The organism is Lysobacter enzymogenes (assembly GCF_023617245.1).
Lineage (GTDB): Bacteria > Pseudomonadota > Gammaproteobacteria > Xanthomonadales > Xanthomonadaceae > Lysobacter > Lysobacter yananisis.
In genome coordinates this window covers 4,781,274-4,836,034 of the sequence record NZ_CP067396.1, presented here as the reverse complement: position 1 = coordinate 4,836,034, position 54,761 = coordinate 4,781,274, and the positions used below count along the sequence as shown (strand labels likewise).

Below are 54,761 nucleotides of genomic sequence, written 5' to 3'. Positions count from 1 at the left end.
CACGGCCAGCGCGTGGTGGCTGGCGGCCTGGGCGTTCGGCGCGTTGGCGACGGCGGCCTGGATGGGGGCGCGGCAATGGCGCTTCCAGCGCGGCCTGGCGCGGGCGCGGCTGCGCGCCGACGGCCTGCTGCAGGCGCCGCACCGCGCCGGCCTGCCGGCGGCGTTCGGCCTGCTGCGGCCGCGCATCGCGGTGCCCGCGGATTTCGACAGCGCCTACAGCGAGCGCGAGCGCGGCCTGATGCTCGCGCACGAACGCGCGCACATCGCCGGCGGCGACCTGTGGGCCGGCGCGGCGGTCGCGGCGCTGCGCTGCCTGCTGTGGTTCCAGCCGCTGCTGCACCTGTGCGCGCGCAGTTTCCATCACGACCAGGAACTGGCCTGCGACGAGCGGGTGATGCGCGCGCATCCCGGCGCGCGCCGCGCCTATGCCGAGGCGTTGCTCAAGACCCAGCTGGCGCCGGGCCCCGCGCCGCTGAGTTGCCACTGGGGCCAAGTCCATCCACTCAAGGAGCGAATCATGATGTTGAGCAAACGCAGCGCCGCGCGCGGACGTCGCGTGGCGGGCGCGGTATCGATCTGCGCGTTGGTGTTGTCCGGCGCGGCGGCGGCCTGGGCGGCGCAGCCGCAGGCGGCGCTGGCCGCTGCCGGAGCGGCCAAGGCCGCGGCCGCGACCGAAGTCGGATACGGGCGCTTGTCGCCGCCGCAGTGGCCGCAGGGCAGCCGCAATGGCGGCCGGGTGATGCTGGAGCTGGAAGTGGCCGTCGACGGCCGCGTGTCCGACCTGCGGCTCAAGCGCAGCTCGGGCCATGCCGAACTGGACCAGGCGGCGATGGACGCCGCGCGCAATTGGTCGTTCACGCCGCGCACCGTCGGCGGCCGGCCGGTCGCGTCGTGGGTGCGGGTGCCGGTGGACTTCGAGCCCGATACGCAGAGCCCGGCCGCGGCCGGCGGCGATGCGCCGGGACTGGCGTCCGAAGTGCCCGAACTGGACGCGTTGCGGATCGGCGCGCAGTAAGCCTGCGCTGCCGCGCCGATGGCCACGGCGCGGTGGCGGCGGTTTTTACCTGGGTTCGTTCGCGCGCCCGCGCATGTTGCCGGGCGCGTTCGTCCCCTCGGCGATGGCGGCGCCGTCGCTCAACCGATGCGGTGCACGTCCTCGGCGATCCGCCGCACTTCCTCGGGATAGTGGCTGACGTAGATCATCGGCAAGCCGCTTTCCTCGCGCACCCGCTGCAGATACGGCAGCAGTTCGTCGCGACGGTTCATGTCCAGCATCGACAAGGGTTCGTCGAGCAGCAGGATGCGCGGCTGCGACAGCAAGGCGCGGCCCAGCGCCACGCGCTGCATCTCGCCGCCGGACAGGCCGGCGGTGCCGCGCGCCAGCAGGTGGCCGATGCCGAGCAACTCGACGATCGCGTCCAGTTCGAAGCGGCGCTCGCGCGCGCCCGCGCCGCGCAGGCCGTAAAGCAGGTTGGCGCGCACGTCCAGGTGCGGGAACAGGCGCGCGTCCTGGAACACGTAGCCGATGCGGCGGCGGTGCGCCGGCTGGTCGATGCGGCGCTCGCGGTCGAACAGGGTCTCGCCTGCGACGACGATGCGTCCGCGCACCGGCCGCAGCAGGCCGGCGATGGCGTGCAGCAGCGAGGTCTTGCCGGCGCCGGAGTCGCCGACCACGGCGATCACCCGGTGCTCGCTGCGGATCGCGAACGTGCGGCGAAAACCCGAGCGCGCGTCGCCGCGGCGCAGTTCGATGTCGATGTCGAAACCGGCGTTGTCCGCAGCGGAAACCGCGGCGTTCATCGCTGCGTCCCCGCGCGCTGGCGCTGCACCAGCCATTCCGAGGCGAACACCGCGGCGAACGACAGCGCCACCGCGACCAGCGCCAGCCGCAGCACGCCCGACTCGGCGCCGGGCGTCTGCATCAGGCCCCAGATCGCCGACGACAGCGTCTGGGTCTCGCCGGCGATGTTGGACACGAAGGTGATGGTGGCGCCGAACTCGCCCAGCGCCTTGGCGAAGCACAGCACCGCGCCGGCCAGCAGGCCGGGCCAGGCCAGCGGCAGGGTCACGCCGAAGAACACCCGCCACGGATTGGCGCCGAGCGTGGCCGCGGCCTGTTCCAGGCGCCGGTCCACCGCTTCGATCGACAGGCGGATCGCGCGCACCATCAACGGGAAGCCCATGATCGCGCTGGCCAGCGCGGCGCCGGTCCAACGGAACGCGAACACGATGCCGAAGTGTTCGGACAGGAACCGCCCGATCGGCCCCTGCGCGCCGAAGCCGAGCAGCAGCGCATAGCCGGTGACCACCGGCGGCAGCACCAGCGGCAGGTACATCAGCGTGTCGACCAGCAGCTTGCCGGGAAAGCGCGTGCGCGCCAGCAGCCAGCCCACCGCCACGCCGAACGGCAGGCTGCAGACGGTGGCGGCCGCGGCGACCTTGAGGCTGAGCGCGATCGCGGTCAGCTCGGCCGCGCTGAAGCCGGCGAAGCCCTCGCTCATCGCGATGCCGCGGCGTTCGCGGTGGCGACGCGGTCGGACCGCGCGGGCGTCGCGGGCGTCGCGGCCGGGTTCGCAGCCGGATTCACGGCAGCGGCGCGAAACCGTGGCGGCGGAAGATCGCCGCCGCCTGCTTGCCGCGCAGCCATTGCGCGAACGCGGCCGCGCCCGGGTGGCGGCTGGCCTTGACCACGGCCACCGGGTAGACGATCGGCGCGTGGGTGTCGGCGGGGAAGGTCGCCAGCACCCGCACCTTGGGTTCGGCCTGGGCGTCGCTGCCGTAGACCACGCCGAGCGGCGCCTCGCCGCGCGCGACCAGCATCAGCGCCGCGCGCACGTTCTCGCCTTCGGCCACGCGCGGCTGCAGTTGTCGCCATACGCCGAGCTTCTCGAACGCGGCGCGCGCGTACTTGCCGGCCGGTACGCTCGCGGTCAGCGCCAGCGCCAGGCGGCCTTCGCCGAGCAGCGGGCGCAGGTCGGTGCCGGGCTTGAGCGCCAGCGGTTTGGCCTGGCTGTCCTTCGGCGCGATCAGCACCAGGGTGTTGCCGAGTACGTTGCGGCGGCTGGCGTCGACGAGCAACCGGCGTTGCTGCAGGTAGTCCATCCAGTCCAGGTCGGCGGAGAAGAACAGGTCGGCCGGCGCGCCTTGTTCGATCTGCCGCGCCAGCGCCGAGCTGGCGGCGTAGGACGCGCGCACGCTCTGGCCGGTCTGCTGCCGGTACGCGGCGGCGGCTTCGTCGAGCGATTCCTTGAGGCTGGCGGCGGCGAACACGGTCAGCGGCTGCGCGTTCTTGTCCTGCGCCGGCGCGGCGCCGGCGGCGAGGGCGAAGCCGAGACCGAGGGCGCACAGGGCGCCGAGGAAGCGGCGGCGGACGTTCATGGGGACGGGCCTGCGGGGAGGTGGAGGCAGAGTAACCCGAGGCTGTGGCGGAAGGGTTCGATGGCCGTTGTCGGAGGGGCTGTTGGAGCGCCTGGGTGTCGCAGGGCCTGAGCTGTTGTGGGAGGGCCTTCAGGCCCGATGCTCTTGTCTCAAATCGCCGCGATCTGAGCGGAAAGCGTCGGGCCTGAAGGCCCTCCCACAGAAGAGCGCAGCGTCGGGCCTGGAGGCTCTTCCACAGAAGAGCGCAGCGGCGGGCCTGGAGGCTCTTCCACAGAAGAGCGCAGCGTCGGGCCTGGAGGCTCTTCCACAGAAGAGCGCAGCGTCGGGCCTGGAGGCTCTTCCAAAGAAGAGCGCAGCATCGGGCCTGAAGGCCCCCCGCAGAAGAGCGCAGCGTCGGGACTGCAGGCTCTCCCACAGAGAGCGCAGTGCCCGGCCTGAAGGCCTCGCCTCAGTCAGTCGGCGCCGCTCACCCGGATCGACTCGACCTGCCGCACCCACCGCGCCGGACGCGATTCGCCGGGGACGATCAGGCGCCAGGGGCCGTCCTCGGCCGGCAGGTCGGCGCCGTTGCAGCGGCGGGTCAGCACCACCGGGCGGTTGCCCAGGCTCGGGTCGAGTTCGCCGAGCGAGAACGCGGCGCGGTAGCCGTCGCGCGCGCGTACCTGCGCGACCCGCGCCAGTTGCGCGCCGCGCAACGGCGCGGCCGGCATCGCGCCGGACGCGCGCAGCAGTTCGACCAGGGCCACGCCTTCGCAGCTGAGTTTGCGGCCGTGCGCTTCGCCCTCGGCCTTCACCTGCGGCAGCCGCGCGATCAGCGCTTCGTCCAGCTTGACCTCCACCGGGCCCGTCGGCGCGGCTGCGGCCTTGGATTCGGCGTCGGCATGCCGGTGCTGCGCCGGCGCGGCGAAAGCGACGGTCAACAGCAGCGACAAGGACAACAAACGGGCATCGGTGCGGCGCATGCGCATCCTCACAGTTGGTCGAGCGGAAGTTTCAGGTAGCGCACGCCGTTGGCCTCCGGCTCCGGCAGCGCGCCGCCGCGCAGGTTGACCTGCAGCGACGGCAGGATCAGCGCCGGCACCGCCAGGGTGCGGTCGCGCGCTTCGCGCAGGGCCACGAACCCGGCTTCGTCGGTGTCGGCGCGCACGTGCAGATTGCCCTGCTTCTGCGCGCCGATCGTGGTCTCGCAGGCCGGCTCGCGTCCGTCCTTGCCGTAATCGTGGCAGACGAACACGCGGGTCGCCTCGGGCAGCAGGTACAGGCGCTGGATCGACTGGTACAGCATCGCCGCGTCGCCGCCGGGGAAGTCGCAGCGGGCGGTGCCGCTGTCGGGCATGAACAGCGAGTCGCCGGCGAACAGCGCGTCGCCGATCAGGTAAGCCAGGCTGTCCTGGGTATGGCCGGGCACCGGGATCGCGCGCGCGGGCAGCGCGCCGACGGCGAAGCCTTCGTCGTCGTCGAACAGATGATCGAACGCGGCGGGCTGTTGCGCGGGTTCTTCGTCGGACAGGCCGAACAGCGGCGCGAACACCCGCCGCACTTCGCCGATGCGGCGGCCGATGGCAAGCCGCGGCGCGCGGCCGTCCGCCGCGCGCAGGCGCTCGCGCAGCGCGTGCGCGGCGCTGAGGTGGTCGGCGTGGGCGTGGGTTTCCAGCAGCCAGTCGATGCGCAGGCCGTCGGCGGCGGCGCGTTCGAGCAAGGGCGCGACGCTGTCCAGGCCGGTGCGGCCCGAACGCGGATCGAAGTCGAGCACCGGATCGACGATGGCGGCCGCGCGCGTGGCCGGGTCGGCGACCAGGTAGGTCCAGGTGCCGGTGTCGCGATGATGGAAGGCGCTGACGTGCGGCGCGGCGGCGGGGGCGGGCGGCATGGCGGCTCTCGGTGCGGCGGCGCCGCGTTCTTCGTCGGTTCCCGCGCGGGCGCGGCCGATACGAGGCGCCGTATCGGCCGGACGTCGGCGCGATGGGCCGCGCCGATCCGTCGTCCGATGCGGCGCGGCGCGTCGGTGCGCCACGTTAACCCGCCGCGCCGATCGGCCATGTTAAGCGGCCATGTCAAGCGGCCGCGTCGATGCGCGGTCCGGCGTCGGCGTCGCGCGGCAGGGCGGCGCGACGCGGCGGTCAGCGCCCCGGCGCCAGCGCGGCGTCGAGCAGCTTGGCCAGATGTTCGCCACCCAGGCGCAACTGGGTCTCGGCTAGCGGCCGCCAGGTGGCGACATAGTCCGGCGCCAGCTTGTGGGTCGGCGGATAGAAGCCCGGTTGCAGCACCAGCTTGCACGAGTCCTCGGCCCAGTCGGCGGCCGGCGGCGGCAGCGCCAGCGCGCTGACCGCGGGCACCTGGATCTTCTCCAGCCGGGCCAGATACTTGTCGTCGCCGAGCTTGCTCATGCTGAGCATGCGGCTGTCCCACAGCGAGTGCAGGTTGGCGCCGTAGCCGCCGGGGCGATCGGGCTGGCCGGGAATGGCGAGTTGGAAATCGTTGCCGCCCTTGTCGCGGGCGTAGCCGGCGTGCAGCGGCTGGTGCACGTCGCCGACCAGGTGGACGACGAACTTCAACGCCTGCAGGCGTTCGGCCCGCGGCTTGCGGCGGTCGGCCAGGATCGCGCTCTGCGCGGCGATCGCCGCGACCACGCAATTGCCGCCGGGGCAGTCGCGCGCGGCGTCGTAACGGCAATCGCTCTCGCCGAGGTTGACGTAGTGCCACTTGGCGCTGCGCTTGCCCAGGTCCGGGTCTTCGGCGCGCAGTTGGTCGGCCCAGTTGGCGATGCCGGGCAGGGTCGGGTCGGGCTCGCCGGCGAGCAGCTTCTCGGCCTCGGCGCGCGCGGCGGGCGACATGTCGTTCCAGGCCAGTTCGGCGACGAGGCGGTGGCCCTGCGGACCCCAGGCCAGGGCCGGCAGCGGCAGGGCGAGGACGAGCGCGGCGGCGGCGAGCAGGCGGCGGGCGGAAGTGTGGGGGGCGGTCATGGCGCGCACTGTACCGGAGCCGGTGGCGCGGGCCGCTGTCCGAAGCTGGCGGTGCGAGGGGTGGCGATCTGGAACGAAAGCGTCGGGGCTGAAGCCCCTCCCACAACAGCCCTCCGACCGCGACGGCCTGCGCTTTTGTGGGAGGGGCTTCAGCCCCGACGCTTTCGTTCCGATCGCCACGATCAAGGCCGCGCCGCCTAGCGGCGCGGCCCCGCTGCATCACCCAGGCGCCGCTCAGAACTTGAACACGTACGCCAGCCCGTACACGAGCGGATCGATGTTGGCCTTGCCGATCTTCTGCCCGTTGAGCTTCACGTCGGTGCCGATGTCCATCCAGCGCGCGTCGACCCGGACCGCGCCGCGCTCGTTGAGGATGAAGTCCACGCCCACGTGCGCGGCCACGCCGACCGAGTCCTCCAGCTTGAGCTTGGCGCCGCGCAGCGGGCCGGTGGTCTTCTCGCTGAAGAAGGTCGTGTAGTTCACGCCCACGCCGACGAACGGCGAGACCGTGCCCTGGCTGTTCCAGTGGTATTGCAGCGAGAAGGTCGGCGGCAGGTGCTTAGTGGTGGCGACCTTGCCCAGGCCCTTGATGTCGATGTCGTGCTTGAACGGCGTCGCCGCCAGCACCTCGATGCCGAGGTTCTCGCGCAGGAAGTACTCGAAGGTGATGGTGGGCTGGACGTTGTCGCCGATCTCCAGTTGGGCGGTGCCGCCGAGCACGCTGCCGTTGTTGGACTTGGGCTGGACCTGGTGGGCGCCGATGCCGACGGTGAAGGTGCCGGCCTGCTGGGCCAGGGCAGGGTGGGCCGCGCAGGCGAGCGCGGCGGCGACGAGGCCGCCGGTCAGTCGATGGTTCATTCCTTGAGTCCCCCTTGCAGATGAGTGCGGAATGCCGGGTTTTCTGAACAGGCCGAAGCCTGCCGCGCACTCTAAATGCGCAGTAAAATCGCAAACCTTGATTGCCATCGCAGTCCGGGCGCGGCTCACGGTCGCTCTCGGCCGCGGTCGTGCCGGACTGCGACGCCGGCCCCGCCTTGCTAGAATGGCGGTTTCCCCACTTCGACCCGCCCCGGCGGACGCAGGAGTTATCGCAATGACGATCAAGGTAGGCATCAACGGCTTCGGCCGCATCGGGCGCAACGTGCTGCGCGCGGCCGTGCAGAACTTCGACGGCGAGATCGAAATCGTCGCGATCAACGATCTGCTCGAGCCGGACTACCTGGCCTACATGCTGCAGTACGACTCGGTCCACGGCCGCTTCAAGGGCACCGTGGCGGTCGAAGGCAACACCCTGGTCGTCAACGGCAAGAAGATCCGCCTGACCCAGGAACGCGACCCGGCCAACCTCAAGTGGGACGAGGTCGGCGCCGAAGTCGTCGTCGAATCGACCGGCCTGTTCCTCGACAAGGCCACCGCGCAGAAGCACCTCGACGCCGGCGCCAAGAAGGTGGTGCTGTCGGCGCCGTCGAAGGACGACACGCCGATGTTCGTCTACGGCGTCAACGACAAGACCTACCAGGGCGAGGCGATCGTCTCCAACGCCTCGTGCACGACCAACTGCCTGGCGCCGCTGGCCAAGGTGCTCAACGACAAGTGGGGCATCAAGCGCGGCCTGATGACCACCGTGCACGCCGCCACCGCGACCCAGAAGACCGTCGACGGCCCGTCCAACAAGGACTGGCGCGGCGGCCGCGGCATCCTGGAGAACATCATCCCGTCCAGCACCGGCGCGGCCAAGGCGGTCGGCGTGGTGATCCCGGAGCTCAACAAGAAGCTCACCGGCATGTCGTTCCGCGTGCCGACCTCGGACGTGTCGGTGGTCGACCTGACCGTCGAACTCAACAAGGACGCCACCTACGCCGAGATCTGCGCCGAAATGAAGGCGCAGTCGGAAGGCGCGCTGAAGGGCGTGCTGGGCTACACCGAGGACAAGGTCGTCGCCACCGACTTCCGCGGCGACGCGCGCACCTCGATCTTCGACGCCGACGCCGGCATCGCGCTGGACGGCACCTTCGTCAAGCTGGTGAGCTGGTACGACAACGAGTGGGGCTATTCCAACAAGTGCCTGGAAATGGTCAAGGTAGTCGTCGGCAAGTAAGCCGCCGCACCGGCCCCGGGCGTGCGAGACGCGCATGGACGACGAGACCCCGCAACCGCCATCGCCGCCACCGCCGCGCCGCCTTGAACGGCGGCGCTGGCTCCGCGCCGGCACCGCGCATCGAAACAGCCCCGCTTCGGCGGGGCTGTTTCGTTTTGCGAGGCACAAAAAATCGGCTGCGGAAGCGGGCCGCATGCAGCCGGCGGTGCGGCGCGGCTTGTATCGGCAGTTCCTCGGCCTGCTGGTGATGGCGGTGGTGCTGCCGAGCCTGGCGTTCGGCGCGGCGATGGTGCTCGCCCGCTACCGGGCCGAACTCGACGAGATCGACGCGCGCACCGCCGCCAGCGCGCACGTGCTCGCGCACGAGCTCGACGAGAGCCTGGCCGCGCTGCAGGCCAGCCTGCACGTGCTGGCTGCGGCCGGCGCGCGCCACCGCCTGGACTGGAGCGTGGAACTGCCCGAGCTGCAGCGGCGCTACCCGCCGATCCTGACCTTGATCGCCACCGACGCGCGCGGCCGGGTGATCGGCGCCGCGCCGGCCGCGGCGGCCGCGCGCGCGGTCGGCTTGGACGTCTCCGATCGCGACTACTTCCGCCAGCCGGCGCGCAGCGGGCGGGACTACATTTCCGACGCCTTCGTCGGCCGCGGCCTGGGCAGCGACCCGCTGGTGGTGGTGTCGGTGCCGCGCTACCGCGACGGCGCCTTCGCCGGGGTGATCGAGGCCTCGCTGGCGCCGGCCCACGTCTACGACGAAAACGGCCACGGCGACTACGAGACCGTGCTGCTGGACCGCGCCGGCCGGGTCATCCACGCCAGCGGCGGCATCGGCCTGAAGTTCATGCAGCGCGCGGCGGACACCGGTTTCGCGCCCGCGCTGGCCCAGCGCGACGCCGGCGCCGCGCGCCGCGCGGTGCCGGTGATGCCCGACGGCGGCCACGCCTTCGTCGCCGCGGCCCGCACCCGCGGCGGCTGGACCTTGTACGCGGTGGCGCCGCGGGAACTGGCCGCGCGCCCGGCGCTGGAGCGGGCGATGTCGATGATCCAGTTGCTGCTGCTGGCGGTGCTCGGCGCCGCGTTGGCGTTCGTGTGGTATGCGCGAATGCTGGCGCGCGCGTCCTCGCTGCTGCTGCAGCGGCTGCGCGCGCTGGCCAGCGGCGCCGAGCCGGCGCTAGGCCTGCCGGCCGGCGACGTACCGATGCCGGAGGAACTGCAGCCGGTGCTGGCCGCCATCGTCGACCTGTCGACGCGGCTCGACCACGCCCACGCCGAACTGCGCCAGAGCCTGGCCGAGCGCGAACACGACGTGGCGCAGCGCACCGAGCAACTGCGCGCGGCCCTGCGCGAACTCGACCGGGTCGCCTGCACCGACCCGCTGACCGGCGCGCTGAATCGTCGCGGCCGCGACGAATTCGTGCAGGCGCTGGCCGCGCAGGGCGCGCGCCTGGGCAGCGTCGCGGTGCTGTTGCTCGACGTCGACCACTTCAAGGCCTACAACGACCGCTACGGCCACCGCGCCGGCGACGAAGCGCTGCGCACCGCGGTGGCGGCGATCCGCGCCGAAGTGCGCGAAGGCGACGACGCGGTGGTGCGCGCCGGCGGCGAGGAATTCTGCGTGCTGATCCCCGGGGTCGGCCGGGCGCGCGTGCTCAACATCGCCCGCGCGATCCTGCTCGGGCTGTATCGCCGGGACATCGAACACCGCGACAGCGAACACGGCCGGCTGACCTGCAGCATCGGCGTGGCGATGGCCTACAGCGTGGACGAACTGGATGCGGCGATGGATCGCGCCGACGAAGCGCTGTACCGGGCCAAGCGGCGCGGGCGCAACGGGTTTTGTTCTTGATCGCGCGAGGATCGCAGCGCAGGTAGCGGATGTCGCGGCGCGTGGCCGCAGGCGGTGCGTATCGCGAAACGGCGGCGATGCGGGTTTCGCGGTGGTCGGATTGGCGCGGTCGCGGCTTGCGCCGCTCCTACAGGCGGAAACGAACTGGCCGCAACCCCTGTAGGAGCGGCGCAAGCCGCGACCGCGACAATGCGATTGCGCCGAAACCGGCCCGGCGCGGTTCGCAGGGGACAAACGACGGGCGTTCGCGCATCGGCGAGCGCCCGCGTCGGCTGCATCGGTCGCGCCGGACGCGCCGCGCACGCGGCGCGACGCATCCGCCGGACCGTCCGGCTCAGGCCTCCGCCCGCGCCGCCTCGCGCAGGCCTTGCGCCGCGCTGACCATCGCCCGCAGCGCCGCGCGCACTTCCGGCCAGCCGCGGGTCTTCAGGCCGCAGTCCGGATTGACCCACAGCTGCGCCGGTTCCAGCACGTCCAGCGCCTTGTCGAGCAGCTCGCGCATCTCCGCTTCGTCGGGCACGCGCGGGGAGTGGATGTCGTACACGCCCGGGCCGATGCCGTTGGGGTAGCGGTAACGCACGAACGCGTCGAGCAGCTCCATGCGCGAGCGCGAGGTCTCGATCGAGATCACGTCGGCGTCGAGCGCGGCGACCGCGTCGATGATGTCGTTGAACTCGGCGTAGCACATGTGGGTGTGGATCTGGGTCGCGTCGCCGACGCCGCTGGCGGCGAGGCGGAAGCTTTCGCCGGCCCAGGCCAGGTACGCCGGCCAGTCGGCGCGGCGCAGCGGCAGGCCTTCGCGCAGCGCCGGCTCGTCGATCTGGATCGCGGCGATGCCGGCCGCTTCCAGGTCCAGCACTTCCTCGCGCAAGGCCAGGGAGATCTGCCGGCAGCTGTCGGCGCGCGGCTGGTCGTCGCGCACGAACGACCACTGCAGGATCGTCACCGGCCCGGTCAGCATGCCCTTGACCGGCTTGGCGGCGTGGTCCTGGGCGAAGCGGCTCCATTCCACCGTCATCGGCCTGGGCCGGGCGACGTCGCCGAACAGCACCGGCGGCTTGACGCAGCGCGAGCCATAGCTCTGCACCCAGCCGTGCGAGGTGAAGGCGAAGCCGTCGAGCTGTTCGCCGAAGTACTCGACCATGTCGTTGCGCTCGAACTCGCCGTGCACCAGCACGTCGATGCCGAGCGCTTCCTGCTCGCGCAGGCACTGCACGGTTTCGTTTTCGAGGAAAGAGCGGTAGCCGGCATCGTCCAGGCGCCCGGCCTTGTGCTCGGCGCGGGCCTGGCGCACCTGCGCGGTCTGCGGGAACGAGCCGATGGTGGTGGTCGGGAACAGCGGCAGCTTCAGCCGTTGCTGCTGCAGCGCGATGCGCTGCGGATAAGCGCTGGCGCGGCGGGTCATCGCCGGCTCGACCGCGGCCAGGCGCTTGCGCACCTGGGCGTTGCGCAGCAGCGGCGAGGCCAGGCGCGCGGCGCGCGCGCTGGCGGCCTGGGCCAGTTCGCCTTCGGCCGCGGCGTCGCCGGCCAGCGCGCCGGCGACCAGGCGCAGCTCTTCGATCTTCTGCTTCGCGTACGCCATCCACTGCTTCAGCGGGCCGGGCAGCTTGCGTTCCAGCTCCAGGTCGGTCGGCACGTGCAGCAGCGAGCACGACGGCGCCAGCCAGCGCGCGCGTTCGCCGGCGCGGCGGGCCAGGCTCAGCGCGGCGTCGAGGTCGGCGCGCCAGATGTTGCGGCCGTCGACCACGCCCAGGCTCAGCGCGCGGTCGGCCGGCAGCAGCGGCAGCACCGCTTCGAGCTGTTGCGGCGCGCGCACCAGATCCAAGTGCAGCGCTTCGACCGGCAACTGCGCGGCCAGCGCGGCGTTGTCGCCGAGCGCGCCGAAGTAGGTCGCGAGCAGGCGCTGCGGCGAGTCGGCCTGGGCGAGCGCGTCGAAGGCGCGGCGGTAGGCGGCGCGGTCGGCGTCGTCGAGGTCGAGCGCCAGCGCCGGCTCGTCGATCTGCACCCACTGCGCGCCGGCCGCCTTGAGCGTGGCCAGCAGCTCGGCGTAGGCCGGCAGCAGCGCGTCGAGCAGTTCGCGCGGATCGCCGCCGTCCGTGCGCTTGCCGAGCTTGAGCAGGGTGACCGGGCCGAGCAGCACCGGCCGCGCGTCCAGGCCCAGCGCGCGGGCCTGGGCCAGTTCGGCCAGCGGTTTGTCGGCGCGCAGCGAGAAGCGCTGGCCGGGTTCGAACTGCGGGACCAGGTAGTGGTAGTTGGTGTCGAACCACTTGGTCATTTCCAGCGCGCGCAGGTCGCGGCGGCCGTCCTGCAGGCCGCGGGCGAGGGCGAAATAGCCGGAGAGCGGATCGTCCTCGAACGCGGCGCGGTGCGAGGCCGGAATGGCGTCGAACAGCACGGCGGTGTCGAGGACGTGATCGTAGAGCGAGAAATCGTTGCACGGCACGCTGTCGGCGCCGGCCGCGACGGCCAGGCGCCAGTGGCGTTCGCGCAATCCGGCGGCGGTGGCCTGCAGCGCGGCCGCGTCGCGGTCGCCTTTCCAGAACGATTCCAGGGCTTGCTTGAGCTCGCGCCGCGCGCCGATGCGCGGGAAGCCGAGGGTGGTGACGCTGATCATGATCAATACCTGCGATGCGTGGGCATGACGCAGGGCAACGAAGGAGACCACGGCCGCGCCGGCCCGGACGCGGGTGCGCCGGACTGCGGATCGATCCGTTGGCTTCGACCTCCGCCCCCGCGGGCGAGCCGGCCTGCCGCGCGCATCGCGCGGATGCGACGGCGAAGCGGGACCGGAGTCGGACGGAAGGCGCACCTTCCGGTCGCGGCAGGTCTTCGGGCTCGGGACTTTGAGCGAGGAGTGAGCGCAGAGGAGTGAGAAGCGAGTAAAGCCCTTTGGCGTTTGCTCGCTTCTCACTCCTCTGCGCTCACCCCTCGCTCCGCCTACTAAGGCCGCTTCCCAGGCGTACCGCCCAGTGCCAAGGCCCGTTCGTTTCCCATACCGCTGCGGGGCAGCTCCGGATTCGCACCGGATTCCCTCTGGCCGGCCGCGGCGCTAACCGTGGCCGGCGTGTCCCATCGCTTTATCTGTATGAAGCGATGTTCACCGAGACGCGGCCAAGGTACGCAGCGGGCCCGGCGAAGTCAAATGACACTGCGGCGGTTTGCGGCATCGGTCGGGCCGGGACGACAGGCATCGGGCCTGAAGGCCCTCCCAAGCGTCAGGGGCGGTGGTGCGGCAGCGGCGGGAACATCGAAGGCTCCAGCGGTCGTGGGAGGGCCTTCAGGCCCGATGCTTCGCGCTCCGATCGCCGCGCTCCCGCCGCTTTTGCCGCACCTGTCGGTTGCGCGCGCGAGCGGTCCGTCCTCGCCCCGGGTTCATCCGCCCCGCGTCAACATGAAGCCCGGCCCGCCCACGCGCGTCGTGCTCGTTGAGCTTGAACGAGCCTGCCGCTAACGTTTGCAGGCGCAGCGCGCGGCGCGGGCCAGGACGGTCCCGCGCGATTCCGACTCCGGTGGCTCGACACATGGTTCCGCAACGCTCCCCGTTCCTTTCCCGCAGGCTCCTGGCCGCCGCGTTCGCGGCGCTGTGCGCGCTGGCGCTGGCCGCTTGCGGCCGGGACCCGCAGGCGCCGCCGGCCGCGGCGGTGACCCTGGGCAGCCAGAACGAGACGCCCAAGCCGGCGCCGGCGGCGGTCAGCGAAGAGGACATCCTCAAGGGCACCTACTGGCCGCCGGCCAAGCTCGACGGCGGCAGCGCCCGGATCAGCTGCGAATACGACTACCCGCGCTTCGGCGACGGCGACACCCTGGAATCGCTGGACTTCTTCAGCCTGGTCGACGCGATGTCGCCGTGCCAGCAGCGCGGAGTGGTGCGAGTGCGCTACCAGGGCAAGATCGGCGCAGGCTTCACCGCGCTGACCCAGCGGGTCGCGGCGATGGCCGCGCGCATGGAGATCCCGACCCGGATCCTCGACATCGACTCCAGCGGCGGCCACGTCGAGGAAGCGCTGCGCGCCGGCGACTCCATCGCCGAATCGGGCTGGGCGATCTGGGTGCGCGAGAACTCGGTCTGCCACAGCGCCTGCGTGCTGGTGCTGGCGGCCGGCGACACCCGCTCGATCGAGGGCAAGGTCGGCATCCACCGGCTGATGCGCGACCGCTCCACCGCCACCTCGCGCGCCGAGCTCAGCCGCGAACTGCGCGCGATCAACCAGCAGGTGCGCGATTACCTAGAGCGCAACGGCGTGGCCACCGCGGTCTCGGACCTGATGATGACCGTGGCCAACCGCGACCTGCGCATCCTGACCCCGGACGAACTCAAGCAATACGGCCTGGACGGCACCAACGCCGCCCAGGACGACCTCGACCGGATCCGCCTGGCGCGCAAGTGCGGCGACGACTTCGTCCGCCGCCGCGAGTCCTTCCGCCGCGCGTTCGACGCGCAGTGCATGGGCACCGGCAAGAGCTTCGAGTCGATGCCCGAATGCGCCGAGCAGTTGCAGGCCCAGTTCGGCTTCCCGGACAAGGCCTGCCCGGGCGAGAGCCCGGCCGACCTGTACGCGCGCGACCTGCCGCCGCCGTTGCTGGACGAGGCCGCGGCGGGCGAGGGCGCGGCCGAGCCCGCCGACGGCAAGCCGGCCGGCGCGGCGGGCAAGAACGAGCCGCCCGCCAAGGCCGACAAGGCGGCGAAGTAGGCGCGTCGTCGGCGCGCGGTGACGCTGCCGCGCGGATTCTCTGCCGTCGTTCCCCGTTTCGTTTCGACGTTTCATTTCGCGGTGGCGTTCGCGCCGCGCGTCTGTTCCGCGGCTTCGCTTCGCCTCCCATTCGCCCCGCTTCATCGCCCCGTCATTCCGGCGAAAGCCGGAACCCATTTTGCCGTTGCTCTTGCGACGGTCGGAAAAGCGGAACGGCAAAATCAAGGTGGGTTCCGGCTTTCGCCGGAATGACGGGGTGGGGGAGCGCGTTGTGGTGGAAAGCGCGGCCCGCAACCGGAATGGCGGAGTTGGGGACGTGGCGTATCGGAAAGCGCGGCCCTCAGTCGCCGCGCCCTTCTGCTTCGAAGTCCGTCTTTACCCGGCGCCTCACCAATCGCGTCGCACCTGCGCGCCGCCGAACATCGCGCCGACGATGCCGGGCAACGCGAGGAAATCGTGCGGGAAGCCGAGCGCGACGGCGCTGGCCCGTTCCAAACGCTCGATCTGCGCCGCGCCGAGTTCGACTTCCAGCGCGCCGAGGTTCTGCAACAGCTGCGCTTGCGTCCGCGCGCCGATCACCGGCACGATCGCGCCGGGCCGCTGCAAGGTCCACGCCAGTGCGACCTGCGCCGGCGGGCGCTCAAGCTCGCGCGCGATGTCGACCACGACTTCGGCGATGTCGAGCGCGCGTCCGGTCAGCGCGCCGTTGCCGATCGCGACCGCGCGCCGGCCCTGCGCGGTGGCCGGGTCGAGGTCGGCGCGCGAATACTTGCCGGTCAGCACGCCGGAGGCCAGCGGCGACCACGCGCTCACGCCGAGGCCGAGTTCGCGCGCCATCGGCAGCAGTTCGCGCTCGCTGTCGCGCTGGGCCAGGCTGTATTCGGTCTGCAGCGCCACCAGCGGCGACCAGCCGCGCAGTTCGGCCAGGGTCTGCATGCGCGCGGCCTGCCACGCCGGCAGGTCGGAGACGCCGGCGTAGAGCAGCTTGCCCGCGCGGACGAGGTCGTCGAAACCGCGCATGACTTCCTCGACCGGCGTGGTCGCGTCCCAGGCATGCAGGTAGAGCAGATCGAGATAGTCGGTGCCGAGCCGGCGCAGGCTGGCCTCGACCGATCGGCGCAGGTTCTTGCGGTGGTTGCCGCCGGCGTTGGGATCGCCCGGGTCGGTGCACAGCGAGAATTTGGTGGCGATCACCAGGCGGTCGCGGCGGCCCTGGGCGAAGCGGCCGAGCAGGGTTTCCGAACTGCCGCCGGTGTAGAAATTCGCGGTGTCGACATAGTTGCCGCCGCGTTCGAGATAGGCGTCGAACACGCGCCGCGCTTCGTTCTCGTCGCTGCCCCAGCCCCAGTCGTCGCCGAAGGTCATGGTGCCCAGGCAGATCGGGCTGATGCGCAGGCCGGAGCGGCCGAGGGTGCGGTAGTGGTCCAGTTGCATCGCGGTATCCGTGGTGGAAGTGCGATGACTTTAGAAACCGCGCGCGCCGAGGAATATCCGCAGCTTGCGCCGGCGCGGCGGCGCGCCGGATCGTTGTGTTGCGGCGTCGGCTACGCCTGCGCGGCCGGCAGCGGTGGCACCGCGGTCGGCTTGCCCTCGACGTCGAGCGCGATCATGGTGAAGCGCCCGCGCGTGGCCAGCTGCGATTCGCCGGTCAGCAGGTCCTCGCGGATCATCTCGACTTCGACCTGCATCGAGGTGCGGCCGGTTTCGACCACGCGCGCGATCAGCTCGACCAGCGCGCCCTTGGGCACCGGCAGGTGGAAGTCGATCTGCTCCGAGCGCGCGGTGACCACGGTGCGGCGCGCGTAGCGCGAGGCGGCGATGAAGGCGGCCTTGTCCATCCATGCCAGCGCCTGGCCGCCGAACAGCGTGCCCAGGTGGTTGGTGTGGTCGGGGAAGACGATCTCGGTCATGCGGGCTTCGGTCATGGGGCGAGAAGCGAGCGAAGAGGAGTGAGGAATGAGCATGGGAAACGAGCGAGCGCAGAGGGCGAAGCGGGCCTGCGCTCACTTCTCGCTCCTCTACGCTCACTCCTGCTTCAAAAGGCTTCGTCGAACGCCACTTCGCCCTGCACGCCGACCTGATACGCCGACACCCGGCGTTCGAAGAAGTTGGTCACTTCCTGCACGTCTTGCAGGTCCATGAACGCAAACGGGTTGGTCGCGCCGAAGTGCTTGGGCATGCCGAGCTGGACCATGCGCTGGTCGGCGCAGTACTCCAGGTACTGGCGCATGTCCTTCAGCGACAGGCCGACCACGCCGCCGGACAGCACGTCCTGGGCGAACAGGTATTCGCAGTCCACCGCTTCCTCGAACATCTTCACCACCTGCGCGCGCAGTTCGTCGTCGAACAGGTCCGGCTCTTCCTCGCGCGCGGTGCGGATGACCTCGAACGCGAACGCCATGTGGCAGCTCTCGTCGCGGAACACCCAGTTGGTGCCCGAGGCCAGGCCGTTGAGCAGGCCGCGCGAGCGCAGGTAATAGACGTAGGCGAACGCGGCGAAGAAGAACAGGCCCTCGATGCAGCCGGCGAAGCAGATCAGGTTGAGCAGGAACTGGCGGCGCTGCTCGCGCGTCTCGATCCGCTGCACGCCCTGGATCGAGTCGATCCAGCGGAAGCAGAACTCGGCCTTGGCCCGGATCGAGGGAATGTTCTCGACCGCGTCGAAGGCCTTGGCGCGCTCGTTCGGGTCGGGCAGGTAGGTGTCGAGCAGGGTCAGGTAGAACTGCACGTGCAGCGCTTCCTCGTACAGCTGCCGCGACAGGTACATGCGCGCTTCCGGCGCGTTGATGTGCTGATACAGGTTCAGCACCAGGTTGTTGGAGACGATGCTGTCGCCGGTGGCGAAGAACGCGACCAGGCGCTCGATCAGATGCCGCTCGGCCGGGCCGAACTTGTGCTTGAGGTCGTTGACGTCCTGGGAGAAATCCACTTCCTCGACGGTCCAGGTGTTGCGGATGGCGTCGCGGTACATCTCGTAGAACTGCGCGTAGCGCATCGGGCGCAGGGTGAGATCGAAACCGGGGTCGAGCAGGCGGGGCGGGGCGATGGACATGAGCGTTTCCTTGTTGCTTTCCCTTCTCCCGCATGCGGCAGAAGGTGCCCGAAGGGCGAATGAGGGCAGTGGGGCGCGACAGCGGCCCTCACCCCAACCCCTCTCCCGCAGGCGGGAGAGGGGCTTTGCGGCGTCTTACTGGCAAGCTTCGCAGGCTTCCGGATTTTCCAGCGAGCAGGCGATCGCGTCGCTCTCGGTGTATTCCGGCTTCGGCGCCACCGGCGCTGCGGCCGGCGCGCTGACCGTGGTCTTGGCGATCTTGGTCGCCGGACGCGAGCGCAGGTAGTACGTGGTCTTCAAGCCCTTCTTCCAGGCGTACATGTACATCGAGCTGAGCTGGCCGATGTTCGGGCTCTCGATGAACAGGTTCAAGGACTGGCTTTGATCGATGAACGCGCCGCGGTCGGCGGCCATGTCGATCAGCGAACGCATCGGCAGTTCCCACGCGGTGCGGTAGACCTGGCGCAGCGATTCGGGGATCTCCGTCACCGCCTGGATCGAGCCTTCGGCCATCTTGATGCGGTCGCGCATTTCCGGCGTCCACATGCCGAGCTTCTTGAGTTCCTCGACCAGGTACTTGTTGACCACCAGGAAGTCGCCCGACAGGGTCTCGCGCTTGAACAGGTTCGACACCTGCGGCTCGATGCACTCGTAGCAGCCGGCGATCGAGGCGATGGTCGCGGTCGGCGCGATCGCCACCAGCAGCGAGTTGCGCAGGCCGTGCTGCTTGATGCGCGCGCGCAGCTCGGTCCAGCGCTCCGGCTGCGACGGCTCCACGCCCCAGGCTTCGAACTGCAGTTCGCCGATGCTGGCGCGGGTGTCTTCGTAGCCCGGGTGCTTGCCGTGCTCCATCGCCAGTTCGTTCGACGCCGACAGGGCGTGGAAGTAGATGGCTTCGGCGATCTCGCGGCCGAGCTTGCGCGCCGGCTCGGAGTCGAACGGCAGGCGCAGCTTGAAGAACACGTCCTGCAGGCCCATCGTGCCCAGGCCGACCGGACGCCAGCGCAGGTTGGCGCGGCGCGCGGTCTCGATCGGGTAGAAGTTCAGGTCGATCACGCGGTCGAGCTGGCGCACGGCCAGGCGCACGGTTTCGGCGAGCTTGTCGAAGTCGAACGCGCCCTTGCCGTCTTCGAAGATCTCGACGTGGTGCGACAGGTTGATCGAGCCGAGGTTGCACACCGCGGTTTCGTCCTGCGAGGTCACTTCCAGGATCTCGGTGCACAGGTTCGACAGGTGCACCACGTTGCCGTCGCGCAGGGTCTGGTTGCAGGCGCGGTTGGACTTGTCCTTGAAGTTCATCCAGCCGTTGCCGGTCTGGGCCAGGGTGCGCATCATCCGCGCGTAGATGTCGCGCGCCTTGACCTTCTTGACCGCCTGGCCGGCGGCTTCGGCGGCGCGGTAGGCGCGTTCGAACGACTCGCCCCACAGGTCGGTCAGCTGCGGCACCTTGGCCGGATCGAACAGCGACCAGTCGGCGTCGGCCTCGACCCGGCGCATGAATTCGTCGGGAATCCAGTTGGCGAGGTTGAGGTTGTGGGTGCGGCGCGCTTCGTCGCCGGTGTTGTCGCGCAGTTCCAGGAATTCTTCGATGTCGGCGTGCCACGGCTCCAGGTACACGCAGGCCGCGCCCTTGCGCTTGCCGCCCTGGTTGACCGCGGCGACCGAGGCGTCGAGCGTCTTCAGCCACGGCACGATGCCGTTGCTGAGGCCGTTGGTCGAGCGGATCAGCGAGCCGCGCGCGCGGATGCGGGTGTAGCTCAGGCCGATGCCGCCGCTGAACTTGCTCAGCTTGGCCACGTCCATGTAGCGCTTGTAGATCGCTTCCAGCGAGTCTTCCGGCGAATCCAGCAGGAAGCAGCTCGACAGCTGCTCGTGGGTGGTGCCGGAGTTGAACAGGGTCGGCGAGGACGGGATGTAGTCGAGCTGGGCCATGCGCCGGTACAGCGCCAGCGCGTCGGACACGTCTTCGCTCAGCGCGCAGGCGATGCGCAGGAAGAACTGCTGCGGGGTCTCGATGACGGTGCGCGCGGTCGGGTGGCGCAGCAGGTAGCGGTCGTACAGGGTGCGCAGGCCGAAGTAGTCGAACTTGGCGTCGAGGTTGCGGTCGATCGCGTCGTTGAGCTTGCGCGCGTTGGCCTGGACGAAGTCGAGCAGGCGCTGGTTGATCAGGCCCAGGTCGAAGCCGCGCTGGACCGACTGCGAGAACGCGTGGATCTCGATCCCGGCGACTTCCTTCTCGATCACCCCGGCGAGCAGACGCGCGGCCAGGCGGCCGTATTCGGGCTCCTCGGCGGTCAGCAGCGCGGCGGTGCGGATCGACAGCTCGTCGAGCTCGCGCGTGGTCGCGCCGTCGTACAGGCCGGAGATGGTACGGGTGGACACGCGCATCGGGTCGACCGAATACAAGCCTTCGGCGCAGCGGGTCACCGCGCGCACGATCTTGTTGAGGTCGACCGGCTCGCGGCGGCCGCTGCGCTTGGTCACGCTCATCGTCAGGTTCGCGGCCGGCGGGGTCAGCGCGAAGCCGGGCGCGTCTTGTGCGCTGCGTACCGGTTTGACGTTGGTAGCGGGGGCGGCGGCGGCGTCCGCGGCGGGGGCGACGGACGAATCGGTTTCCAGTGTGGTCATGGCATTGCTCCGGGGCGTGGGTGCACGGTGCGGAGAACGCGGACGCGCCATCGGCAGCGAACCGCAAGATGCGGCGTCGCCGACGGCACGGCCGTGCCCCCGCGGGCGCGGAGCGTCGGAGCGCTGGCTGGGTGTCGCGCGCGCCGGAAGGTTCCGGCACGGGCCGCTCCGCGCATGGCGCCGAAGCGGTCGGACGCGACGGTGGCCCCGTCGTGCCGCGACACCGGCCGGTCTTCCCCCGAAGACTCCATTGGGCCGGGACCGCGCGGTTGTGCGACGCGCGGCTGTCGGCAGGTCTTCGGGCTCGGGACTCAGAGCCAGAAACAGAGCGGAGAGGAGTGAGGAGCGAGCCGCAGCGATCCGCCTTCGCTCACTCCTCACTCCTCTCCGCTCGTTCCTCGCTTTTGTCCTACTGGGGCCGCTTCCCAGGCGCTTGCCGCGCCCAGTGCCATGGCCCGTTCGTTTCCCATACCGCTGCGGGGCAGCGCCGGCTTCGGCGGCCGCGCGGCGATCCGCGGGCCCTCCCTACCGGCTTCCCTATTCAGCCGGTCTCTCGACCGGCACCGACGGACACAACATAGTGGGGTTCGTCGATTTCGTCAACGCGATATGTGGTGAGTCAGCAAGGTATGCACGGGGTGAAGGACACCCCCGCAAGGTGCCGTGGTTGGTGTAACGTGCCCGCCATAAGGATAGGGGAAACGTGATGGAATCGCTGATTGTCTTGCTGGTCCTCGCGGTCCTGGCGGTACCGGTGCTGCTGGTGATCGCGCTGGTCCAGCTCGGCTCGCTGCGCGGCCGGGTGAGCGGGCTGGAGCGCGAAGTCGAGCGCCTGCGCCAGTCGGGCGGACCGGCGGGCAACCAGGCGACCCTGGCCGAATCGAGCGCACGCGAGGCCGCGGCGCGGGCGCAGGGCGAGCGCGCTTCGCCGCCTTCCGTCGCCGTCCCGGCCGCCCCCGGCCCTGCGAGCGCGGCACCAGAGCGCCCCGCGGCGACCCCGGCGCAACCGCCGCCGCTGCCCGCGGCCGCGCCGCCTCCGCCCCCGACTTCGACTTCGACTTCGACTTCGACGCCCCCGGCCCCCGCCGCGCCGGTCCCGCCGCCGCGCCCGCAGGCGCCGGCCGCGCCGGCTCAGCCGGACTTCGTCACCGTCGCCGCGCGCTGGCTGCGGCGCTGGTTCACCGAGGGCAACGTGCCGGTCAAGGTCGGCATGCTGGTGCTGCTGGCCGGCGTCGCCGCCCTGCTCAAGTACGCCAGCGACCAGGGCTGGATGCGGGTGCCGGTGGAACTGCGCCTGGCCGGCGTCGCCGCCGCGGCGATGGCCGCGCTGGTGTTCGGCTGGCGCCAGCGCGAACGCAAGCGGGTGTTCGGGCTGAGCCTGCAGGGCGGCGCGATCGGCGTGCTGCTGTTGGTGGTGTTCGCCGCGTTCAAGCTCTACGGCATGATCCCGGCCGGCGCCGCGTTCGCGCTGAGCGTGGTGCTGGTGGCCGGCACCGGCGTGCTGTCGGTGAAGCAGAACGCGATGGCGCTGGCGGTGTTCGCGATCCTCGCCGGCTTCCTCGCGCCGATCTGGCTGTCGACCGGCTCGGGCAACCACGTCGCCCTGTTCGGCTACTACGCCGTGCTCAACGCCGGCATCTTCGCCATCGCCTGGTGGCGGCCGTGGCGGGTGCTGAACCTGCTCGGCTTCGCCTTCACCTGGGGCATCGGCACGCTGTGGGGCGTGCTCAAGTACCGGCCGGAGCATTACTCGACCACCGAGCCGTTCCTGCTGCTGTTCTTCGCCTTCTATCTGCTGATCCCGGTGCTGTACGCGCGCCGCCGCGCCGCCGGCCGGCGCGACCTGATCGACGGCTGCCTGGTGTTCGGCACGCCGCTGATCGCCTTCAGCCTGCAGGCCGGGCTGCTGCAAGGCGCGCGCATGCCGCTGGCGTTCTGCGCGCTGGGCCTGGGCGCGCTGTACGCGGCGCTGGCGTGGTGGCTGCGCCGCGACTCCCGCTTCTTCGCGCTGAGCACGCCGTACGCGCTGCTCGGGGTGGGCTTCGCGACCCTGGCGGTGCCGCTGGCGCTCGCCGCCGAGGCCACCGCCTGCGTGTTCGCGCTGGAAGGCGCGGCGTTGGTCTGGCTCGGCCTGCGCCAGCAGCGCCTGCTGCCGCAGCTGACCGGCGCCGGCTTGCAACTGGCCGCGGCGATGGCCTTCGCGATCGGCGCCAGCGACGAGATCTGGGACGCGCGCTGGATCTTCCTCAACGCCAACTTCGCCGGCGCGCTGCTGATCGCGCTGGCCGGCCTGGCCAGCGCCGCCAGCTACCGCCGCAGCGCCGCGGCCGGTGCGCCCGCGGCGCTCGCCGGGCTGTACTACCTGTGGGGACTGCTGTGGTGGTTGGGCGCGTTCGCCGGCCAGATCGAGGCGTTCGTGCCGTCCGCCGCGCGCGCCAACGCGGGTTTTGCGCTGACGGTGGCGACCGCCTGGCTGGCCGCGGAAATCTTCGCCCGGCATCCGTGGCGGGCGCTGTCGGCGACCGCGATGCTGGCGCCGGCGGTGGCGGCCCTGTTCGCCTTGTGGCACATCGACGGCCACCTGTGGCCGTTGCGCAACTGGGGCTGGCTGGCGTGGGCGGCGTATGCGCTGCTGGGCTGGCGCCTGTTGCGCGCGTTGCGCGCGAGCGGCAAGGGCGAACTCGCATTCGCCCATCTGGGCTGGCTGTGGTCGTGGGCGATCCTGCCCGGCGTGTGCCTGCAGCTGTGGCTGCGCGACGACGCCACCGCGTTCGGCTCGGGCTGGCAGTTCGCCGCATTGACCGCGCCGCTGCTGGCGATGGCCGCGGCCTGCCTGTGGCGGCCGGGCCTGATCGAGCGGCCGGTGGCCGAACGCTTCGCGCAGTGGCGCGGCGGGGCGATGGCGGGCTTCGCGCTGGTGCTGGCCTTTGCGGTGATCGTGCGCCTGGGCAGCGACGCCGACCCGGCGCCGCTGATGTGGCTGCCGCTGCTCAATCCGCAGGCCCTGATCCAGTGGGGAACCCTGTCGGTGCTCGGCGCCTGGCTGGCCTCGACGCTGGTCCCGGCCGGTCTCGGCCGGCGCCGGGTGCCGCTGCTGGCGCTGGGCGGCTTCGCCCTGGTCACCGTCGAGGTGCTGCGCAGCGCCCACTTCTGGGGCGGCGTGGCCTGGAGCCCGTCGATGTATTCGGCCAGCCTGGTGCAGACCAGCCTGACCGTGACCTGGAGCGTGCTCGGCGTGGCCGGCTGGATCGCCGGCTCGCGCCGCGGCCAGCGCGGGCTGTGGCTGGCCGGCGCGGTGCTGATGGCGGTGGTGCTGGCCAAGCTGGTGCTGATCGACCGCAGCCACCTCGGCAACCTGTTGGGCATCGCCTCGTTCATCGCCTACGGCCTGTTGTGCACGCTGGTCGGCTACTTCGCGCCGGCGCCGCCGTCGCGCGATGCGCAAGCCGATGGCGGCGAACCTCCTTCCGATCCACGCACCGAGCAGGACGCCTCCGCATGAAATCCCGTTCCCTCACGCTGGCGCTGCTGGTTCTCGCCTTGCCGCTGGCCGCGGCGCCGCGCCAGGACTATGCGCGGCAATGGCCGTTGCAACTCAGCCGCGACGATGGCGGCGCGTATCGGGTCGAACTCGATCCGTCCGTGTACGCGCAGGCGCACAGCGCGCAGTTGCGCGACATCGACGTGATCGACGCCGGCGGCGCCATCGTGCCGGCCGAGGTGTTCGCGCCGGAGCAACCGCTGGCGCGCGCGCCGCAGCGCCGTTCGCTGCCGTGGTTCCCGCTGCCGGCCGCGCCGGCCGGGACGAACAAAGGCTGGGAGCTGATCAGCGAAGTGGAAACCGACGGCCGCCTGCGCCGGGTCGAAGCGCGCAGCACCGCCGGCGACACCGCCAAGCTGCCGCAGACCGCGCTGCTGATCGACGCCAGCGCGGTGCGCGCGCCGATCCAGGCGCTGCAGCTGCAATGGGCGCCGGGCGCGGCGCTGGACGCGGCCTACTCGGTCGAAGCCAGCGACGACCTCGACCATTGGCGCAGCGTGACCAGCAGCGGCCGCCTGCTCGACCTGCAGCGCGACGGCCAGCGCCTGGTGCAGCGGCGCATCGCCTTCGACGCGGTCGGCGAACAGGCGCGCTACCTGCGCCTGACTCCGCAGGACCCGCAGCGCGGCGCGCAGATCGTCGCGGTCGAGGCCGAACTGAGCGCGACCGCGGCCGGCGCGCCGCTGCAATGGCGCGAGCTCAAGGGCGCGCGGGTGCAACTCAAGGACGGCGGCGTCGCGTTCGAATACCGCCTGGACGGGCGCTTCCCGATCCAGCAGGCCGACGTCGCGCTGCCCGGCAACCACGCCCTGCAGTGGCGGCTGGACAGCCGCGACAGCGAAGACGAAGGCTGGCGCGCGCAAGCCGGCCCGTGGATGGCCTACGCGGTGGCCGGGCAGGGCGCGGGCGACCGTTCGCCCGCTCGCCAGCTGGCGAGCGCTTCGCGCGACCGCCTGTGGCGCCTGCGCGCGAGCGGCGCGGTACCGGGCGAACCGGTGCTGCGCCTGGGCTACCGCCCGGAAGTGGTGGTGTTCCTGGCCCAGGGCCAGCCGCCGTACGCGCTGGTCGCCGGCAGCGGCCGCGCCGCGCGCGCCGATTCGCCGCTGTCGCAGTTGGTGGACGCCTTGCGGCAATCGCGCGGCAACGACTGGCGTCCGGCCGAGGCGAGCCTGGGCGCGCCCAGCGACCTCGCCGGCGCCGCGGCGCTGGCGGCGCCGGAGCCCGAGCGCGACTGGCGTTCGTGGCTGTTGTGGGCGGTGCTGGTGGGCGGGGCGTTGATCGTGGTGGGCTTCGCGATGAGTCTGTTGCGTTCGGGGAAGACGCCGCAAGCGTGAGGCAACGCGCTTGGTGTCGCGATGGCTTTGGGTGTTGTTGCGGTAACGCCGGAAACTCATAGCCGTTGCCGTTGCCGTTGCCGTTGCCGTGCCGTTGTTTTTCCTCCACATCGAGCAAGGCCGTAGTTCCGCAGACCCGGAGGGCGCGCGCATGGATGCGCGCGTGCGCCATGGGACAGGATGTCCCTTATGGCGCATCCCCGCGCCCGGTGCTGGACCTAGTGGCTTTTGACTTAAAACAAGCGTTTTTCTTTGGTTACTTTCTTTTGGCGCGCTGCCAAAAGAAAGTAACTCGGCCGCTTGCGGACGAAAGCTTTGGATGGTGGCTTGTCGTCGCGCGACACATCGATAACGGCGAACGTAACAGCAACGTCAACATGGGTTCCGGCTTTCGCCGGAATGACGGACGTGGGATTGCGTATCCGACTGTAGGAGCGGCGCGAGCCGCGACCGCGCCAACGCGATTGCGACGAAAGTTGCGTCGTAGCCGCGATGGCGCGGTCGCGGCTTGCGCCGCTCCTACAGGGGGCGTGCCGCGGTGGGCTCTGCTTTTGCGTGTGCGTCCGGGTGACGACAAGCAAAGATCCAGAGCTTCCGTCCGCAAGCGGCCGGGTCACTTTCTTTGTCTTAAGCCACAAAGAAAGTAACCAAAGAAAAGGCCTTGTTTTTTCGAGTCAAGAGCCACTATGGCTCGAAAGGGGCGCGGGGCCGCGCCATAAGGGGCATCCTGCCCCATGGCGCGCGTGCGCATCCATGCGCACGCCCTCCGGGGCTGCGGGACGACTGCGTCGGGCTTGGGGGCGGGCACAAGCGGCGGCAACGGCAAAGGCAACAGCAAGATCAAAATGGATTCCGGCGCGCGTGCGCATCCATGCGCACGCCCTCCGGGGCTGCGGGACGACTGCGTCGGGCTTGGGGGCGGGCACAAGCGGCGGCAACGGCAAAGGCAACAGCAAGATCAAAATGGATTCCGGCTTTCGCCGGAATGACGGTGGGTGGTTTCGGCAGGACTGTGTTGCCGCAGTCCCCGCAGTCCCCGCAGACGCAGCGCCACCGCCGGATACGAACCGGCCGCAGCCCCTGTAGGAGCGGCGCAAGCCGCGACCGCGCCAGGACAGCGACGACGAAAGCGCCCTTGCCTCGAAACCACCCGCGCTCCCGCCATTCAGCCCAACGGTTCCCTTCGCCCCCCGCCCCCGCGACAATAGCCACCCCAGCCGCGCCCCGAGCCGGCCGCGGTCCGTCCGCGCATCCCCGTTTCCGCATCGCCCCAGGAGGCCCCGTGTCCATCGTCCGCATGACCGACCTAGATCTCGCCGGCAAGCGAGTGCTGATCCGCGAAGATCTCAACGTCCCCATCGACGATGGCCGCATCACCTCCGAGCAGCGCATCCTCGCCGCGATCCCGACGCTGAAGCTGGCGCTGGAGAAGGGCGCGGCGGTGATGGTGACCTCGCACCTGGGCCGGCCCAAGGAAGGCCAGTGGAGCCAGGCCGATTCGCTGGCGCCGGTGGCCGCGCGCCTGTCCGAACTGCTCGGCATCGAGGTGCCGCTGGTCAAGGATTGGGTCGATGGCGTCGAAGTCGCGCCCGGCCAGCTGGTGCTGCTGGAGAATTGCCGCATGAACGTCGGCGAGGGCAAGGACGACGAGGCGCTGGCGAAGAAGTACGCGGCGCTGTGCGACGTGTTCGTCATGGACGCCTTCGGCACCGCCCACCGCGCCCAGGCCTCGACCCACGGCGCGATCCGCTACGCCAAGACCGCCGCCGGCGGCCCGCTGCTGATGGCCGAGCTGGACGCGCTGGCGCAGGCGCTGGACAACCCGGCGCGGCCGTTGCTGGCGATCGTCGCCGGTTCCAAGGTCTCGACCAAGCTGGAGCTGCTGTCCTCGCTGGTGTCCAAGGTCGACCAGCTCATCGTCGGCGGCGGCATCGCCAACACCTTCATCGCCGCGATGGGCCACAACGTCGGCAAGTCGCTGGTCGAGAACGACCTGATCGACACCGCGAAGAAGATCATGGCCGACGCCCAGGCGCGCGGCGCCGACATCCCGGTGCCGACCGACGTCGTGGTCGCCCCGGCGTTCGCCGCCGATGCGCCGGCCACGGTCAAGGCGGTCGACGCGGTCGGCGCCGACGACATGATCCTCGACATCGGCCCGGACACCGCCGCGCGCTACGCGCAGATGATCGCGCAGGCCGGCACCGTGGTCTGGAACGGTCCCGTCGGCGTGTTCGAATTCGACGCCTTCGGCAAGGGCACCGAAGCCTTGGCGCGCGCGATCGCCGCGTCGAAGGCGTTCTCCATCGCCGGCGGCGGCGACACCCTCGCGGCGGTCGACAAGTACGGCATCGCCGGGCAGGTGGGTTACATCTCCACCGGCGGCGGCGCGTTCCTGGAGTTCCTGGAAGGCAAGGAACTGCCGGCGGTGGCCGCGCTCAAGCAGCGCGCGGGCTGAGCGATGAGCGCACAACAACCGGTGTTGTTCTTCGATCTCGACGGCACCCTGATCGATTCCTCGGTCGGCATCACCCGCTCGATCGCCTATGCGCTGGAGACCATGCGCCACCCGGTGCCCGACCCGCAGGCGCTGCGCGGCTGGATCGGCCCGGCGCTGCGCACCAGCTTCCAGCCGCTGTTGGGCGACGAGGACAAGGTCGAGCAGGCGGTGGCGCTGTACCTGGAGCGCTACGGCCGCGAAGGTTGGACCGAGCACAGCGTCTACGACGGCATCGCCGAACTGCTCGACGGCCTGCGCGCGGCCGGTTACCGCATGGCCGTGGTCACCGCCAAGAACGAGAACAACGCGCGCAAGATCCTCGAGCACTTGCCGTTCGGCGCGCACTTCGAGGACATCGTCGGCTGCACCGACGACGGCCGCCTGACCCACAAGGTCGAGCTGATCGGCGAGGCGCTGGGCCGTTTCGGCCTGACCCCGGCGCAGTGCGTGATGATCGGCGACCGGCGCATGGACATCGAAGGCGCGGCCCAGCACGGCATGGCCGGCGTCGGCGTGCTGTGGGGCTTCGGCAGCGAACAGGAACTGCGCCAGGCCGGCGCGCAGCGCATCGCCACGGCGCCGGCGCAGTTGCCGGCATTACTCGCCGCCTGAGCGCGGCGGCATCGGTGGATATCGCAGCGGCCGCACTCGCGGCCGCTTCCGTTGGCGCGGCTTCGTTGGCGCGGCCCTCGCGCATCGGCGCGCGTCATGTTGGCGATCGCGGCCCGGCCGAACCGGTCGTCCGTCCGTCGCCGGGGCCCGAGCACCGCCGCGTTTTCGCGACTGCGATCACGGCGCGGTCGGGCGCGGCGCGCGCCGCGCGCATGCTAGCGTCCGCTCGCGGCCAAGGAGGCCGCGCACCGGAGTAACGAGCGATGAGCCGCAAGCTTCAAGCCGCCGCACTGGGACTGTTGGTCGCGCTGATGGCGACCAGCGCGGTATCGATCCCGCAGTATCCGCCGCTGGCGCCGGGCTACCAGCGCGACTTCTACGACGACCAGGGACACGTGGTCGGGCGCTGGGTCAACGACTGCGACAACGTGCACTTCAGCCAGTGGGGCGTCAGGACCGACCGCTGGAAGGATTCGCCGACGATCTGCCTGTAAGCGGGCCCGCGCGGAACAGGGGCCGCGTCCGCGCTGTCATGCGCGCTCTCGCGCGCCCGGCCGCGCGACCGCGGCCCCTTCCGCCGTTTGCGCCGCGGCCAAAAAACGCCAAAAGCGAAGCCAATCACGCTTACGCAACGGCATGACATCCGAGGTGACAGCCGCTCGCACACCGCGCGACCGCGCTCGGCTAGCGTGCTTGCGCGGCGAATGAGCGCCGCGAACTCGGGAGAGCAGGCACATGCGTCGTATCGGATTCTTCTCCGCGGCCTTCGCCGTGGCGCTGGCGGGCACGATGTCGTTCGCCGCGCTGGCCAACAGCTGGCAGGGCACCTGGACCTACTACAACGCCGAAGGCGCGCAGATCGGTCGCTGGACCGCCGGTTGCGGTGCGGCCGATGGCCGCTGGGGCGACACCAGCGGCAGCAACAAGCGTTTCACCCAGGGCTGCGCGGTCGAAAGCTGACCGTCCGCCCGGCGCTCGCGGACGCCGCCGTCGCGACGAGGCGGCGCGCGTCCGCGGCCGCACCCGCGTCGCGATCGCCGCGCGGGCCAGTGTTCAGGGGAGGGGCCAGGAGCGGATCGCCAGGGGATCGGCTGGGTGGGAGGGGCTTCGGTCCCGATGTTCTGCCGGCCGCTCCGCGCCGCCTGGGCGCACAGCGTCGGGACTGAAGTCCCTCCCACGGTCGGCATCGCGGTCGGCGCACGAAGCTGCGCCCGATTCGCGGCGGCTCGAGCGCGCGACTGGGCGCGCGCAGCTGCGCAGGTGGCTTAGCGCAACGCCGCGGCGGCCGTCGCGCGCCGTTGCCGCCAGTCGCTGGCCAGCAAGCCCAGCAATTCGCTGTCGGTGACCCGCTCGCCGACGAAGAAGCTCTCGCGCTGCCGGCCTTCGGTGAGGAAGCCGTGGCGGTGCAGCAGCGCGCGCGAGGCCTGGTTGTCCGGGTCGATGCCGGCGTCGATGCGGTGCAGGCCCACGCGGTCGACCGCCCAATCCAGCGCCAGCGCGGTCGCCTCGCTCGCCAGCCCGCGGCCCCAGTGGTCCGCGTGCAGCGCGTAGCCGAGTTCGGCGCGGCGGTGCGCGGCGTCGAAGCGGAACAGCGTGCAGGTGCCGACCAGCGCGTCGGTCTCGTCGGCGATCGCCCAGTTGAGCAGGCTGCGCGCCTGCATGCCGGCGTGGATCTGCTCGATCAGTTCGCGCGCCTCGGCGATGTCCTGCATCGGCGGCCGGCTCCAGAAGCGGGTCACCCGCGCGTCGCCGAACAGCGCGAACAACGCCGCGGCATCGTCCTCGCGCGGGCCGCGCAGGCGCACGCGCGGACCCTGCAGCACAGGGAAGCCGTCGAGCGCGGCGAGGAAGTCGGCGATGGCCTGGCTGTGCGGCGAAAGAGGCAAGGGCATGGTGCGTCCGGGAGGCGGTGGAACCGGTCGCGGCGAAGCCGCGCGGCGGTGCGGTGCGGAAGGGTGACATGCGCCGCGGTATGCGCCGCGCGCAGTGCGATATACGGCGTTTGCGCGTGCCGGCCGCTGCGCCGCCGGGTCCGCGCAATGCAGCCAAGCTATGCTAGCGTGGCCGGCAGTCCAGAGAGTCTGCCATGTCCCACAGTCCGCGACGCACCAAGATCCTCGCCACGCTCGGCCCGGCCACCGATCCGCCGGGCGTTCTCGACGCCCTGCTCAAGGCCGGCGTCGACGTGGTCCGCCTGAACTTTTCCCACGGCGATCCGTCCTCGCAGGTCGCGCGCGCCGAAGCGGTGCGCGAGGCGGCGCAGCGGGTCGGGGTGGAAGTGGGCATTCTCGCCGACCTGCCGGGCCCGAAGATCCGCATCGAACGTTTCGCCGAAGGCCGCGTGCTGCTCAAGGCCGGCGACCGCTTCGACCTGATCGCCAAGGACAATCCGCCGCCGGGCAACCTGCGCGAGGTCGGCGTGAGCTACCTCGGCCTGCCCGGCGACGTCGCCCCCGGCGACGTGCTGCTGCTCGACGACGGCCTGCTGCAACTGCGCGTCGGCGCGGTCGAAGGCGAGCGCATCGTCACCACCGTGCTCAACGACGGCGCGCTGTCGGACCGCAAGGGCCTCAACAAGCTCGGCGGCGGCCTGTCGCTGGGCGCGCTGACCGAGCGCGACAAGGAACTGATCGGCGTGGCCGCGCAGATCGGCGTGGACTTCATCGCGGTCTCGTTCTGCCGCAATGCGCAGGACATGAACGACGCCCGCGCCATCGCCCGCGCCGCCGGCAGCGAGGCGGCGCTGGTGTCGAAGATCGAGCGCGCCGAGGCGATCGAGAACCTGGCCGAGATCGTGGAAGCCAGCGACGTGGTCATGGTCGCGCGCGGCGACCTCGGCGTCGAGATCGGCGACGCCGAACTGCCGGGCCTGCAGAAGAAGATTATTCGCGAATCGCTGGCGCGCAACCGGGTGGTGATCACCGCCACCCAGATGCTGCAGTCGATGGTCGACAACCCGATCCCGACCCGCGCCGAAGTGCTCGACGTCGCCAACGCGGTCATCGACGGCACCGACGCGGTGATGCTGTCGCAGGAATCCGCCGCCGGCCGCTATCCGGTCAAGGCGGTCGAGGCGATGTCGCGCATCTGTCTGGGCGCCGAGCGCCAGTTCGACCACGACACCGATTTCGAGGCCGCGCCGCGCAACCTGCAGCGCGCCGACCAGGCCATCGCCATGGCGGCGATGTTCCTGTCCGAGCACATCGGCGTGCGCGCGATCGTGGCGATGACCGAATCCGGCGGCACCGTGCGTTTCCTCTCGCGCTTCCGCTCGAACGCGCCGATCTACGCGTTCTCGCGCCATGCCGGCGCGCGCCGGCAGATGGCGCTGATGCGCGACGTCTATCCGATCGATTTCGACAGCCGCGGCATGGCCTCGCGCGACGCCGCGCGCAACGTGGTCAAGCAGTTGTTCGACGCCGGCATGCTCGAAGCCGGCGAGCGGATGATCTTCACCAGCGGCGACACCATGGAGCAGCACGGCGCGACCAATACCCTGCGCCTGCTGCAGGTGGGCGACGGCGGCAGCGCCGAAGGACTGGGCGAACTGTAAGCCGCGCGGTCGCGCTGCGACCGTCGCCGATCGCATCGCGCCGGCCCGTAGGACCGGTGCGTTCGCGTTTTCGTGTGTTTCTTCCCCCACAGGAGTCCAGAGCATGAAACTGCGCATTTCCGGACAGGAACAAGAACAGGGCCAGGAGCCGCAACAGGCGCAGGCCGCGCCGGAACAGGCCGGCCCGAGCTACGACGTCAGGGCCTTGAACGAACACCTCGGCGACCGCCACGCGCGGCAGCAACAGCCGGCGGGCCCGGAGCAGGGGCCGGCGCTGGACTGGCAGCGCAACGGCCCGGGCCAGTGGGCCGAGCCCGGCGCGCAGGCGCCGCAGCCCGCGCAGGCCGATCTCACTCCCGAGCAGCGCATGCAGCGTTACCGCGAAGTGGTGCAGGGCGCGATGGACGCCTACAGGGGCGAGGTCGCGACCGAACGCGAGAACGCCGCCTCGCGGCGCGCGGCCCATCCCGAAGGGCCGCAGGTCAACGCCGAGCGCGCGCGCGAACAGGAGAAGCATTGGTCGGGGATCGAATCCGCCGCCAGCCAGCTCAACGCGCTGGTCAAGAACCCGATCCCGGCGGCGGCGGAAGCCCGCTTCAGGCCGCTGATCGACGATCGCGTCGACAACATGGTGCAGCTGGCGGCCACCCCGCAGCGGCCCGACGTCGAGCGCATCCGCAACCAGGACGACGTGCGCGGCCGCCAGCCGCACCAGGAACTGGGCAAGGACGGCGACGGCCGCTATCACCTGACCGACCCGAGCACGGGCCAGCGCGCCGCGGCCAACGGCGACTTCGTGTTCGTGATTCCGGTGTCGAACCCCTCGCAGGTGTGGATCGGCGCGCGCGCCACCGGCGGGCACACCGCCATTTCCCGCGGCGGCGACGTCTACTACGCGGGCGAAGTCTCGTTCCGCGACGGCGAGATCACCCGCTGGAGCAACGACAGCGGCCACTACCGGCCCAATGCCGACCTGCATCGCCAGGTCGGCAGCGCTTCGATCGCCACACTCGAAGGCCTGTTGCCGCGCGATAAGTTCCAGCCCTACAACGGCTGAGCGCTTCGGCCGGGGCGTGTTGTAGGAGCGGCGCAAGCCGCGACCGCGGCAATGCGATTACGGCGGAACCTCCCGGTTCCGTCGTAGTCGCCGTCCTTCGCCTGGGCAACCGCGAAAGCGAGATCAACATGGGTTCCGGCTTTCGCCGGAATGACGGGGCAGGGGCGTTGTCGCCGGAGCTCCCTGTAGGAGCGGCGCAAGCCGCGACCGCGACAACGCAACTACGACGGAACCAACCGGTTCCGTCGTACCGCTTGATCAAACCGGGTTCCAGCTTTCGCCGGAATCACGCGATGGGCCGGCCGATAAGGACCGGCCGCACCGCCAGCGCTCAGGCGCCGACGTAGCCGCCCTGGTAGGCCTTCTTCCACTGGCCGCTCTTGCGCGACCAGACCTGGTAGTCCACGCCTTCGTACTGCCCGACCTGGAAGATCAGCTCCGGCACGCCGTCGCCGTCGAGGTCGAGGCGGTCGAAGAAGCGCGGCGATTCGGTCGCGTCGCCGCCGTTGGTGCTGCTCTGGCTGCCGACTACGCGGTAGCCGCCCTTGCCGTCGCCTTCCAGGATCGCCGAGGCGGCGACGCTGGTCTCGACCTGGTCCGGGCCGGCGACCGGCAGGTTCCACACCACCGTGGCGATCGCCATCGGGCCGGCGCTGCCGGCCTCGAAGCTGTGCAGCTCCATGCCCAGGTCGCGTTCGTGGTCGGGCTTGGCCTTGAGCGCGCGTTCGATCTGCGCGCGCTCGACCTTCTGCTGGCGCAGGCCGGCGCGCAGCGCGTCCTCGGCGGCCTTGCGCGCGGCCGCGGGCGCCGCCGCGTCGGCGGCCGGCTTGGCCGAGGTGGCGGGGAAGTTGGTCGCCAGGCCGCGGGCCTGGTCGCTGCGCGCGGTGGCCGGCGCGATCCGCACGTGCGCCTCGCCGGTGACGTCGGACAGCGCCACGTCGAGCACCTGGGCGATGCCGTCGGCGCCGCCGCGGCGGAAGAAATACAGGCCGCGCAGCGGCGGGAAATAGCGGGTGCTGGCGTCGGCGTCCTGCAAGCGGCCGTCGTCGCCGATGCGCGCCAGCGGCGCGGCGTAACCGCGCTCGACCACGAACAGCAGCTTGGGTTCGCCGCTCAGGCGCTCGGGCTTGGGCGAGAGCATGCGGTCGCGGAATTCGCCGGCCTTGCGCGCGCCTTCGGCGTCGCCGGCCTTGCTCAAGGTGTCGATCAGCAACTGGTGGCCCGGCGCCTGGTACGGCGCCAGCGCGACGATGCGCTCGGCCACGGTCTTGCGCTGGTCGGGCGCGGCCGCGGCGTAGTCGGCGTTGAGCGAGGCCAGGGTCGGCGCCTTGGCCTGCAGCAGGTCGGCGCGGATCCAGCCGACCGAGGGCTGCGGCAGTTCCGAGGTGCCGCGTACCCAACCGTCGCGCTCGCATTCCAGCGTCACCGCCGCGGCGATGGGGATGCGCGCGACCACGCCGCCGTCGGCGCGCGGCACCGGCCGCATGAACGCGCCGGTGACGGCGACATAGCGGGTGCCGGATTTCGGCGCGGCCTTGCAGGCGGCGACGGCGGCGGCGAATTCGTCGTCGGCGGGGCCGGCATGGGCGACTCCGGCGGCGGCGAGCGCGGCGGCGAGCAGGGCGGTCTGCGGCAGGGAGCGGGCGAACAACGGCATCGGTGCAGTCCTTGGCGGCGAATCTTGGGTGCGCAGGCTAGGCGTTGCGGCCGGCGCGCGCAATCGCGACGGGGCGTGGCGGCGCCGCGCCGAGGCGCCGACTGAACGGGCCGCCGCCGCGCGCGGCGGCGCGCGTTGGTATCGATGACCTGTCGCGCTTGAAAACGGTTACCGCCGAAACTGGGCGCAAGTACCTGATTCGGAAGGCGCAGCGAGGGGGCGAGGTTCACCGCCAGCGGCTATAATCGCGGGCTTCCCACCGCTGCCGCAGGATCTCCATGAGCATCGAACAGCTTGCCGAAACCGCCCAGGCCATGGTCGCCGCGGGCAAGGGCATCATCGCGATCGACGAGTCGACGACCACCATCGCCAAGCGCTTCGCCGGGGTGGGCATCGAGAACACCGAAGAGAATCGCCGCGCCTACCGCGAGCTGCTGCTGGCCACGCCGAACCTGAGCGACTACATCTCCGGCGCGATCCTGTTCGACGAAACCCTGCGCCAGTCGACCAAGGCCGGCGTGCCGTTCGCCAAGCACATGGCCGATCACGGCATCATCCCGGGCATCAAGGTCGACAAGGGCCCGCAGCCGCTGGCCGGCTTCCCCGGCGAAGTGGTCACCGAAGGCCTCGACGGCCTGCGCGCGCGCCTGGAGGAGTACTACAAGCTCGGCGCCCGCTTCGCCAAGTGGCGCGCGGTGATCAACATCAGCGACGACATCCCCTCGGGCACCTGCATCGAAGCCAACAGCCACGCGCTGGCGCGCTACGCCGCGCTGTGCCAGGAGCAGGGCCTGGTGCCGATGGTCGAGCCGGAAGTGATCATGGACGGCAGCCACGACATCGACACCTGCTTCGAAGTCACCGAAGTCACCCTGCGCTCGCTGTTCGGCGCGCTGTACGAGCACAGCGTGCTGCTGGAAGGCACGATCCTGAAGGCCTCGATGGTCCTGCCGGGCACCACCGCCGCCGAGCAGGCCAGCGTCGAGGACGTCGCCGCGGCGACCCTGCAGTGCCTGAAGTCGACCGTGCCGGCGACCCTGCCGGGCATCGTGTTCCTGTCCGGCGGCCAGTCCGACGAGGACGCCACCGCCCACCTCAACGCCATGAACCAGATGGGCCCGAACCCGTGGCCGCTGTCGTTCTCCTACGGCCGCGCGATGCAGTCGGCGGCGCTGAAGCTGTGGTCGCAGGACCTGGTGAACAACTACGCCAAGGCGCAGCAGACCGTGTACGAGCGCGCCAAGGCCAACGGCCTGGCGGCGCTGGGCCAGTGGAAGTCGGCGGCGTAAGCTGTCGCTTCCGCAGCCTCCGAAAACGCCGGCCTCGCGCCGGCGTTTTTCGTTTTCGGCGCTTCGATTCCCCGCCACGCCAGACCGGACCCCTCATGGAAACCCAGTGGCTCGCTTTCTCCGTCGCCGCGCTGATGCTCACGCTGATGCCCGGCCCGGACACCTTCCTGGTGATGGGCAACGCGGTCGCCGGCGGCGCGCGCCGCGGCCTGGCCGCGGCGGCGGGCACCACCAGCGGCGGGCTGTTCCACGTGGCCCTGTTCGCGCTCGGCGTGACCCAGTTGCTGATGTATTCCGAGCGCGCGTTCTGGACGGTCAAGATGCTCGGCGCGTTCTATCTGGCCTTCCTCGGCATCAAGGCCCTGCGCGCGGCGCTGCGGCCGCGCGCCGACGCGCCGGCGCCGGCACTGGAGCTGGAACTGGCGCCGCCGGCGTCGAGCCTGTGGCGCGCCTTCGCCCAGGGCGCGCTGACCAATGCGCTGAACCCGAAGATCGCGATGTTCTACCTCGCGTTCCTGCCGCAGTTCCTCGCGCCCGGTCCGCATATGGCGCGCGATTCGATGCTGATGATCGGCCTGCATTACGCCATCGGCGCGGTGTGGCTGGCGATCGTCGCGGTCGGGTCGGCGCGCATGGCCGGGGCGATGCGCAGCGCCAGGGTCGCGCGCGCGCTGGACGGGGTGATCGGCACGATGATGCTCGGCTTCGGCGCGCGTCTGGCGCTGGCCTCGCGCTGAGCGCCGTGGCGCCGGCGGCCGGGCGCGGCTAGGCTGGGCGCGTCTATCCGCAGGGAGCGCCGCGATGTCCTTGGAACCGGGTTTGTTCGTGCCTACGCGCGCCGACGCGCTGATCCGCGGCCAGCGCAAGGTCGAGGCGATCAAGGCGGTGCTCGACGCCAATCCCGGCGCGTCGTTGCGCGCGGCCAAGGACGCGGTGGAGGCGCGCACGGACGCGTTGCTGGCCGGTTCCGCGGCGTCGCCGTCTTCGCCGGCCGGCGAGGCGCGCGAAACCGCGGGGCTGCCGGCGGCCGCGCTGGAAGCGCTGCAGCGCGGCCAGATCATCGAGGCGATCAAGCTGGTGCGCCTCGCGCACGATGTCGATCTGCGCACGGCGAAGCAGCGGGTCGAAGCGCATCTGCGCGGAGACGTCGGCGCGGACGTCAGTATCGATGCCGATGCAGCGCAGCCGGATGCCGCGGCGTCCGCGCCGGGCGAACTGCCCGCGGACGTGGCATCGCTGCTGCGAGGCGGCGACCGCGGCGCGGCCTGGCAGTTGCTGGAACGCAAGTACGGCGCGACCGCGACCGAGGCGCTGCGCCGCATCGGCGATTACGAGATCGCGCGCAAACGCGGCGGCCGCGGCGACGACGCCGCCGGATCGACGGTGGTGCGTGGCGACAACAACGGCAAGCTTGTGGCGTGGGCGTTGCTGGCGGCGTTCGCGGCGCTGGCAGTGGCGTGGGTGTTGTGGTGAGCGTTCGGCCGTAGGCGGACGGCGGTCGCGAGGGTTGCGCCGCCGTCGTCGTGGCGCGGTCGCGGCTTGCGCCGCTCCTACAGGGGCTTCGGTCGGTTCGTTCGCGACCGCGACACCGCGCTTACGGCGAAACCGCCGAAGCCCCGCGCCGCGTCACTGCAGCGACGCCAGCCACTCCTCGTCGCTGCCTTCGTTGACGCCTTCGAACAGGAACGTCGACAGGTAACGCTCGCCGGTGTCGGGCAGCATCGCCAGCACCACCGCGCCGGCGTCCGCGCCTTGCGCGACCTGCAGCGCCGCGGCCATCGTCGCGCCGGCGGAGATGCCGACGAAGATGCCTTCCTCGGCGGCGAGCCGGCGCGCGGTGTCGCGCGCCAGCACGTCGTCGACCGGCACGATCTCGTGCGCGGCGTCGCGGTCGAGCACGTCGGGGATGAAGTCGGGGGTCCAGCCCTGGATCTTGTGCGGCGCCCAGGCGTTGCCCGACAGCAGCGCCGCGCCGGCCGGTTCGCTGGCGGTGACGCGCACTTCCGGCCGCGCCAGCTGCAGCATCTGCGCCACCCCGGTGAGGGTGCCGCCGGTGCCCCAGCCGGTCACGAAATGGTCGAGCCGGCGGCCGGCGAAGTCCTGCAGGATCTCGGCGGCGGTGGTGTTGCGGTGGAACGCCGGGTTGGCCGGGTTCTCGAACTGGCGGGCCAGGAACCAGCCGTGCTTCTCGGCGAGTTCGGCGGCGCGGCGGACCATGCCGCTGCCGCGCTCGGCGGCGGGCGTGAGGATGACCTTGGCGCCGTAGGCGCGCATCAGCTTGCGCCGCTCGATCGAGAAGGTCTCGGTCATCACCGCGACGAAGCGGTAGCCGCGCGCCGCGCACACCATCGCCAGGGCGACGCCGGTGTTGCCCGAGGTCGCCTCGATCACGGTGTCGCCGGGCTTGAGCAGGCCGCGCGCCTCGGCGTCGAGGACGATCGCCAGCGCCAGCCGGTCCTTGACCGAGCCGCCTGGATTGAATGCCTCGACCTTGGCGTACAGCGCCACATGGCCCGGCGCGATGCGGTGCAGGCGCACCACCGGGGTGCGGCCGATGGTCTGCAGGATGCTGTCGTAGATCATGGGACGGCTCCGTGGGGGGAAGTCTGGAGTATGCCCCCGGCCGCGCTGCGCGGCGGCGTCGCCGGCCGCGGTCGCGCGCCGGAGCGGACGGTTTGCCGAATCCGGGGCGAAGCGGTCAACCAATGGCCCACGCGCGAGTTCACAGTCCGCGGCTAGAATCGCGCGGCTTCACCGCCCTGCGGCCTGGGCGCCACCGGCTGCGCCAACGCAGGTCGCGCAAACCGCATGGCACGCACCGTCCGCGCGGACGGTGCGTGCGGCGCTCCTGGGGAGGGGCGCCGCTATGCCGTCCTCGCCAGCATTCGCCAGCCCCGTTCAGAGATCCGCATGCGACCACGTCCCGCCCTTCGTTCCGGCTGTCTCCTCGCCTTCGCCCTGGCCCTGGCGGCGTGCGGCAAAGGCGGCCAGCCGCAGGCCGGAGCGGGCGGCGGGCCCGGCGCCGGCCAGGGCGACCGCCCGATCCCGGTGACCGCCGAGCCGGTGCGCCTGCGCGCCTGGAACGACACCGTGCAGGCGCTGGGCAACGTCAAGGCGCGCGAGTCGGTCACGGTCACCGCCAAGGTCAGCGAGATCGTGCAGAGCGTGCACTTCGACAGCGGCGACCACGTCGCCGCCGGGCAGTCGCTGGTCACCCTCAGCGGCAAGGCCCAGCTCGCCGCGCTGGCCCAGGCCGAGGCCACCGCCAAGGAAGCCGAGCAGCTCTACCAGCGCCAGACCGAGCTGGCCGCGCAGCAATTGATCGCGCGCTCGGCCCTGGACACCCAGCGCGCCACCCGCGACGCCACCCGCGCGCGGGTCGAGCAGATGAAGGCCGACATCGGCGACCGCCAGGTGCGCGCGCCGTTCGCCGGCGTGCTCGGCATCCGCCAGGTCAGCCCCGGCGCGCTGGTGACCCCGGGCACGCCGATCGCCACCCTCGACGACACCGAGCGCGTCTACATCGACTTCCCGGTGCCCGAGACCTTGCTCGCGCGCGTGGCCAAGGGCCAGGACGTGACCGGCACCAGCGCGGCGTATGCCGGCAAGGAATTCCACGGCAGCGTCGGCACCGTCGATGCGCGCGTGGACCCGACCACCCGCGCGGTGACCGTGCGCGCCGACTTCGCCAATCCCGGCCACCTGCTGCGCCCGGGCATGCTGGTGCAGGTGACCCTGATCCAGCCCGAGCGGCAGGCGCTGCTGGTGCCGGAGATCTCGGTGGTGCAGGTCGGCAACGATTCCTATGTCTACCGGCTCAAGCCCGACGCCACGGTCGAGCGCGCCGACGTCCAGGTCGGCTCGCGCCGGCAGGGGCTGGCCGAGATCCTCGACGGCCTCGCGGTCGGCGACACCATCGTCGTCGACGGCACCGGCAAGCTGCGCGCCGGCAGCAAGGTGCAGGCCGCCGGCGCGCCGGCGCGCGAAGCCGGCGCGCCGTCCGGCGCCGCCAAGGACGGCCGCAATGGCTGAGGCCGGCTTGCTGAAGTGGCTGCGCGCGGTGGTGCCCGGACTGAAGCCGCGCGCGTCCGCCGCGGGCGAGGCTGAAGACAAGCCCGGCGCGCCGGTCTACGTGCCCGCCCGGCGCGGCCCGCACGCGCGCCGCGGCGCGGCCCAGGGCGACGGCGGCGGCAAGGGCAAGGGCAAGCGGAGCGCGCGGCGATGATGCTGTCCGACGTCTCCATCCGCCGGCCGGTGTTCGCCACGGTCATGAGCCTGCTGCTGATCGTGCTCGGGATCATGGCGTTCTCGCGCCTGACCCTGCGCGAGCTGCCGGCGATCGACCCGCCGATCGTCTCGGTCGACGTGACCTATCCCGGCGCCTCGGCGGCGGTGGTGGAAACCCGCATCACCCAGGTGCTGGAAGACGCGCTCGCCGGCATCGAGGGCATCGAGACCATCGAATCGCGCAGCGTCAACGGCCGCGCCTCGGTCAGCATCGAGTTCACCCTGCAGCGCGACATCGAAGCCGCCGCCAACGACGTGCGCGACGCGGTCAGCCGGGTCATGGACCGCATGCCCGACGAGGCCGATCCGCCGGAAGTCGAGAAGGTCGAGAGCGACTCCGACCCGGTGCTGTGGCTCAACATGAGCTCGAAGAAGATGGACACCCTGCAGCTGTCGGATTACGCCGACCGCTACGTGGTGGACCGGCTGTCCTCGGTCGACGGCGTCGCCCAGGTCCGCATCGGCGGCCAGCAGCGCTACGCCATGCGCATCTGGCTGGACCAGGACGCGCTGGCCGCGCGCGACATCACCGTCAACGAAGTCGAGAACGCGCTGCGCTCGGAGAACGTCGAGCTGCCGGCCGGGCGGATCGAATCGCAATCGCGCGACTTCACCCTGCGGGTCGCGCGCAGCTACCAGAAGCCCGCCGACTTCGCCCAGATCCCGCTGAAGAAGGGCGCCGACGGCTACGTGGTGCGGCTCGGCGACGTGGCCAGGATCGAGCTGCAGTCGGCCGAGCGCCGCGCTTACTACCGCAGCAACGGCGAGCCGAACATCGGCCTGGGCATCGTCAAGACGTCCACCGCCAACAGCCTCGACGTCGCCCGCGCGGTGCGCGCGGAGGCCGACAAGATCCGCCCGACCCTGCCCGAAGGCACCGACATCTTCGTCGCCTTCGACACCACCGTGTTCATCGAATCGGCGGTGGAGCGGGTCTATCACACCCTGGTCGAGGCCGTGGTCCTGGTGCTGATCGTGATCTGGCTGTTCCTCGGCAGCTTCCGCGCCGCGCTGATCCCGGCGGTGACGGTGCCGGTGTGCCTGATCGCCGCGTTCATTCCGCTGTACGCGTTCGGCTTCTCGATCAATCTGCTGACCCTGCTGGCGCTGGTGCTGTGCATCGGCCTGGTCGTGGACGACGCGATCGTGGTGCTGGAGAACATCCAGCGCCGCGCCGACCTCGGCGAACCGGCGCTGGTCGCGGCCGCGCGCGGCACCAAGCAGGTCGCGTTCGCGGTGATCGCCACCACCGCGGTGCTGGTGGCGGTGTTCCTGCCGGTCGGTTTCATGGAAGGCAATACCGGACGGCTGTTCCGCGAACTGTCGGTGGCGCTGGCCGGCGCGGTCGCGCTGTCGGCGTTCGTGGCGCTGACCCTGACGCCGATGATGTCGTCCAAGTTCGTGCGCCCGCACAGCCAGGAAAAATCCAATCCGGTCAATCGCTGGATCAATGCGCGCCTGGATGCGCTGTCCAACGGCTATCGCGGCCTGCTCGACCGCACGGTCGAGCGGCCGTGGCTGTTCGGCGCGCTGCTGCTGGCGGCGCTGGCGCTGAGCTTCGGCCTGTTCAAGCTGGTGCCGTCGGAACTGGCGCCGCAGGAGGACCGCGGCTCGTTCCAGATCTCGATCCAGGGCCCGGAAGGCGCCGGCTTCGACTACACCGTCAAGCAGGTGCAGGCAGTCGAGAAGATCGTCGCCGCGCATACCGGCCCGGACCAGACCATCCAGCGCTACAACCCGCGCGTGCCCGGCGGCTTCGGCGCCAGCGAGGAGATGCACACCGGCCGCATCGCGGTGTTCCTGCAGGACTGGAAGCAGCGCGAGAAGAGCACCGCGCAGGTCGCCGACAGCCTGCGCGCGGAGCTCGGCGCGCTGCCGAGCGTGCGCGCGCTGCCGCAGGTCGGCGGCGGCCTGGTGCGCACCCGCGGCCAGCCGATCCAGATCGTGCTCGGCGGCCCCGAGTACGCCGAACTGGCGCAGTGGCGCGACCGCATCCTGGCCCGGATCGAGCAGAACAAGGGCCTGTTCTCGGCCGACTCGGACTACAAGGAAACCCGGCCGCAGATGCGGGTCGAGATCGACCGCCAGCGCGCCGCCGACCTCGGCGTCAGCGTCACCGACATCGGCCACGCGCTGGAGACCCTGATGGGCTCGCGCCGGGTCACCACCTTCGTCCAGAACGGCGAGGAATACGACGTGATGGTGCAGGCCGACCGCGACCTGCGCGCCTCGCCGGCCGACCTCGCCGCGATCCAGGTGCGCGCGCGCGACGGCGGCCTGGTGCCGCTGTCCAATCTGGTCACGCTGAAGGAACTGGCCGAAGCCGGCAGCCTCAACCGCTTCAACCGCCTGCGCGCGATCACCGTCAGCGCCGGGGTCGCCCCGGGCTATACCGTCGGCGAGGCGATCGCGTGGTTGAACCAGGTCGTCGCCGAGGAACTGCCCGAACACGCCCAGATCGACTGGAAGGGCGAATCGCGCGAATACCAGAAGGCCGGCGGCGCGGTGCTGATGACCTTCACCCTGGCGCTGCTGGTGGTGTACCTGGTGCTGGCCGCGCAGTTCGAAAGCTTCATCCACCCGTTCGTGATCATGCTGACCGTGCCGCTGGGCGTGCTCGGCGCCTTGCTCGGGCTGTGGATGACCGGCGGCACGCTGAACCTGTTCAGCCAGATCGGCATCGTCATGCTGGTCGGGCTGGCGGCGAAGAACGGCATCCTCATCGTCGAATTCGCCAACCAGCTGCGCGACGAAGGCCGCAGCATCCACCAGGCCATCGTCGAATCCTCGGCGGTGCGCCTGCGGCCGATCCTGATGACCTCGATCGCGACCGTGGTCGGCGCGGTGCCGCTGGTGCTGGCCGGCGGTCCCGGCTCGGCCAGCCGCGCGACCATCGGTATCGTGGTGATCTTCGGCGTGTCGTTCTCGACCCTGCTGTCGCTGTTCATCGTGCCGGCGTTCTATGTGCTGCTGGCGCGGTTCACCAAATCGCCCGAAGCGGTGGCGCAGGAACTCGAGCGGCTGGAGCAGGACACTCCGCAAGCCGGCGGCCACGCGTAATCCCGACAGCCCCTGTAGGAGCGGCGCGAGCCGCGACCGCGACAATGCGATTACGCCGTCGGTTTCGTCGTAGTTGAGTTGTCGCGGTCGCGGCTCGCGCCGCTCCTACAGGGAGAAACCGGGCGGTCAGGCGTCCTTGTACAGGCGCAGGAACTTGAACATCTTCGGCCACTCCTCGCGCGGTTTGAACGCGATCGCGACCTCGCGCCCGTCCAACGCCGATTCGGTCAGCACGACATGGTCCTCGACCGCCTTGGCGTTCTCGAACTCGCGGGCATTGGCCTTGCACACCGCCTTGAAGAACGGGCCGTCGAGCCATTGCGCGGTTTCCGGCGCGTCGCGGAACTTGAGGTAGGCGGCCAGCGAGGCATGGGCGACGGCGACCATGGCGAAGCCCAGCGGCACGTCGTCGCGGACGAGGATGTACATCTTCATGTCGGTAAATCCGGGGAATGGAGCGTCGGTGAGGCGGGGCCGGTGCGGCGGTACGGGACGTAGGCGGTCCGTCAGGCTGTGGTGGTGCCTGTGCCTGTGCCTGTGCCTGTGCCTGTGCTGGTGCGGGATGCGCCCGCCGCCGGCTCGCACTCGACCACGCGCCCGCACTCGTATCCGCTCATGCGCGCCAGGATCGCCAGGGCCTCGCGCTTGCCGGCCTGCGCGTCCGTCCAGGTCAGCCGCAGCGCGGCATCGAATTCCAGGCTGCGGCGGCCGTGGTCGTTGAGCTCGAGCGCGACCGCCTGTTCGCCGGCATGGATGCGGTCGGCGCCGGCGTAGCCGCCGCGGCTCTGGTCGTCGCGTTCCAGGTAGATCGCGGCCATGCCCAAGGCGCGGTCCTGGGCGTCGGGCCGCAGCGCGCAGACGATGTGCAGCACGTCCAGCGGCCGGTGTTCGGACGCGAACCCCAGGCTCACCCACAGGCAGCCGTCGTCTTCGCCGCTGTGGATTTCTTCGATCGGGTAGGTCCGCATGCGCCGCTCCTGGCCATGCCGCGGCGGCGGCGTTTGCAGCGCGGCGACGGCGAAATTAGGCTACCCGCATGAACCCCGATCCCGCCACCCTCCCGCCGCCGCAGGGCGAGGGATTCGTGCGGCGTCCCTGGCGCCGCGACGACCTCGACAGCCTGCTCGTCCACGCCGACGACGCCCAGGTCTCGCGCGCGCTCAGCGACCGTTTCCCGTACCCGTACACGCGCGAGGACGGCGAGCGTTTTCTCGAAGGCCAGGTCATCGATCTCGAGCATCCGGTGTTCGCCATCGAAGTCGACGGCCGCGCGGTCGGCGGCATCGGCGCGCACCCCGGACGCGGCGAACGCGGCCACGGCGCCGAATTCGGTTACTGGCTCGGGCAGCGCTTGTGGGGCGCGGGGCTGATGACCCGGGTGGTCGCGGCGTTCGCGCCGTGGGCGATGCAGCGGCTGCAGCTGTACCGGCTGTGCGCGATGGTGCTCGACGACAACCCGGCCTCGGCGCGGGTGCTGTTGAAGAACGGTTTCGAAGAAGAGGGCGTGCAGCGTTGCGCCGTGTACAAGCACGGGCACGTGCACGACCTGCGTGTGTTCGCGAAGGCGAGAAGGAGCCTGCAAGATGCGACGTGACGATCCCCCGCGCGGCCCGCGCAAGCCGCCCGGCAGTCCCTATGGCGCGGGCGGCGGGCAGCGCGGACCGGGCGCGCCCCGAGGCGATGGCGGCCCCGGCCAGGGCGGCCAAAGCCGTCAGGGCGGCCCAGGCGGCCCGGGCGCTCACAGCGGTCAGGGCGGCGCCGGCGCGCCCGCCGGCGGCGACGGGCAGGGCCCGTGGCGCGAACGCGGCGGCTCGCATCACCCGCATTCGCGCGAGCAGCGCCGCGACCAGCGCGCGCGCCACGACGAGGTCGAGCACGACGAGCGCCCGCGCGGCCGCCATCACGAGCGTCACGAGCGCGGCCACCGCCGCCACGACGACGAAGACCAGGGCGACGCAGGCGCCGGCGCGCCGCACCCGCAGCGCGCCCGTCGCGACGCCGAGATCCGCCTGTACGGCCTGAACGCGGTGCGCGCGGTGTTCGCGCAGCGGCCGCAGGCGCTGCGCAAGCTGTACCTGGACGCGCCGCGCATTCCGCAACTGCAGCCGCTGCTGGCCTGGTGCGTGGCCAACCGCGTCGGTTATCGCGTGGTCGAGAGCGCCGACCTGGACAAGCTCGCCGCCAGCGGCCACCACGAAGGCGTGGTCGCCGAAGTGTTGCGCGAAGAACCCGCGCCGCTGTCGAGCTGGCTGCGCGACCTGCCCGCGGGGCCGCAGCTGGCGCTGTGGCTCGACGGCGTCGGCAACCCGCACAACCTCGGCGCGATCCTGCGCTCGGCCGCGCATTTCGGCGTGGCCGCGGTGTTGTTGCCGAAGGACTCGACCCTGGCCCTGTCGGGCGCGGCCGCGCGCGTGGCCGAGGGCGGCGCCGAAGCGGTGCCGATGGTGCGCCTGGGCCGCAGCGACAACGCCGTCGCCCAGCTGCGCGGTGCCGGCTTCGAGCTGGCCGCGACCGTGGTCGGCGGCGGCGAGGACGTGTTCGCCGCGCCGCTGCCGCCGCGCCTGATCTACGTGCTCGGCGCCGAAGGCGAAGGCATGGACCGCGAACTGGCCGCCGCCTGCGACCGGCGCTTGTCGATTCCCGGCACCGGGCGGGTGGAAAGCCTCAACGTGGCCGCCGCGACCGCGGTGTTGCTGGCGGCGTGGCGGTCGCGGCGCTGAGCGCTGGCGATCGCGATCGCGTCTTGGTGTTGCGGGTGCTTGCTGGGAGGGCCTTCAGGCCCGATGCTTTTCGCTCAATTCGTGGCGATCTGGAACAAAAGCGTCGGGCCTGAAGGCCCTCCCACAACAGCGGCGCTCGCCACTAGAAGATGCCCTTGCATGACAGCGGCGCTCGCTGCTGAGAAGACGCGGTTGATCGCTTCGAGCAGGCCGATGTATTCCTGGGCCGGATCCGGCTGCTTAAGCATCGCTTCCAAGCGGACCGCCAGCGCCGTCGTCTGTGCAGGCGCTGCAGTTTCTTGGTGGGAGGGCCTTCAGGCCCGACGCTTTCCGCTCAGTCCGCGGCGATCTGAAACAAAAGCATCGGGCCTGAAGGCCCTCCCACGACAGCGGCATGCGCCGCTCAGACGATGTGCTTGATCGCTTCGAGCAGGCCGGCGTACTCCTCGGCCTGATCCGGCTGCTTGAGCATCGCGTCCAGGCAGACCGCCAGCGCGGCGGCCTGCAGGGTCTGCAGGTTCTGCCGGTGCTGCGCGTCGGAGACCTTGCGCAGCCCGGACGCGAACGCGTCGGTGGCGGCGCGGTGGCCGTAGGCGAATTCGCCGGCCGCGCCGAGCACGGCTTCGTTGGATTGCTTGAGCGCCGATTCGATCTGCTGGTTGATCCCGCCGTAGCGATACGGCTCGCCGCCGGCGAGCGCGGCGCGCAGGCGTTCGAGCAGTTCCTCCGGCTCGGGCTGGGACGGATCGGCATCGTCGCCGGCCGGCGGCGGGGCGCTGCCGTTGCTTCCGGCGTGCGCGCCCGCGGAGGCGTTCGGCGTCGCCGCGGTGCCGTCGGTGTCGTCGGTGTCGGTGTTCTCGCTCATGGTCGCCTCGGGTGCGTGCGGACCGTCGCCGGCCGCGGACAGGTGGGCTTTCAACCGGCTCAGGCCATGGGCGAGGACCGCGTCGGCGCGCAACGCCGCTTCGCCCTGTTGCGCCAGCGCGCGCGCCCCCAGGGCCACGGTGGCCTCGCGCAGCGATCGCTGCAGCGCCGCCAACGCGCGCTGCGGCGAGGCCGCGTCGGCGCCGGGCGCCCGGCCGTCGTCGCGGCGCTGCGTGGGTTCGGCGGCGGCGTCGCGGACGTCGGTCATCGCAAGGGCGGCTCCGGAAGGGCGAGCCGGACGGCGCGCTGTTCCGGAAATAACGCAAAGCGGCGCGCGGACAGGGCAGGGTGCGCGCGGCAAAGCGTGAGGGCGGCTACGGTTCCGGCGCGCGGCGCCGATGGCTTCGCGGCGAGGCCGCGAAGGCGATGCGCTTGTGGGGGGCTGGATGCTTTTGTGGGAGGGCCTTCAGGCCCGATGCTCTCCGCTCAGGTCGCGGCGATCTGAGCGGAGAGCATCGGGCCTGAAGGCCCTCCCACGAGAGCCAAGGCCATTGGCCTGGGAGCTCTTGCACAAGAGCCAAGGCATCGGCCTGCAGCTCCTGCTGCTGCAAGCGGAGCGTCCGGCGTCGGCCGGGGCTCACTCCTCCGGCGGCGACACCTGCTTCGGCGCGCTGCCGAAGTCGCCGTCGGCCGAAGCCGCCAGGTAGGCGAACACCGCGTACGCGGCGACGTTCTGCGCCAGCGCCTTGGGATCGATCTTGTCGAGGGTGTCGTCGGGCGTGTGGTGGTAATCGAAGTAGTCGCTGCCGTCCTGCGCCAGCCGCGCCCAGGCCAGGCCCTTGGCCGCGAACGGGCCGATGTCCGGGCCCGGGCCGCCCTTGCCGGGCGTGTGCTCGATGCCCAGCGGCGCCAGCGCATCGGCGATCTGCTTGTCGGCGGCCTGGGCGTAGTCCGGCGCCGAGCTGGAATAGGCATAGATGCGGCCGGCGCCGAAGTCGCTCTCCGCGCCGATCTGATGCTTGCGCACGTCGGCCGCGTGCTTGTCCGCGTAAGCCTTGCCGCCGTACAAGCCCTGCTCTTCGTTGGCGAAGGCGATCACCCGCACGGTGCGCGCCGGACGCAGCTTGCTCTGGCCGATCAGCTTGGCCGCGGCCATGGTCAGGCCGACGCCGGCGGCGTCGTCGATCGCGCCGGTGCCCTGGTCCCAGGAATCCAGGTGGCCGCCGATGATCACCACTTCGTCGGGCTTGCCCTTGCCGCGGATCTCGCCGATGACGTTGTACGAGGTGGCCTGTCCGTCCCAGCCGCAATCCAGGGCCACGCGCACGCGGGTGGCGCCGCGCGCGGTCAGGCGCGCGAGCTGGTCGGCGTCGGGCGCCGACAGCGCCGCCGACGGGACCGGGGTCAGGCCTTCGTCGAAACGGGTGATGCCGGTATGCGGCATGCGGTGCGAGTCGGTGCCGGCCGAACGCATCAGGAAGCCGGCCGCGCCGGCGCGGATCGCCGCCGACGGGCCGCGGCCGCGCACGCGGCCGCCCGGGCCGTAGCCGGCGCCGTCCTTGGCGCGCTGCATGACGTAGTCGACGAAGGCGATCTTGCCGGCCAGCGAGCCGGCCGGCGCCGCTTCCAGCGCGGCCAGGTCGGCGAAGCGCACGACCTCGCCCTCGACCGTGCCGCCCGGGCTGCCGCCGAGCGCGGTCAGGCGCAGCGGCTGGGCGCTGGCGCCGAGCACTTCGGCATGTTCGCTGCGGCGCTGCCATTTCGGGAACGTCACCGGCTCGGTCCAGACCTTGTCGAAGCCCAGCTCGCGGAACTTGGCCTGCGCCCACGCCACCGCGCGCGCATCGGCCTCGCTGCCGGCCAGGCGCGGGCCGACTTCGGTGGTCAGCGATTCGGTGATCTTGAAGCCCAGGTCGCTGGCCAGCGCGCGCTCGCGCAGTTCGCCGGCGGCATCGACCGCGGCCTGGGGAATGCGCGTTTCGCGCTGTGCGGCGGCGGCATCGCCGGCCAGGATCGAACCCGTGAACAACACGGCAGCCATCGCTGCCCACAGCGGTGCGCGCATCCCCAATCTCCTCGTGCTGGCCGGCCGCGCGGGAGGTCGCGCGGCGTAGGCGAAACGCCGAGCTTAACAACCCGCGGCGGGCGCGCTACCTGAGGAAAGTCACGCCGGACGCGCGGGATTTTTGTCGCTGGCCGCAGCGGGGTTTGATCCGCGCCGGTTCGCGCGTTTGGTCGTCCATCGTTTTGCCGTATTTGCCGATTCGGCGCCGCCAGCGCGGCGGCGACGCACGGGTCGTCGCCGAAGCTGCACACGGCGTAGTCGTCGGCGCCGCCGTTGCCGCGTCCGAGATAGTCGCGCCAACAGGCGTCGGTGGCGGCGGTCTTGTCGGCCATGCGTGGCTGCGCCCGGAAACGAAGAAGGCCGCCACGAGGTGGCGGCCTTCGAAGGCTACGCGCGGCTCGCTTACTTCTTCAGCGAATCGCGGATCTCGCGCAGCAGCAGCACGTCTTCCGGCGTCGCCGCCGGCGCCGCCTCGGCCGGCTTGCGCACCTTGTTGTACGCCTTGAGGACGATGAAGATCACGAACGCGATCAGGATGAAGTCGATCGCGGTCTGCAGGAAGGCGCCGTACTTGATCGCCACTTCGGCGGCCACTTCCTTGCCGGCCGCGTCGAGCTGGGAGGGCTTGAGCACGTATTTCCAGTCGCTGACGCTGACCCCGCCGGTGATGTAGCCGATGGCCGGCATCACGATGCCGTCGACCAGGGCGGTGACGATCTTGCCGAACGCCGCGCCGATGACCACACCGACCGCCAGGTCGACCACGTTGCCGCGCGCAATGAACTCTTTGAACTCGCTGATCATGCCCATCGCATGCTCTCTCCCAGGTTACGACTGAAGGACGGTGGACGGCGCCAGCCGATCCGGGCGGCGCCGGGGCCGGACTATAGCCGGGGCGGGGTGATGTGTCCGTGCAGTTCGGCCACGCCCTCCAGCACCGCGCGGTAGCGGTCGCCGGGCCGCAGCGCGGCGACGCCGGCGGGCGTGCCCATGTAGATCAGGTCGCCGGCGCGCAGCGCGTACAGCTGCGAGAGTTCGTGCAGGATTTCGGGGACGTTCCAGACCAGGTCGTCGAGCGTGCCGCGCTGGCGCAGCTCGCCGTTGACCTCCAGGCTCAGCGCGCGCGCGCCCAGTTCGCCCACGTCGGCGGCCGGCACGATCGCGCTGATCGGCGCGGCGTGGTCGAACGACTTGCCGGTGTCCCACGGCAGGCCCTTGGCCTTGGCCTGCGCTTGCAGGTCGCGGCGGGTCAGGTCGAGGCCGACGGCGTAGCCGTAGACCAGCGCCTGCGCGTCCTCGACCGCCAGCACGCCGGCGGGCGCGTCGCGGCCGAGCGCCACCACCAGTTCGACCTCGTGGTGCAGGTCGGTGGTGCCGGGCGGGTAGGGCACGGCCTCGCCGGTGGCCAGCGCGTCGGTGGGCTTGAGGAAGAAGGTCGGGCGGCCACGGTCGGCGGCCGAGGTCGGCACCGCCGCGCCCATTTCGCGGGCGTGGTCGGCGAAGTTGCGGCCGACGCAGTAGACGCGGTGGACCGGGAAGGCGGCATCGGCGGCCAGGCCCTGGCCGCGGACGGGGATGCGGGTGGCCGGCGCGGCCGCGACGACGTCGCTCATGCGCTCAGCGGGCCCGGTCGGCGGCGTGCGGCAGCGCCTGCGGCGCGACCACGCGGAACTCGCCCTCGACCACGTCGCCGTGGCCCTTGGCCCGCGCCGTCATCGGTTTGCCACGGCGCTGCCATAGCTTGTAGGCCAGTCCGACCGCGATCATCGCCGCGCCGACGAAGACGCTGAAGAACACCAGCAGCGCCAGCAGGCCCAGCCCGACCACGCCGAGGACGAAGCGCAGGAGGCGGTGACGCGGCTTGCGCGGCTCGAAAGCGCTGCGCACGCGCGACTGGAACGCATTCCATTGCGAACGTTGATCGGCGAATCGGAAGGTCTGGGCGAACATTTTCGGTCGTCGTGAGACAATGCGGCCTGGGCCGGACAGATGAGTATCGTTCCAGGCATGAACGATGGTGTGAGAACTTCGTTAAACGCATCCGGCGACGACGGCTCCGGCGCGCAGCCCTTGATCGAGCTGGAGCGCCTGGCCGACGGCGGTTTCGCCGAGGTCGAAGCGACGATCGACGGCGATGCCGAATCGTTGCTGCTCTACCGCGACGGCGACGCCGTGCGCGCCTGGCTCAACATCTGCCCGCACGCCGGACGCAGACTGGATTGGGCCCCCGGGCAATTTCTCAAGAGCAAGGACGGGCTGCTGGTGTGCGCGGCGCACGGCGCCAGCTTCGAGCTGGGCGGCGGCGAGTGCGTGGCCGGGCCGTGCCGCGGCGAAGCGCTGCGCGCGGTGGCGGTCGATGTGCGCGACGGCGGAGTCTGGCTGGCGTAAGCCGCCTGGCCTACCTGTAGGAGCGGCGCGAGCCGCGACTGCGGGAATTGATCGCCGGCGAACGCTTGCGATCGTGCCGTAGTGCCCGATCTGTATTGGCGGTGGCGCTTCGTGCTTGCGCGAGCTGTGTATTTTCGCAGTCGCGGCTTGCGCTGCTCCTACAGGCGGCCCAGGTGGGGGCGCGGGAGCGGGAGGGGTATCCGGTTGGCCGGGCTTCGGGGTGTGGCGTGGTATGGCGTCGTTTTATTTGCCCCAGAACAGCACGTTGATCATCAACACCGTCACCACGGTATAGATCAACGACAGCGGCCCGCCGATCTTCCACAGTTCCTTGCCGCTGTAGCCGGCCGGCCCGGTGATCATCGAGATCACCGGGTTCGACGCGGTCATGAAGTTGTTCGACGCCGACAGCGCGACGATCAGCGCGAACGCGGTCGGGTTGCCGCCGGCCGCGAGCGCGAGGTTGACCGCGAGCGGCACCACCACGATGGTCGCGCCGACGTGGCTGATGACCAGGGAAAACGCGGTCGTCAGCAGTCCGACCAATATCTCCAGCACCCACACCGGCGTCCCGTGGGGCAGCCGCTCGATGCTGTGGCCGGCGATCCACGCCGCCGCGCCGCTGGAATCCATCGCCCAGCCCAGCGGAATCAGGCAGGCCATCAGGAACACGGTCTTCCAGTTGATCGCCGAGTAAGCCTCGTCGATGTTGAGCACGCCGGTGATCAGCATGCCGACCACGCCGGTCATCAGCGCGATCGACACCGGCAGGCGCGAGGACAGCGCCAGCAGCATCGCCACGGCGAAGATCGCCAGCGCGATCTTGAGCTTGTGCGGGCGCTGCTCGCCCTTGGGGTAGTCGGTGACCACGACCAGGTCCTTGCTCGCCGCGGCGCTGGCCAGGTCGGTCCAGATGCTGTGGAACACCAGCATGTCGCCGGCGCGCATCGGCACGGCGCGGACGTTGTCGCGCAGCACGGTCTTGTCGCGGTTGATCGCCAGCAGGCTCAGGCCGGACTGCTTGCGCAGGTGCAAGTCCCCCGCGGTCTTGCCGATGTACGCAGAGGTCGCCGGCACCACCGCCTCGGAGATGCCGGCGCGGCTGGGATTGAACAAGTCGGCGAAGTTGCGCAGGCGCGAGGACAAACGCAGGAAATGGTTCTGGGCGAAGTCGGCGACCTGCTGCTTGGGCCCCATCGCGCCGAGCACGCTGCCGACCCAGATGCGGGTGTCGGCCGGCGGCGCCAGGCGCGAGTCGTTGTCGCTCTTCAGCGCCAGCAGCAGCGGTGCGCCGCGCAGGGTCTCGGCCTCGCCGAGCGACATGCCGACCAGCGGGCTGTCGGCGGTCACGGTGAGTTCGTAGACGTCGCCGTCGATGCCGTAGGCCTTGGCGAAATAGCTCTGCGTGCGCGCCGGCGTCGCGCCCTTGTCGCTGTCGTCCTTGAGCAGCTTGTCGCCGAAGAAATGGAAGTACGCCAGCGAGGCCGCCAGCAGCGCGATGCCGATCGGCAGCGGCGCGAACATCTTCAGCGGCTCGATGGTCGCCGCGCCCGAGGGCAGGTTGCTGTTGGCGTTGAGCAGCAAGTCGTTGAGCAGGATCAGCGGCGAGTTGCCGACCATGGTCAGCGCGCCGCCCATGACGATGGCCGCGGCGATCGGCAGCAGCAGCCGCGGCAGCGACAGGCCGGTGCGCGAGGACAGGCGCGCGGCGACCGGCATGTACAGCGCCATCACCGAGGGGTTCTGCATGAATGAGGAATTGAGCCCGGCCACCGCCGTGGTCAGCAGCAGCAGGCGTTGCTCGACCCCGTGCGCGCGCCGCAGCAGCCAGCCGGCGAGGCGGTTGAGCGCGCCGGTGCGGTCCAGGCCGGCGCCGAGGATCATGGTGGCGATGATGCTGATGACCGCGTTGCCGGAGAAGCCGTTGAACAGCTCGTCCGGCTCGACCAGGCCCGACAGGCCCAGCAGCACCAGCACGACCAGGGCGACCACGTCGGCGCGCACGCGCTCGAACAGGAACATCGCCATCGTGAACACCACCAGCCCGAGCACCAGCATCATGTCGGTGGTGAGCGCGAGGGAGGTGTCCATGCCGGTTCGGTCGGGGTCTCGGTCGGGTCGCTAGGAAAACCTGTCCGCGCTACGCCTGCTGCGCCGTGCCGCCGCCGTTGTCGTCGGCCACGCGGTCGTACAGCAGGTCCCAGACGCCGTGGCCGAGTTTCTGGCCGCGGGTCTCGAAGTGCGTCTGCGGGCGCCATTCCGGTCGCGGCACGCTGCCGCGCGGACCTGCGCGGTTGGCGAGCCCCCTGGTCGCGTCCAGGACGTCCCACATCTGTTCGGCATAGTCCTGCCAATCGGTGGCAAGGTGCAAGCGTCCGTCCGCGGCGAGCTTGCGCACCAGCAGTTCGGCGAACGCCGGCTGGACCAGGCGGCGCTTGTTGTGGCGCTTCTTGTGCCACGGATCGGGGAAGTAGATCCGCACCTCGTCGAGGCTGCCGTCGGCGACTTCGTGGTTGAGCACTTCCACCGCATCGTGGTGGTAGAGCTTCACATGATCGCTGCCGTCCTCGGCCAGGGCGTTGAGCAGCCGGCCCACGCCCGGGGCGTGCACTTCGATGCCGATCAGGTCGCGATCGCGGTAGTTCTGCGCGGCGTAGCGCAGCGCCTCGCCGTTGCCGAAACCGATTTCAAGCACGCGCTTGGCGCTGCGGCCGAAGATCGCGTCGTAATCGCGCGGCGAGCCGGCGTAGTCGATGCCGAAGCGCGGCCACAATTCGTCGAAGGCGCGCTGCTGGGCCGGGGTGAAGCGGCCCTGGCGCAGCACGAAGCTGCGCACCTGGCGGCGGCCTTCCTCGACCGTGAACGGCTTCGGCGGCGCCTTGTGGCCGTCGCTGGAGAACGGGTCGGTCATCAGCCGATCAGCCCATCCACCGGGCTCGACGCGCTGGCGTAGCGCTTGCGCGGAATCCGCCCGGCCTTGAACGCGGCGCGGCCGGCTTCGACCGCGAGCTTCATCGCGTGCGCCATCAGGATCGGGTCGCGGGCGCCGGCGATGGCGGTGTTCATCAGCACGCCGTCGCAGCCCAGCTCCATCGCGATGGCGGCATCGGAGGCGGTGCCGACGCCGGCGTCGACGATGATCGGCACCTTGGCGTTCTCGACGATCTCCAGCAGGTTGTAC

The 54,761-nt window shown here is 71.1% G+C and carries 48 protein-coding genes, 4 pseudogenes and 2 riboswitches (2 of these 54 cut by a window edge); of the genes and pseudogenes, 24 read left to right on the top strand and 28 right to left on the bottom strand.

Annotation, left to right across the window (positions count from 1 at the left end; translation table 11 throughout):
* A protein-coding gene (locus JHW41_RS19990; protein ID WP_250444940.1) for a TonB family protein crosses the window boundary here: on the top strand, window positions 1-1,015 show its 3' portion. It extends 266 nt beyond the left edge of the window; the window shows 1,015 of its 1,281 coding nt (coding positions 267-1,281); its start codon lies beyond the left edge, outside the window; the stop codon is at window positions 1,013-1,015.
* Window positions 1,016-1,134: 119 nt separating this feature from the next.
* Here JHW41_RS19990 and JHW41_RS19985 read toward each other — a convergent pair whose 3' ends face one another.
* From JHW41_RS19985 to JHW41_RS19960, 7 genes are all read right to left on the bottom strand, one after another.
* Complete coding sequence (locus JHW41_RS19985) at window positions 1,135-1,800, bottom strand: ATP-binding cassette domain-containing protein (protein WP_250444938.1); 666 nt, start codon at window positions 1,798-1,800, stop codon at window positions 1,135-1,137.
* A complete protein-coding gene (gene modB, locus JHW41_RS19980) occupies window positions 1,797-2,501 on the bottom strand; it encodes a molybdate ABC transporter permease subunit (protein ID WP_078997221.1) in 705 nt (234 codons plus the stop codon). The genes JHW41_RS19985 and modB overlap by 4 nt, the downstream gene beginning before the upstream one ends.
* Window positions 2,502-2,583: 82 nt before the next feature.
* Window positions 2,584-3,378: a molybdate ABC transporter substrate-binding protein gene (modA, locus tag JHW41_RS19975; RefSeq protein ID WP_250444935.1), complete on the bottom strand. Its 795-nt coding sequence runs from the start codon at window positions 3,376-3,378 to the stop codon at window positions 2,584-2,586.
* A gap of 149 nt (window positions 3,379-3,527) precedes the next feature.
* A complete protein-coding gene (locus JHW41_RS27510) occupies window positions 3,528-3,737 on the bottom strand; it encodes a DUF6053 domain-containing protein (protein WP_428995405.1) in 210 nt (69 codons plus the stop codon).
* Between the two features lie 93 nt (window positions 3,738-3,830).
* Entirely contained in the window at window positions 3,831-4,340 is a 510-nt protein-coding gene (locus tag JHW41_RS19970) for a hypothetical protein (protein WP_250444933.1), read from the bottom strand.
* Between the two features lie 8 nt (window positions 4,341-4,348).
* A complete protein-coding gene (locus tag JHW41_RS19965) occupies window positions 4,349-5,248 on the bottom strand; it encodes an MBL fold metallo-hydrolase (protein ID WP_057946423.1) in 900 nt (299 codons plus the stop codon).
* A gap of 250 nt (window positions 5,249-5,498) precedes the next feature.
* Window positions 5,499-6,341, bottom strand: a complete 843-nt coding sequence (locus JHW41_RS19960) for a S1/P1 nuclease (RefSeq protein ID WP_250444931.1) — start codon at window positions 6,339-6,341, stop codon at window positions 5,499-5,501.
* On the opposite strand from JHW41_RS19960, the gene JHW41_RS27505 reads away from it, so the two are divergent.
* Window positions 6,243-6,542, top strand: a complete 300-nt coding sequence (locus JHW41_RS27505) for a DUF6053 domain-containing protein (protein WP_428995404.1) — start codon at window positions 6,243-6,245, stop codon at window positions 6,540-6,542. The genes JHW41_RS19960 and JHW41_RS27505 overlap by 99 nt on opposite strands.
* A 33-nt stretch (window positions 6,543-6,575) precedes the next feature.
* Here JHW41_RS27505 and JHW41_RS19955 read toward each other — a convergent pair whose 3' ends face one another.
* On the bottom strand, window positions 6,576-7,199 hold the full coding sequence (locus JHW41_RS19955; RefSeq protein ID WP_057946425.1) for an OmpW/AlkL family protein: 624 nt from the start codon (window positions 7,197-7,199) through the stop codon (window positions 6,576-6,578).
* A 235-nt stretch (window positions 7,200-7,434) separates the two neighbouring features.
* Between JHW41_RS19955 and gap the strand changes: the two genes are divergently transcribed.
* Window positions 7,435-8,439, top strand: a complete 1,005-nt coding sequence (gene gap, locus JHW41_RS19950) for a type I glyceraldehyde-3-phosphate dehydrogenase (RefSeq protein WP_250444929.1) — start codon at window positions 7,435-7,437, stop codon at window positions 8,437-8,439.
* 193 nt (window positions 8,440-8,632) lie between these two features.
* Window positions 8,633-10,282, top strand: coding sequence for a diguanylate cyclase (locus tag JHW41_RS19945; protein ID WP_250444927.1), 1,650 nt, complete (start codon window positions 8,633-8,635; stop codon window positions 10,280-10,282).
* A gap of 334 nt (window positions 10,283-10,616) precedes the next feature.
* Here the strand turns inward: JHW41_RS19945 and metE are convergent, their stop codons facing one another.
* Together metE and JHW41_RS27500 are read right to left on the bottom strand one after the other, a co-directional pair.
* A complete protein-coding gene (gene metE, locus JHW41_RS19940; protein ID WP_250444925.1) occupies window positions 10,617-12,896 on the bottom strand; it encodes a 5-methyltetrahydropteroyltriglutamate--homocysteine S-methyltransferase in 2,280 nt (759 codons plus the stop codon).
* Window positions 12,897-13,085: 189 nt separating this feature from the next.
* Window positions 13,086-13,355, bottom strand: a riboswitch (cobalamin riboswitch).
* A gap of 65 nt (window positions 13,356-13,420) precedes the next feature.
* Window positions 13,421-13,591 (bottom strand): annotated as a pseudogene (locus JHW41_RS27500) (DUF6053 domain-containing protein); the annotation flags it as partial.
* Between the two features lie 212 nt (window positions 13,592-13,803).
* Between JHW41_RS27500 and JHW41_RS19935 the strand changes: the two are divergent.
* Window positions 13,804-14,973 (top strand): hypothetical protein, encoded by a 1,170-nt coding sequence (locus tag JHW41_RS19935; protein WP_250444923.1) that lies wholly within the window; start codon window positions 13,804-13,806, stop codon window positions 14,971-14,973.
* Window positions 14,974-15,360: 387 nt separating this feature from the next.
* Here JHW41_RS19935 and JHW41_RS19930 read toward each other — a convergent pair whose 3' ends face one another.
* The 4 genes from JHW41_RS19930 to JHW41_RS19915 form a co-directional block, all read right to left on the bottom strand.
* A complete protein-coding gene (locus JHW41_RS19930) occupies window positions 15,361-16,407 on the bottom strand; it encodes an aldo/keto reductase (RefSeq protein WP_250444921.1) in 1,047 nt (348 codons plus the stop codon).
* A 110-nt stretch (window positions 16,408-16,517) separates the two neighbouring features.
* A complete protein-coding gene (locus JHW41_RS19925; RefSeq protein ID WP_254782744.1) occupies window positions 16,518-16,898 on the bottom strand; it encodes an acyl-CoA thioesterase in 381 nt (126 codons plus the stop codon).
* A 110-nt stretch (window positions 16,899-17,008) separates the two neighbouring features.
* Window positions 17,009-18,025: a ribonucleotide-diphosphate reductase subunit beta gene (locus JHW41_RS19920; protein ID WP_250444917.1), complete on the bottom strand. Its 1,017-nt coding sequence runs from the start codon at window positions 18,023-18,025 to the stop codon at window positions 17,009-17,011.
* Between the two features lie 135 nt (window positions 18,026-18,160).
* Window positions 18,161-20,515: a ribonucleoside-diphosphate reductase subunit alpha gene (locus JHW41_RS19915; RefSeq protein WP_241833723.1), complete on the bottom strand. Its 2,355-nt coding sequence runs from the start codon at window positions 20,513-20,515 to the stop codon at window positions 18,161-18,163.
* 410 nt (window positions 20,516-20,925) lie between these two features.
* Window positions 20,926-21,236: riboswitch (cobalamin riboswitch) on the bottom strand.
* 123 nt (window positions 21,237-21,359) lie between these two features.
* Here JHW41_RS19915 and JHW41_RS19910 point away from each other — a divergent pair.
* The 6 genes from JHW41_RS19910 to JHW41_RS19885 all read left to right on the top strand — a co-directional run bounded on the left by JHW41_RS19910 (window position 21,360) and on the right by JHW41_RS19885 (window position 29,600).
* Entirely contained in the window at window positions 21,360-24,155 is a 2,796-nt protein-coding gene (locus JHW41_RS19910) for a DUF2339 domain-containing protein (protein ID WP_250444915.1), read from the top strand.
* A complete protein-coding gene (locus JHW41_RS19905; RefSeq protein ID WP_250444913.1) occupies window positions 24,152-25,528 on the top strand; it encodes a DUF3999 domain-containing protein in 1,377 nt (458 codons plus the stop codon). Before JHW41_RS19910 ends, JHW41_RS19905 begins: the two co-directional genes overlap by 4 nt.
* A 1,282-nt stretch (window positions 25,529-26,810) precedes the next feature.
* On the top strand, window positions 26,811-27,986 hold the full coding sequence (locus tag JHW41_RS19900) for a phosphoglycerate kinase (RefSeq protein WP_250444911.1): 1,176 nt from the start codon (window positions 26,811-26,813) through the stop codon (window positions 27,984-27,986).
* A 3-nt stretch (window positions 27,987-27,989) separates the two neighbouring features.
* Window positions 27,990-28,640, top strand: coding sequence for an HAD hydrolase-like protein (locus JHW41_RS19895; protein ID WP_078997235.1), 651 nt, complete (start codon window positions 27,990-27,992; stop codon window positions 28,638-28,640).
* A gap of 263 nt (window positions 28,641-28,903) precedes the next feature.
* Window positions 28,904-29,134 (top strand): DUF6289 family protein, encoded by a 231-nt coding sequence (locus JHW41_RS19890; protein WP_250444909.1) that lies wholly within the window; start codon window positions 28,904-28,906, stop codon window positions 29,132-29,134.
* A gap of 241 nt (window positions 29,135-29,375) precedes the next feature.
* On the top strand, window positions 29,376-29,600 hold the full coding sequence (locus JHW41_RS19885; protein ID WP_057946436.1) for a DUF6289 family protein: 225 nt from the start codon (window positions 29,376-29,378) through the stop codon (window positions 29,598-29,600).
* Between the two features lie 131 nt (window positions 29,601-29,731).
* Here the strand turns inward: JHW41_RS19885 and JHW41_RS27495 are convergent.
* Window positions 29,732-29,806, bottom strand: a pseudogene (locus tag JHW41_RS27495) (DUF6053 domain-containing protein); the annotation flags it as partial.
* Here JHW41_RS27495 and JHW41_RS27490 point away from each other — a divergent pair.
* Window positions 29,775-29,909 (top strand): annotated as a pseudogene (locus JHW41_RS27490) (hypothetical protein); the annotation flags it as partial. The pseudogenes JHW41_RS27495 and JHW41_RS27490 overlap by 32 nt on opposite strands.
* On the opposite strand, the gene JHW41_RS19880 reads toward JHW41_RS27490, so the two are convergent.
* Complete coding sequence (locus JHW41_RS19880) at window positions 29,906-30,532, bottom strand: GNAT family N-acetyltransferase (protein WP_250444907.1); 627 nt, start codon at window positions 30,530-30,532, stop codon at window positions 29,906-29,908. The pseudogene JHW41_RS27490 and the gene JHW41_RS19880 sit on opposite strands and share 4 nt — an antisense overlap.
* 194 nt (window positions 30,533-30,726) lie before the next feature.
* Between JHW41_RS19880 and pyk the strand changes: the two genes are divergently transcribed.
* Together pyk and JHW41_RS19870 are read left to right on the top strand one after the other, a co-directional pair.
* Entirely contained in the window at window positions 30,727-32,193 is a 1,467-nt protein-coding gene (gene pyk / locus JHW41_RS19875) for a pyruvate kinase (protein ID WP_057946438.1), read from the top strand.
* Window positions 32,194-32,296: 103 nt separating this feature from the next.
* On the top strand, window positions 32,297-33,250 hold the full coding sequence (locus tag JHW41_RS19870; RefSeq protein ID WP_250444905.1) for a hypothetical protein: 954 nt from the start codon (window positions 32,297-32,299) through the stop codon (window positions 33,248-33,250).
* 331 nt (window positions 33,251-33,581) lie between these two features.
* On the opposite strand, the gene JHW41_RS19865 is transcribed toward JHW41_RS19870, so the two are convergent.
* The gene (locus tag JHW41_RS19865) at window positions 33,582-34,907 is read right to left on the bottom strand and encodes a hypothetical protein (RefSeq protein WP_250444904.1); all 1,326 of its coding nucleotides are present in this window, start codon (window positions 34,905-34,907) and stop codon (window positions 33,582-33,584) included.
* Between the two features lie 278 nt (window positions 34,908-35,185).
* On the opposite strand from JHW41_RS19865, the gene JHW41_RS19860 reads away from it, so the two are divergent.
* The 3 genes from JHW41_RS19860 (at window position 35,186) to JHW41_RS19850 (ending at window position 37,669) form a co-directional block, all read left to right on the top strand.
* Window positions 35,186-36,196, top strand: coding sequence for a class I fructose-bisphosphate aldolase (locus JHW41_RS19860; RefSeq protein WP_057946441.1), 1,011 nt, complete (start codon window positions 35,186-35,188; stop codon window positions 36,194-36,196).
* Window positions 36,197-36,291: 95 nt separating this feature from the next.
* Window positions 36,292-36,933 carry a LysE family translocator gene (locus JHW41_RS19855; protein WP_250444902.1) on the top strand — a complete coding sequence of 214 codons (642 nt, stop codon included), beginning with the start codon at window positions 36,292-36,294 and terminating at the stop codon, window positions 36,931-36,933.
* A gap of 64 nt (window positions 36,934-36,997) precedes the next feature.
* The gene (locus JHW41_RS19850) at window positions 36,998-37,669 is read left to right on the top strand and encodes a hypothetical protein (RefSeq protein WP_250444900.1); all 672 of its coding nucleotides are present in this window, start codon (window positions 36,998-37,000) and stop codon (window positions 37,667-37,669) included.
* A gap of 153 nt (window positions 37,670-37,822) precedes the next feature.
* Here the strand turns inward: JHW41_RS19850 and cysK are convergent, their stop codons facing one another.
* Complete coding sequence (gene cysK, locus JHW41_RS19845) at window positions 37,823-38,779, bottom strand: cysteine synthase A (RefSeq protein ID WP_250444898.1); 957 nt, start codon at window positions 38,777-38,779, stop codon at window positions 37,823-37,825.
* Window positions 38,780-39,106: 327 nt separating this feature from the next.
* On the opposite strand from cysK, the gene JHW41_RS19840 reads away from it, so the two are divergent.
* Genes JHW41_RS19840 through JHW41_RS19830 form a run of 3 tightly spaced genes read left to right on the top strand, consistent with a single transcriptional unit; the run spans window position 39,107 to window position 43,543 of the window.
* Entirely contained in the window at window positions 39,107-40,228 is a 1,122-nt protein-coding gene (locus JHW41_RS19840; RefSeq protein ID WP_250444895.1) for an efflux RND transporter periplasmic adaptor subunit, read from the top strand.
* The gene (locus tag JHW41_RS19835; protein ID WP_250444893.1) at window positions 40,221-40,421 is read left to right on the top strand and encodes a hypothetical protein; all 201 of its coding nucleotides are present in this window, start codon (window positions 40,221-40,223) and stop codon (window positions 40,419-40,421) included. The genes JHW41_RS19840 and JHW41_RS19835 overlap by 8 nt, the downstream gene beginning before the upstream one ends.
* Window positions 40,418-43,543: an efflux RND transporter permease subunit gene (locus JHW41_RS19830; RefSeq protein ID WP_250444891.1), complete on the top strand. Its 3,126-nt coding sequence runs from the start codon at window positions 40,418-40,420 to the stop codon at window positions 43,541-43,543. The genes JHW41_RS19835 and JHW41_RS19830 overlap by 4 nt, the downstream gene beginning before the upstream one ends.
* A gap of 126 nt (window positions 43,544-43,669) precedes the next feature.
* Here the strand turns inward: JHW41_RS19830 and JHW41_RS19825 are convergent, their stop codons facing one another.
* Both JHW41_RS19825 and JHW41_RS19820 read right to left on the bottom strand, forming a co-directional pair.
* On the bottom strand, window positions 43,670-43,978 hold the full coding sequence (locus JHW41_RS19825) for a peptidyl-tRNA hydrolase (protein ID WP_057946448.1): 309 nt from the start codon (window positions 43,976-43,978) through the stop codon (window positions 43,670-43,672).
* 71 nt (window positions 43,979-44,049) lie between these two features.
* Entirely contained in the window at window positions 44,050-44,511 is a 462-nt protein-coding gene (locus JHW41_RS19820) for an Imm10 family immunity protein (protein ID WP_250444889.1), read from the bottom strand.
* A gap of 68 nt (window positions 44,512-44,579) precedes the next feature.
* Between JHW41_RS19820 and JHW41_RS19815 the strand changes: the two genes are divergently transcribed.
* Window positions 44,580-45,137 carry a GNAT family N-acetyltransferase gene (locus JHW41_RS19815; protein ID WP_250444887.1) on the top strand — a complete coding sequence of 186 codons (558 nt, stop codon included), beginning with the start codon at window positions 44,580-44,582 and terminating at the stop codon, window positions 45,135-45,137.
* A gap of 145 nt (window positions 45,138-45,282) precedes the next feature.
* A pseudogene (locus JHW41_RS26085) lies at window positions 45,283-46,263 on the top strand (TrmH family RNA methyltransferase); the annotation flags it as partial.
* Between the two features lie 334 nt (window positions 46,264-46,597).
* Here JHW41_RS26085 and JHW41_RS27485 read toward each other — a convergent pair.
* Window positions 46,598-46,648, bottom strand: a complete 51-nt coding sequence (locus JHW41_RS27485; RefSeq protein WP_428995584.1) for a DUF6053 domain-containing protein — start codon at window positions 46,646-46,648, stop codon at window positions 46,598-46,600.
* Here JHW41_RS27485 and JHW41_RS27480 point away from each other — a divergent pair.
* Window positions 46,626-46,718: a hypothetical protein gene (locus JHW41_RS27480; protein ID WP_428995583.1), complete on the top strand. Its 93-nt coding sequence runs from the start codon at window positions 46,626-46,628 to the stop codon at window positions 46,716-46,718. The two genes, JHW41_RS27485 and JHW41_RS27480, sit on opposite strands and share 23 nt — an antisense overlap.
* 1,046 nt (window positions 46,719-47,764) lie before the next feature.
* On the opposite strand, the gene JHW41_RS19795 is transcribed toward JHW41_RS27480, so the two are convergent.
* The 4 genes from JHW41_RS19795 to JHW41_RS19780 all read right to left on the bottom strand — a co-directional run bounded on the left by JHW41_RS19795 (window position 47,765) and on the right by JHW41_RS19780 (window position 51,142).
* A complete protein-coding gene (locus JHW41_RS19795; RefSeq protein WP_057946452.1) occupies window positions 47,765-49,168 on the bottom strand; it encodes a M20/M25/M40 family metallo-hydrolase in 1,404 nt (467 codons plus the stop codon).
* Window positions 49,169-49,594: 426 nt separating this feature from the next.
* Window positions 49,595-50,002, bottom strand: coding sequence for a large-conductance mechanosensitive channel protein MscL (mscL, locus tag JHW41_RS19790; RefSeq protein WP_250444881.1), 408 nt, complete (start codon window positions 50,000-50,002; stop codon window positions 49,595-49,597).
* A gap of 74 nt (window positions 50,003-50,076) precedes the next feature.
* Window positions 50,077-50,805, bottom strand: a complete 729-nt coding sequence (locus JHW41_RS19785; RefSeq protein ID WP_250444879.1) for a fumarylacetoacetate hydrolase family protein — start codon at window positions 50,803-50,805, stop codon at window positions 50,077-50,079.
* 4 nt (window positions 50,806-50,809) lie between these two features.
* A complete protein-coding gene (locus tag JHW41_RS19780; protein ID WP_250444877.1) occupies window positions 50,810-51,142 on the bottom strand; it encodes a hypothetical protein in 333 nt (110 codons plus the stop codon).
* A gap of 120 nt (window positions 51,143-51,262) precedes the next feature.
* Between JHW41_RS19780 and JHW41_RS19775 the strand changes: the two genes are divergently transcribed.
* A complete protein-coding gene (locus JHW41_RS19775) occupies window positions 51,263-51,580 on the top strand; it encodes a Rieske (2Fe-2S) protein (protein WP_231784017.1) in 318 nt (105 codons plus the stop codon).
* 243 nt (window positions 51,581-51,823) lie between these two features.
* Here the strand turns inward: JHW41_RS19775 and JHW41_RS19770 are convergent, their stop codons facing one another.
* The 3 genes in view from JHW41_RS19770 to JHW41_RS19760 are tightly spaced (at most 49 nt apart) and all read right to left on the bottom strand, a layout consistent with a single transcriptional unit that may run on beyond the window.
* Complete coding sequence (locus JHW41_RS19770) at window positions 51,824-53,671, bottom strand: SLC13 family permease (RefSeq protein ID WP_057946457.1); 1,848 nt, start codon at window positions 53,669-53,671, stop codon at window positions 51,824-51,826.
* A gap of 49 nt (window positions 53,672-53,720) precedes the next feature.
* A complete protein-coding gene (gene trmB, locus JHW41_RS19765) occupies window positions 53,721-54,491 on the bottom strand; it encodes a tRNA (guanosine(46)-N7)-methyltransferase TrmB (protein WP_057946458.1) in 771 nt (256 codons plus the stop codon).
* Window positions 54,491-54,761 carry the 3' portion of a thiazole synthase gene (locus JHW41_RS19760; protein WP_074864452.1) on the bottom strand. It continues 524 nt past the right edge of the window, so only the last 271 of its 795 coding nucleotides appear in the window; its start codon lies off the right edge, out of view — the gene reads right to left on this strand; its stop codon occupies window positions 54,491-54,493. Before JHW41_RS19760 ends, trmB begins: the two co-directional genes overlap by 1 nt.

What these genes read in the sequence shown, in the direction of transcription:
- JHW41_RS19985 (WP_250444938.1), bottom strand. Translation starts at nt 1,800, where the DNA reads ATGAACGCCGCGGTTTCCGCTGCGGACAACGCCGGTTTCGACATCGAC.
- modB (WP_078997221.1), bottom strand. Translation starts at nt 2,501, where the DNA reads ATGAGCGAGGGCTTCGCCGGCTTCAGCGCGGCCGAGCTGACCGCGATC.
- modA (WP_250444935.1), bottom strand. Translation starts at nt 3,378, where the DNA reads ATGAACGTCCGCCGCCGCTTCCTCGGCGCCCTGTGCGCCCTCGGTCTC.
- JHW41_RS27510 (WP_428995405.1), bottom strand. Translation starts at nt 3,737, where the DNA reads ATGCTGCGCTCTTCTTTGGAAGAGCCTCCAGGCCCGACGCTGCGCTCT.
- JHW41_RS19970 (WP_250444933.1), bottom strand. Translation starts at nt 4,340, where the DNA reads ATGCGCCGCACCGATGCCCGTTTGTTGTCCTTGTCGCTGCTGTTGACC.
- JHW41_RS19965 (WP_057946423.1), bottom strand. Translation starts at nt 5,248, where the DNA reads ATGCCGCCCGCCCCCGCCGCCGCGCCGCACGTCAGCGCCTTCCATCAT.
- JHW41_RS19960 (WP_250444931.1), bottom strand. Translation starts at nt 6,341, where the DNA reads ATGACCGCCCCCCACACTTCCGCCCGCCGCCTGCTCGCCGCCGCCGCG.
- JHW41_RS19955 (WP_057946425.1), bottom strand. Translation starts at nt 7,199, where the DNA reads ATGAACCATCGACTGACCGGCGGCCTCGTCGCCGCCGCGCTCGCCTGC.
- gap (WP_250444929.1), top strand. Translation starts at nt 7,435, where the DNA reads ATGACGATCAAGGTAGGCATCAACGGCTTCGGCCGCATCGGGCGCAAC.
- JHW41_RS19945 (WP_250444927.1), top strand. Translation starts at nt 8,633, where the DNA reads ATGCAGCCGGCGGTGCGGCGCGGCTTGTATCGGCAGTTCCTCGGCCTG.
- metE (WP_250444925.1), bottom strand. Translation starts at nt 12,896, where the DNA reads ATGATCAGCGTCACCACCCTCGGCTTCCCGCGCATCGGCGCGCGGCGC.
- JHW41_RS19935 (WP_250444923.1), top strand. Translation starts at nt 13,804, where the DNA reads ATGGTTCCGCAACGCTCCCCGTTCCTTTCCCGCAGGCTCCTGGCCGCC.
- JHW41_RS19930 (WP_250444921.1), bottom strand. Translation starts at nt 16,407, where the DNA reads ATGCAACTGGACCACTACCGCACCCTCGGCCGCTCCGGCCTGCGCATC.
- JHW41_RS19925 (WP_254782744.1), bottom strand. Translation starts at nt 16,898, where the DNA reads ATGACCGAAGCCCGCATGACCGAGATCGTCTTCCCCGACCACACCAAC.
- JHW41_RS19920 (WP_250444917.1), bottom strand. Translation starts at nt 18,025, where the DNA reads ATGTCCATCGCCCCGCCCCGCCTGCTCGACCCCGGTTTCGATCTCACC.
- JHW41_RS19915 (WP_241833723.1), bottom strand. Translation starts at nt 20,515, where the DNA reads ATGAGCGTGACCAAGCGCAGCGGCCGCCGCGAGCCGGTCGACCTCAAC.
- JHW41_RS19910 (WP_250444915.1), top strand. Translation starts at nt 21,360, where the DNA reads ATGGAATCGCTGATTGTCTTGCTGGTCCTCGCGGTCCTGGCGGTACCG.
- JHW41_RS19905 (WP_250444913.1), top strand. Translation starts at nt 24,152, where the DNA reads ATGAAATCCCGTTCCCTCACGCTGGCGCTGCTGGTTCTCGCCTTGCCG.
- JHW41_RS19895 (WP_078997235.1), top strand. Translation starts at nt 27,990, where the DNA reads ATGAGCGCACAACAACCGGTGTTGTTCTTCGATCTCGACGGCACCCTG.
- JHW41_RS19890 (WP_250444909.1), top strand. Translation starts at nt 28,904, where the DNA reads ATGAGCCGCAAGCTTCAAGCCGCCGCACTGGGACTGTTGGTCGCGCTG.
- JHW41_RS19885 (WP_057946436.1), top strand. Translation starts at nt 29,376, where the DNA reads ATGCGTCGTATCGGATTCTTCTCCGCGGCCTTCGCCGTGGCGCTGGCG.
- JHW41_RS19880 (WP_250444907.1), bottom strand. Translation starts at nt 30,532, where the DNA reads ATGCCCTTGCCTCTTTCGCCGCACAGCCAGGCCATCGCCGACTTCCTC.
- pyk (WP_057946438.1), top strand. Translation starts at nt 30,727, where the DNA reads ATGTCCCACAGTCCGCGACGCACCAAGATCCTCGCCACGCTCGGCCCG.
- JHW41_RS19870 (WP_250444905.1), top strand. Translation starts at nt 32,297, where the DNA reads ATGAAACTGCGCATTTCCGGACAGGAACAAGAACAGGGCCAGGAGCCG.
- JHW41_RS19865 (WP_250444904.1), bottom strand. Translation starts at nt 34,907, where the DNA reads ATGCCGTTGTTCGCCCGCTCCCTGCCGCAGACCGCCCTGCTCGCCGCC.
- JHW41_RS19860 (WP_057946441.1), top strand. Translation starts at nt 35,186, where the DNA reads ATGAGCATCGAACAGCTTGCCGAAACCGCCCAGGCCATGGTCGCCGCG.
- JHW41_RS19855 (WP_250444902.1), top strand. Translation starts at nt 36,292, where the DNA reads ATGGAAACCCAGTGGCTCGCTTTCTCCGTCGCCGCGCTGATGCTCACG.
- JHW41_RS19850 (WP_250444900.1), top strand. Translation starts at nt 36,998, where the DNA reads ATGTCCTTGGAACCGGGTTTGTTCGTGCCTACGCGCGCCGACGCGCTG.
- cysK (WP_250444898.1), bottom strand. Translation starts at nt 38,779, where the DNA reads ATGATCTACGACAGCATCCTGCAGACCATCGGCCGCACCCCGGTGGTG.
- JHW41_RS19840 (WP_250444895.1), top strand. Translation starts at nt 39,107, where the DNA reads ATGCGACCACGTCCCGCCCTTCGTTCCGGCTGTCTCCTCGCCTTCGCC.
- JHW41_RS19835 (WP_250444893.1), top strand. Translation starts at nt 40,221, where the DNA reads ATGGCTGAGGCCGGCTTGCTGAAGTGGCTGCGCGCGGTGGTGCCCGGA.
- JHW41_RS19830 (WP_250444891.1), top strand. Translation starts at nt 40,418, where the DNA reads ATGATGCTGTCCGACGTCTCCATCCGCCGGCCGGTGTTCGCCACGGTC.
- JHW41_RS19825 (WP_057946448.1), bottom strand. Translation starts at nt 43,978, where the DNA reads ATGAAGATGTACATCCTCGTCCGCGACGACGTGCCGCTGGGCTTCGCC.
- JHW41_RS19820 (WP_250444889.1), bottom strand. Translation starts at nt 44,511, where the DNA reads ATGCGGACCTACCCGATCGAAGAAATCCACAGCGGCGAAGACGACGGC.
- JHW41_RS19815 (WP_250444887.1), top strand. Translation starts at nt 44,580, where the DNA reads ATGAACCCCGATCCCGCCACCCTCCCGCCGCCGCAGGGCGAGGGATTC.
- JHW41_RS19795 (WP_057946452.1), bottom strand. Translation starts at nt 49,168, where the DNA reads ATGGCTGCCGTGTTGTTCACGGGTTCGATCCTGGCCGGCGATGCCGCC.
- mscL (WP_250444881.1), bottom strand. Translation starts at nt 50,002, where the DNA reads ATGGGCATGATCAGCGAGTTCAAAGAGTTCATTGCGCGCGGCAACGTG.
- JHW41_RS19785 (WP_250444879.1), bottom strand. Translation starts at nt 50,805, where the DNA reads ATGAGCGACGTCGTCGCGGCCGCGCCGGCCACCCGCATCCCCGTCCGC.
- JHW41_RS19780 (WP_250444877.1), bottom strand. Translation starts at nt 51,142, where the DNA reads ATGTTCGCCCAGACCTTCCGATTCGCCGATCAACGTTCGCAATGGAAT.
- JHW41_RS19770 (WP_057946457.1), bottom strand. Translation starts at nt 53,671, where the DNA reads ATGGACACCTCCCTCGCGCTCACCACCGACATGATGCTGGTGCTCGGG.
- trmB (WP_057946458.1), bottom strand. Translation starts at nt 54,491, where the DNA reads ATGACCGACCCGTTCTCCAGCGACGGCCACAAGGCGCCGCCGAAGCCG.